The 57,671-nt window shown below is 35.3% G+C and carries 45 protein-coding genes (2 of these 45 cut by a window edge); 22 read left to right on the top strand and 23 right to left on the bottom strand.

The genetic code is table 11. The annotated features are described in order from the left end of the window. Window positions 1–2,132: the 3' portion of a CHAT domain-containing protein gene (locus BC781_RS16000; protein ID WP_109619609.1), read on the top strand. It extends 457 nt beyond the left edge of the window; only the last 2,132 of its 2,589 coding nucleotides appear in the window; its start codon lies beyond the left edge, outside the window; the stop codon is at window positions 2,130–2,132. A gap of 13 nt (window positions 2,133–2,145) precedes the next feature. Here the strand turns inward: BC781_RS16000 and BC781_RS15995 are convergent, their stop codons facing one another. From BC781_RS15995 to BC781_RS15970, 6 genes are all read right to left on the bottom strand, one after another. Beyond that, entirely contained in the window at window positions 2,146–2,700 is a 555-nt protein-coding gene (locus BC781_RS15995) for a hypothetical protein (RefSeq protein WP_109619607.1), read from the bottom strand. Between the two features lie 86 nt (window positions 2,701–2,786). After that, window positions 2,787–3,428: an RNA polymerase sigma factor gene (locus tag BC781_RS15990; protein WP_109619605.1), complete on the bottom strand. Its 642-nt coding sequence runs from the start codon at window positions 3,426–3,428 to the stop codon at window positions 2,787–2,789. Between the two features lie 452 nt (window positions 3,429–3,880). After that, the gene (locus BC781_RS15985; RefSeq protein WP_245935624.1) at window positions 3,881–5,386 is read right to left on the bottom strand and encodes a S1C family serine protease; all 1,506 of its coding nucleotides are present in this window, start codon (window positions 5,384–5,386) and stop codon (window positions 3,881–3,883) included. 74 nt (window positions 5,387–5,460) lie between these two features. Then, window positions 5,461–6,396, bottom strand: a complete 936-nt coding sequence (locus tag BC781_RS15980) for a glycosyltransferase family protein (RefSeq protein ID WP_109619603.1) — start codon at window positions 6,394–6,396, stop codon at window positions 5,461–5,463. Window positions 6,397–6,400: 4 nt separating this feature from the next. Continuing rightward, window positions 6,401–7,075, bottom strand: coding sequence for a class I SAM-dependent methyltransferase (locus BC781_RS15975; protein ID WP_109619600.1), 675 nt, complete (start codon window positions 7,073–7,075; stop codon window positions 6,401–6,403). Between the two features lies 1 nt (window position 7,076). Continuing rightward, window positions 7,077–8,432 carry a flippase gene (locus BC781_RS15970; RefSeq protein WP_109619598.1) on the bottom strand — a complete coding sequence of 452 codons (1,356 nt, stop codon included), beginning with the start codon at window positions 8,430–8,432 and terminating at the stop codon, window positions 7,077–7,079. A gap of 102 nt (window positions 8,433–8,534) precedes the next feature. Here BC781_RS15970 and BC781_RS15965 point away from each other — a divergent pair, with 102 nt between their 5' ends. Continuing rightward, a complete protein-coding gene (locus BC781_RS15965) occupies window positions 8,535–9,716 on the top strand; it encodes a glycosyltransferase (protein WP_109619596.1) in 1,182 nt (393 codons plus the stop codon). A 76-nt stretch (window positions 9,717–9,792) separates the two neighbouring features. Then, window positions 9,793–12,297 (top strand): YfhO family protein, encoded by a 2,505-nt coding sequence (locus tag BC781_RS15960; protein ID WP_109619594.1) that lies wholly within the window; start codon window positions 9,793–9,795, stop codon window positions 12,295–12,297. A gap of 331 nt (window positions 12,298–12,628) precedes the next feature. Here BC781_RS15960 and BC781_RS25670 read toward each other — a convergent pair whose 3' ends face one another. The 5 genes from BC781_RS25670 to BC781_RS25505 all read right to left on the bottom strand — a co-directional run bounded on the left by BC781_RS25670 (window position 12,629) and on the right by BC781_RS25505 (window position 15,375). After that, window positions 12,629–12,829: a hypothetical protein gene (locus BC781_RS25670; protein ID WP_109619592.1), complete on the bottom strand. Its 201-nt coding sequence runs from the start codon at window positions 12,827–12,829 to the stop codon at window positions 12,629–12,631. Between the two features lie 312 nt (window positions 12,830–13,141). Beyond that, window positions 13,142–13,465: a DUF3467 domain-containing protein gene (locus BC781_RS15950; protein ID WP_211323847.1), complete on the bottom strand. Its 324-nt coding sequence runs from the start codon at window positions 13,463–13,465 to the stop codon at window positions 13,142–13,144. A 77-nt stretch (window positions 13,466–13,542) separates the two neighbouring features. Continuing rightward, the gene (locus tag BC781_RS15945) at window positions 13,543–13,890 is read right to left on the bottom strand and encodes a hypothetical protein (RefSeq protein ID WP_109619587.1); all 348 of its coding nucleotides are present in this window, start codon (window positions 13,888–13,890) and stop codon (window positions 13,543–13,545) included. 82 nt (window positions 13,891–13,972) lie between these two features. Continuing rightward, window positions 13,973–15,079, bottom strand: coding sequence for a lysylphosphatidylglycerol synthase transmembrane domain-containing protein (locus tag BC781_RS15940; RefSeq protein ID WP_109619585.1), 1,107 nt, complete (start codon window positions 15,077–15,079; stop codon window positions 13,973–13,975). Window positions 15,080–15,213: 134 nt separating this feature from the next. Continuing rightward, the gene (locus tag BC781_RS25505) at window positions 15,214–15,375 is read right to left on the bottom strand and encodes a hypothetical protein (protein WP_158281501.1); all 162 of its coding nucleotides are present in this window, start codon (window positions 15,373–15,375) and stop codon (window positions 15,214–15,216) included. 136 nt (window positions 15,376–15,511) lie between these two features. On the opposite strand from BC781_RS25505, the gene hemB reads away from it, so the two are divergent. Together hemB and BC781_RS15930 are read left to right on the top strand one after the other, a co-directional pair. After that, window positions 15,512–16,492 (top strand): porphobilinogen synthase, encoded by a 981-nt coding sequence (hemB, locus tag BC781_RS15935; protein WP_109619583.1) that lies wholly within the window; start codon window positions 15,512–15,514, stop codon window positions 16,490–16,492. Window positions 16,493–16,716: 224 nt separating this feature from the next. Beyond that, on the top strand, window positions 16,717–18,360 hold the full coding sequence (locus BC781_RS15930; RefSeq protein WP_109619581.1) for an FAD-dependent oxidoreductase: 1,644 nt from the start codon (window positions 16,717–16,719) through the stop codon (window positions 18,358–18,360). 96 nt (window positions 18,361–18,456) lie between these two features. Here BC781_RS15930 and BC781_RS15925 read toward each other — a convergent pair whose 3' ends face one another. From BC781_RS15925 to BC781_RS15895, 7 genes are all read right to left on the bottom strand, one after another. Then, on the bottom strand, window positions 18,457–19,362 hold the full coding sequence (locus BC781_RS15925; RefSeq protein ID WP_109619579.1) for a helix-turn-helix domain-containing protein: 906 nt from the start codon (window positions 19,360–19,362) through the stop codon (window positions 18,457–18,459). Between the two features lie 24 nt (window positions 19,363–19,386). Continuing rightward, window positions 19,387–19,875: an SRPBCC domain-containing protein gene (locus tag BC781_RS15920; protein ID WP_109619577.1), complete on the bottom strand. Its 489-nt coding sequence runs from the start codon at window positions 19,873–19,875 to the stop codon at window positions 19,387–19,389. A gap of 27 nt (window positions 19,876–19,902) precedes the next feature. Then, the gene (locus BC781_RS15915) at window positions 19,903–20,784 is read right to left on the bottom strand and encodes an alpha/beta hydrolase (RefSeq protein WP_109619575.1); all 882 of its coding nucleotides are present in this window, start codon (window positions 20,782–20,784) and stop codon (window positions 19,903–19,905) included. Window positions 20,785–20,883: 99 nt separating this feature from the next. After that, window positions 20,884–21,846, bottom strand: coding sequence for an SDR family NAD(P)-dependent oxidoreductase (locus tag BC781_RS15910; protein ID WP_109619572.1), 963 nt, complete (start codon window positions 21,844–21,846; stop codon window positions 20,884–20,886). A 90-nt stretch (window positions 21,847–21,936) separates the two neighbouring features. Continuing rightward, entirely contained in the window at window positions 21,937–22,773 is an 837-nt protein-coding gene (locus tag BC781_RS15905; protein WP_109619570.1) for an SDR family oxidoreductase, read from the bottom strand. A gap of 206 nt (window positions 22,774–22,979) precedes the next feature. Continuing rightward, complete coding sequence (locus tag BC781_RS15900) at window positions 22,980–23,459, bottom strand: Dps family protein (protein ID WP_109619568.1); 480 nt, start codon at window positions 23,457–23,459, stop codon at window positions 22,980–22,982. Between the two features lie 258 nt (window positions 23,460–23,717). After that, a complete protein-coding gene (locus BC781_RS15895) occupies window positions 23,718–24,050 on the bottom strand; it encodes a hypothetical protein (RefSeq protein ID WP_109619566.1) in 333 nt (110 codons plus the stop codon). A 136-nt stretch (window positions 24,051–24,186) separates the two neighbouring features. Here BC781_RS15895 and pulA point away from each other — a divergent pair, with 136 nt between their 5' ends. From pulA to BC781_RS15845, 10 genes are all read left to right on the top strand, one after another. Further along, on the top strand, window positions 24,187–26,208 hold the full coding sequence (pulA, locus tag BC781_RS15890; protein WP_109619565.1) for a type I pullulanase: 2,022 nt from the start codon (window positions 24,187–24,189) through the stop codon (window positions 26,206–26,208). A gap of 151 nt (window positions 26,209–26,359) precedes the next feature. Next, a complete protein-coding gene (locus tag BC781_RS15885; RefSeq protein ID WP_146201707.1) occupies window positions 26,360–26,971 on the top strand; it encodes a hypothetical protein in 612 nt (203 codons plus the stop codon). 224 nt (window positions 26,972–27,195) lie between these two features. Next, window positions 27,196–31,320 (top strand): AAA family ATPase, encoded by a 4,125-nt coding sequence (locus BC781_RS15880; protein WP_109619561.1) that lies wholly within the window; start codon window positions 27,196–27,198, stop codon window positions 31,318–31,320. A gap of 45 nt (window positions 31,321–31,365) precedes the next feature. Next, the gene (locus tag BC781_RS15875; RefSeq protein ID WP_109619559.1) at window positions 31,366–32,004 is read left to right on the top strand and encodes a response regulator transcription factor; all 639 of its coding nucleotides are present in this window, start codon (window positions 31,366–31,368) and stop codon (window positions 32,002–32,004) included. A 148-nt stretch (window positions 32,005–32,152) separates the two neighbouring features. Then, window positions 32,153–32,998: a BadF/BadG/BcrA/BcrD ATPase family protein gene (locus tag BC781_RS15870; protein ID WP_109619557.1), complete on the top strand. Its 846-nt coding sequence runs from the start codon at window positions 32,153–32,155 to the stop codon at window positions 32,996–32,998. Between the two features lie 262 nt (window positions 32,999–33,260). Continuing rightward, window positions 33,261–36,356 (top strand): SusC/RagA family TonB-linked outer membrane protein, encoded by a 3,096-nt coding sequence (locus tag BC781_RS15865; RefSeq protein ID WP_109619555.1) that lies wholly within the window; start codon window positions 33,261–33,263, stop codon window positions 36,354–36,356. Window positions 36,357–36,370: 14 nt separating this feature from the next. Then, window positions 36,371–37,960 (top strand): RagB/SusD family nutrient uptake outer membrane protein, encoded by a 1,590-nt coding sequence (locus tag BC781_RS15860; protein WP_109619553.1) that lies wholly within the window; start codon window positions 36,371–36,373, stop codon window positions 37,958–37,960. 342 nt (window positions 37,961–38,302) lie between these two features. Further along, window positions 38,303–39,202, top strand: a complete 900-nt coding sequence (locus BC781_RS15855) for a hypothetical protein (RefSeq protein ID WP_109619551.1) — start codon at window positions 38,303–38,305, stop codon at window positions 39,200–39,202. A gap of 64 nt (window positions 39,203–39,266) precedes the next feature. Beyond that, complete coding sequence (locus BC781_RS15850) at window positions 39,267–42,266, top strand: SusC/RagA family TonB-linked outer membrane protein (RefSeq protein WP_109619548.1); 3,000 nt, start codon at window positions 39,267–39,269, stop codon at window positions 42,264–42,266. Between the two features lie 30 nt (window positions 42,267–42,296). After that, window positions 42,297–43,835 carry a RagB/SusD family nutrient uptake outer membrane protein gene (locus BC781_RS15845; protein ID WP_109620194.1) on the top strand — a complete coding sequence of 513 codons (1,539 nt, stop codon included), beginning with the start codon at window positions 42,297–42,299 and terminating at the stop codon, window positions 43,833–43,835. Between the two features lie 731 nt (window positions 43,836–44,566). On the opposite strand, the gene BC781_RS15840 is transcribed toward BC781_RS15845, so the two are convergent. Continuing rightward, window positions 44,567–46,618, bottom strand: a complete 2,052-nt coding sequence (locus BC781_RS15840) for an S-layer homology domain-containing protein (protein ID WP_109619546.1) — start codon at window positions 46,616–46,618, stop codon at window positions 44,567–44,569. Between the two features lie 465 nt (window positions 46,619–47,083). After that, window positions 47,084–48,010: a cation diffusion facilitator family transporter gene (locus tag BC781_RS15835; RefSeq protein ID WP_109619543.1), complete on the bottom strand. Its 927-nt coding sequence runs from the start codon at window positions 48,008–48,010 to the stop codon at window positions 47,084–47,086. A gap of 211 nt (window positions 48,011–48,221) precedes the next feature. Between BC781_RS15835 and BC781_RS15830 the strand changes: the two genes are divergently transcribed. From BC781_RS15830 to BC781_RS15810, 5 genes are all read left to right on the top strand, one after another. After that, window positions 48,222–49,439, top strand: coding sequence for an aminotransferase class V-fold PLP-dependent enzyme (locus tag BC781_RS15830; RefSeq protein WP_109619541.1), 1,218 nt, complete (start codon window positions 48,222–48,224; stop codon window positions 49,437–49,439). Window positions 49,440–49,562: 123 nt separating this feature from the next. Then, complete coding sequence (locus BC781_RS15825; protein ID WP_109619539.1) at window positions 49,563–49,988, top strand: SufE family protein; 426 nt, start codon at window positions 49,563–49,565, stop codon at window positions 49,986–49,988. A 27-nt stretch (window positions 49,989–50,015) separates the two neighbouring features. Then, on the top strand, window positions 50,016–50,333 hold the full coding sequence (locus tag BC781_RS15820) for an iron-sulfur cluster assembly protein (protein ID WP_109619537.1): 318 nt from the start codon (window positions 50,016–50,018) through the stop codon (window positions 50,331–50,333). Window positions 50,334–50,429: 96 nt separating this feature from the next. Continuing rightward, the gene (locus BC781_RS15815) at window positions 50,430–50,846 is read left to right on the top strand and encodes a BrxA/BrxB family bacilliredoxin (RefSeq protein WP_109619535.1); all 417 of its coding nucleotides are present in this window, start codon (window positions 50,430–50,432) and stop codon (window positions 50,844–50,846) included. Between the two features lie 110 nt (window positions 50,847–50,956). Continuing rightward, window positions 50,957–51,391 (top strand): hypothetical protein, encoded by a 435-nt coding sequence (locus BC781_RS15810; RefSeq protein WP_109619533.1) that lies wholly within the window; start codon window positions 50,957–50,959, stop codon window positions 51,389–51,391. Between the two features lie 814 nt (window positions 51,392–52,205). Here BC781_RS15810 and BC781_RS15800 read toward each other — a convergent pair. Both BC781_RS15800 and BC781_RS15795 read right to left on the bottom strand, forming a co-directional pair. After that, entirely contained in the window at window positions 52,206–52,472 is a 267-nt protein-coding gene (locus BC781_RS15800) for a TM2 domain-containing protein (RefSeq protein ID WP_109619529.1), read from the bottom strand. Between the two features lie 333 nt (window positions 52,473–52,805). Then, window positions 52,806–55,493, bottom strand: coding sequence for an alpha-amylase family glycosyl hydrolase (locus BC781_RS15795; protein ID WP_109619527.1), 2,688 nt, complete (start codon window positions 55,491–55,493; stop codon window positions 52,806–52,808). A gap of 264 nt (window positions 55,494–55,757) precedes the next feature. Between BC781_RS15795 and BC781_RS15790 the strand changes: the two genes are divergently transcribed. Beyond that, window positions 55,758–56,240 carry a GAF domain-containing protein gene (locus BC781_RS15790; protein ID WP_109619525.1) on the top strand — a complete coding sequence of 161 codons (483 nt, stop codon included), beginning with the start codon at window positions 55,758–55,760 and terminating at the stop codon, window positions 56,238–56,240. 47 nt (window positions 56,241–56,287) lie between these two features. On the opposite strand, the gene BC781_RS15785 is transcribed toward BC781_RS15790, so the two are convergent. Continuing rightward, window positions 56,288–56,662, bottom strand: a complete 375-nt coding sequence (locus BC781_RS15785; protein WP_109619523.1) for a DUF423 domain-containing protein — start codon at window positions 56,660–56,662, stop codon at window positions 56,288–56,290. A gap of 130 nt (window positions 56,663–56,792) precedes the next feature. Here BC781_RS15785 and BC781_RS15780 point away from each other — a divergent pair, with 130 nt between their 5' ends. Further along, on the top strand, window positions 56,793–57,671 hold the 5' portion of the coding sequence (locus tag BC781_RS15780; protein ID WP_158281500.1) for a DUF4271 domain-containing protein. Its footprint extends 252 nt past the window's final position; 879 of the gene's 1,131 nt are visible here — the first part of the coding sequence; the start codon lies at window positions 56,793–56,795; its stop codon lies off the right edge, out of view.

Below are 57,671 nucleotides of genomic sequence, written 5' to 3'. Positions count from 1 at the left end.
ATCAAAAGCAGGAATTTCATCTAGGTGAAAATATACAGCTATATGCTTTAGGTTTATCAGCTAATGAAATTGATTATTCAAATTACATTGGTTTTTTACTCTCAAAAGATGCTTTTTCTGCAGCTAATGAAATAATACAAAAGATTGATATAAATAAGAAAAGTAGAATAAACTCAAATAAATATCTTTACTTTTTAGCGTTAGCTGAAATCAAAAATGGAAATTATAACCTAGCTATTCAGACTTTAGAAAAATATATAAAGACTACACTATCAGCAAGAAAGAAATATATAGATGACATTAATAAAGATACGTATCTTCTAACCCATTTTTATATTGCAAGAGCATATTGGCAGCAAGCTTATTGTTATAAGGCTTTAGGTTATTTAAATAAGGGAATCGAGGTATTAGAGATAGCTTTGAAAAATGTAAAGGTATCGATGGAAGCCCAAGCTCAGCGGAATCTGGTTTTACAAAGTAGGATTTATAGAAGTTTAGAGGAGTTTCATTTAGAGAGTAAACATCAAACAAATCAAGATTTTTTATCAAAGTCTTTTGATGTTTTAAATCAGTATTTACAAAATAAAGCTGATACGAATAGTATAATACATAGTGAGTTGATGTATAACTATTTTGCTAAAGCAGAACAAGCCCCAGAGTTGTTAGATAAAGATAAATTGTATTGGCAGTCTTATATACACCTAAAAAAGTTTATTTCGAAGCAGTATTATGATGAAGATCAACTACAGCATCTTGCTTCACTAAAAAGTTTACAAGACCAACTCATAGACTATTTTTCTACTCGCTTTATTGCTACTCAAAAAGAAGATTATTTATTGTATGCTTTAGAAATAGCAGAAAATGCTAAATCATATATTTTATATAAGAGGAATAAAGCTGGACAGCGAATTTCTGTGGATGAGTATTTAGCTCAAGATGATATCTTTCAATTAAAAAAGGAACAAAGGGATAGCCCTCTTTTACTTCCCAATGATATCCGTTCTTACTTTAAAAAGCATTACACTGAAAAAGGGAAAAGCTTCTTATCATATTACTTACTAAAAAATAAATTACTGATTGTATCACTTAGTGATGAAAAATTTCAGTTGCATATAACCCATTTAAGTAATCGAGATTTAAAATTGATAGATGGTATAGGTAAACAATTACAAGCTAGTGACTTCTTTATAGAACGTTCCTTTATAGATAAATTAGAGCAGTTAAGAATGCTTCTTTTACCTCAGAATATTCTTAAAATGCATCAGGAGAGTATTGTAGTTTCTTCACATGATAAGTTATCATCTATACCATTAGAAGTTTTACCTGTTGGGAGAAATAGGCATTATTTACTAGAAGATCATGCTATAAGTTATGCTTTTTCTTTACATCATGATTTACTAGTAAAAGGGACAATAACAGCGCCGAATCAAGACTTAAGTATTCTTGGTATAGCTCCTTTTGCATCTAAAGACTTACCATTTTCTTCAAAAGAAGTTAAAAATATCTCTAAAAGATATATCATAGATGAAGAGGCTACCCGAGAAAATATTTTAGAGCTTTACTCCGAGTTTGATATCCTTCATTTTGCTACTCATGCTAATTTTGATAATACATCGAATGAGGCTGAAATTTATCTTTTCTCAGAAGGTGAAAAAACAGGATTAAGTTTTGAAGAAATAGAGGAATTAGATTTTTCTAATCATAAGTTGATCTCTCTTAGTGCTTGCTATACGGGTATTGGAAATTATATGGATGGAGAGGGGGTCATGAGTTTGCAAAGAGCGTTTGCTTATTCAAAAGCTCCGTCAATATTAGCTAGTCTTTGGAAAGTTGAAGATCAAGCATCAACTTTTATACTGAAGGAATTTTATAACCAGATTAAAAAAGGAAGCCCTAAGGACGAGGCCCTTAGAGCTGCAAAGTTGAAATACATTGAAGCGTATCCTGTAGCGAGGATGAACCCAATGTTTTGGGGAGGTATGATTATAAGTGGGAACATGGATCAAGTTGTACGAGAACCTTGGTATAACACCCTAATCTTTATGCTTGTATTATCTATAGTTCTATTTGGGAGTATTTGGAAATATGTACATTCCAAAAGAACAGCAAAACAAGCAGAAGTAACATTTTAAAATTGTTGAGAACTTATTTTGTTACTTCTAAAACAAATAATTGAAAATTGAAATAAGTAGTTATTTCATTGTGGTAAAGATGATTTGACTGGCTTTCAATATAGTTGAAAAGCTGCTGAGCCTTTTCCATTTTACCATCACCTAAATAAGCCAAACCCAAATACCAATCATAATGGTCTGAAAACTGTTCTTGCTTTTGTTTTTCTAATAAGCTGATTGCAGATTTAAAATCGGACTTTTGGATGAGAGCTATAGCATCTTGTATAGGAATATTTTGTTTCTCATTTACGGATGAGTTTCTGTACAGATAAGAGTATTTATCTGCTTTTTGTAAAGCTATAGAGCTCGGAGATACATTTAAATTCGCGTATGAGAACATGAAGAAGATCAATAGTGATGCGGCTACTGATGATACTCTTGTATAAAGACGACGTTTTTTGTTTGAAAGCATGCGTTGTCTAATAGCTGTTAGTTCTCGAGTTTTGTACTCAAGATAGATTCTAGTTTCTATCTCCTCTAAACTAGTTTCTGGTGTAAAAAATGATTGACTGAAGTTCTTCTTTTCCATGATATATAGTAGTTCATGTTTTGTATTAGACAAGGCTATACAAAAATGTAATCAGTTGATTGATAAAAATAAAACTAAAATGAGGCTTATAGGCTGCTATCTAGAATGTTATTGAGTGCCTCTGAGGAGATGTTTCGCTCTTCTAATTTTTGTCTCAGATATTTTAAGCATCTGCTTTTTTTATTTCTAATGGCTTGTTCGGTGGAGTATTTACCATTAAAAAAGGAGAGTATTTCATTGAAGGTTTTTCCCTCGTAATAAAATGATTTAAAAATAGATTGGCAATCAGCTCCAATTTCTTTTAAAGCTTCAGAAAACTGTTTTTTCGCATTCAAACTGTCTTCTTTTAGGGGAGTCTCATCAGTCAATGATTCATCAAATAAATAGCTATCTTGTTGTGCATCGACCAACTTATATCTGTACTCCTTTTTTTGGGTATTGATCCACATATTTTTACAGATGGTGTAGATATAGGTGGATATTTTAGCACTTCCTTTGAATTTAGACTTTTCAATGCTCCAAATCAATTTAGCTATAGCATCTTGAAAGATATCTTCAGCATCAAATTCATTTCCACCCATAGATAGTATCAATGATTTGATTCCTTCAAAATTATCTTCATAAATAAATTGAATAGTCTTCTCATAATTACTCTTATGAGTAATGTTTTGAACTATTTCTTCCGTTGAAAAAGCTGTTCGTTTAATTGAGAATAATTTTTTAGCCATAATTTTAAAGAGAGCAATACCTTAAAGATTCTATAAGAAATGAGGTTTAATTATTTGATTGGGAGTATTTCAAATAGTTGTTTATGGAATTAAAGTTTAGAAGTAAATAGAATTAGCCACGTTTGAAATGATTATAGATCATGTGTACTGTTACTTCAGATAGTGTTTTGAATGAATCAGTATATAATACACCAATTATCTCCCAAAAATTATACCTATCCTTAAAATGATTATAAGGATTAGACTTTAAGGCTCTATAAGTGAGTGACTTGTTTATTTGAAGAATCTCATTTGAAAAAGTCCTCTATGGATAACCTATATCTATAAAGGTTGTTTTGTTGACACTTATTTTAAATAAAAACTATTTCTAGTTTAATCATTTATAAGTTATAAATAAAAAAGCAATCAGTCTAATTAGGCTGATTGCTTTTTTATTCTTTATGATATTTTTCTTAGAAAGAGTATAAGTAACTCGTAACTCTACCAGAATTTGTCATCACTTCAATCAGTACTCTACCTTGAACCCTTTCTAAGATATAAGTAAAGTCTTCGGGGCGATTAATCGGATAATTATTCACAGAGATAATGACCATACCTTCTTTTATTCTCATTCGATTGATCAATCCTCCTCTCTCAATTTTATTGACTCTAATCCCCGATTTTAATCCTAGCTTAGATTTTTCTAGAGTAGGTAAGCTTTCGAAAATGGCACCAATATTTTCAGCCTCATAAAGTTCTTTTTTCGCAATATCAGTAGTACCATCAATATTGGTAAGGGTAAGGGATTTACGTTTTAATTCTTTGTCTCTATAAAATAATAGTTCTATCTCATCACCAGGGTTGTGATAGCTAAGAAACTCATTATACATGGCTTGATCTTGAATTGGAGAATTGTTTATACTTATAATAAGATCTCCAGTTTTCATCCCCGACTTTTCGGCAGCTCCTCCCTGTTGTATTTTTGTAAGTACTACTCCTTCAATAGATGGAAGACTTAATTTTTTGTAAATTTCCTCATTCACTTCTAAGACTTCAGCACCAAGAAAAGCTTTCTGTACTGCACCATAATGCTTTAGATCATTCACAATTTTGGCTACAATATCTGACGGAACAGCAAATCCATAACCTGCATAAGAGCCGGTTCTAGAAAGAATAGCCGTATTTATACCCACTAATTCTCCATGAACATTTACCAAAGCTCCACCGCTGTTTCCTGGATTAATCGCTGCATCCGTTTGGATAAAAGATTCTAAAGGAAACATATCCTTCATAATATTAATACGTCTTCCTTTGGCACTTACGATACCTGCCGTAACTGTCGAGGTAAGATTAAATGGGTTTCCGACAGCCAATACCCAATCACCCACAGCCAAATCTTTAGAGCTAGCAATCGTAATTGCTGGCATATCGTTTTCTTCTATCTTTATCAGTGCAATATCCGATGATGTATCTACTCCAATTACTTTTGCCACATAGCTTCTTCTGTTGTAAATAACTTCAACTTTATCAGCACCTTTAATGACATGATTATTGGTTACTATAAAACCATCGTTTGAGAAAATTACACCCGAACCCGAACCCATTTGCATATTTTTTTCATAGGTCTGGCCTCTGCCTCCAAAGAATAGATCAGCCCAAGATTGTCTTCGGTACTGATTCTTCTCATAAGTTTTTATATAAACAACTGATTTACGACTATTATCAGATGCTTTGATGAAGTTAAGGGGAAGAGATTTTCCTCCTTTGGGATTATTATTGGAGGTAAAGCTGGAATTTTCTAGCTGATTAATCCGATTAGCTAATTGAATAATATTAGGATCAACATTTGATTTTGTATTGCTCAAGTTGACTTCGTATGGTAAGATATTGTCTTGATTTTGGTGGAGCACATTAAAAATGAAGGCTCCTGCTATTCCTGATGCTAATCCTATAATTGATGTTAGAAGTAACTTTTTCATATGCTTAAAAAAATGTACTAGAGATAATACGTCTTTTAACTGAAAATGTTAGCAAATGAATAATTTGACAGCAACTACTTTAAAAGTGTTTGAATTTTATTAAATGCTTTAATCATATAACGTCTGAAACTTTTTTTCTTGAGATTATTATAAAATGACTTTAAGTACTCTCTACCAACTTGAGACTCTTCTATTAAAAGACTAGAAGGTATAGTCTCAGATTCTAATAGCTTTTCGATGTAGTAAGGATTGTAGTACATGGTACCACTATGTACACCACTACCATCTTGACCAATATTCTGAACCATAGAATGATGAGGGTATAGGCATAAACCTTTTTCAATAAAAATAGATGAATACCACTTTATTGCCCAAGTTGAAATTTTACCAGAAATATTATCTTCAAGTTGTTTATGAAATTCTAGAGTCCCATCTAAGTTATATTCATTAAAAGAATTGTTGTCTTGAAGGTACTGATGTAGTTCATTTTCATTTAGATTAATTTTATCCCATGCTCGTTTCCAAGTGGCCCATCCCCAGCAGCTCATAAAAGGAGAGAAAAAAGGTGTTTCTAAGGTAGAAGCTAACTTCTGATTTGGAGGTAAAAAACCACCAATATGCATTACCTTCTCTTCATTTTCATAGTATGAAAGACTATTATTCATAAATGACAGAAAACCTTGTGATGTTACAATGTCATCTTCAAGGACAATGATTTTTCCATACTTATTTAATAGTAGATTTACTCCTTCCGTAATAGATTTTGCTAATCCTTTATTTTTTTCAGAATAGATGATTTCTACTTCGCCACACCATTTCTTTTTTTCAATAGTGGTCCTAGTCTGTTGTATTTTATCTAGATCAACTGAATTTACATTTTGTTTAGGACCATCAGCAAAAATGTATAATTTTGACTTTTCAGCGCCTTGATTAATGGACAAAGCCTCAAGCGTTTTCAAAGCATGGTCTGGTCTATTATAGACAAAAAGTGCTATAGGCGCGTACTCCATTTTACTAAATATTTAAACAATTCTGATTTCTATAAAAGATTGTAGTAGATTTATTTAAAAACATTCCAGGAGCGATACCTGTAAATGTAATTTCCTTGAATCCTTTCTCTATAAGAAGATCTTTACCCTTCTTGTATTTGTCTCTTTCAGAATCATCTAATACAATAACACCATCTTCTGTAATTACCTCTAAAGCATGTTCCAGACATAGATTTCGTCTTCGACCATCTACAATAACAAGTTGAAACGGTTCCTCTTGAGATGATTTAGACACATATTTCTCTCCCTCTGATAGGGGGACATAATGTAATTCAACATTATCTCTCATCTGGTCTTTAACTCCCTCATACCATTCTTTATCGTGCTCTACTGAATACACCTTATTCACATATTTTGAATAATATAAAGTGGAGTAACCTGAACCATATTCAAAAATATTGAAACGTTTATCTAATCTTGGTGTTACAAAATCGATAAAACTATACGTCACCCAAGGTAGTGGATTGTTATTGTTATCCACAGGTATCTTTTGATCATAAGCTTTTAGCCAGCCTATCTCGCTAAAAAAACTTTTCTTGTAGAAGAATACATCTCCAAATGCTTTTAGCATAATACTAAATCTCCATGCTCGATCTTTTCCCACTATAGGAGTAAAAAAAGTCTGAATTAGTTTAACCATATTATATTTTGTTTTTTATCTGATAGATATATCTATGAATATGAATAAGAAAAAGTGCTTTAAGCTGTATATAAAAAATATTTCTAGTCCCCTTGAAAAATAGGTTACTTAGTTCCAGAACAAAAAATTGTGTAATCACAGAAGCCCAAGCAGCCCCTAAAATACCATATTTTGGAATCAAATAATAGTTCAGAACTATATTCAATACTGCAGATAATACTGCATTTATAATAATAATATTATAGAGTCCATTTAATAATAAATAATTTCCTCTTTGCCCTGCATTGTATAAAAAAACAATACCAATCATTAATACATTTAAGACTTTGATTGCTCCAGAGTATTGTTCTCCATACAGTACTAGAATAACATATTGGCCAACTAACCAAGTAACAATAACTCCAAGATAAGCTATGAAGGTCATTAAAGTAGCACTCAACTTATAGCCTTCCATGAAACGTCTTTCATCGTCTTTGAAAAGACTAGTAAGTTTAGGAAATAGAGTTGTTGCAAAGATTCCATAAATCGCCATCGGAATTTCATAAAGCTTAATCGCTCTGCTATAAACCCCTACATCTGTTTTCGTTAGCATCTCACCAATCATTAACTGATCAGCTCTAACATAAATCATATAAGCCAAACCAGAAATTAATAATGGCCCACCTTCTTTGAGTTGCTTTTGAGCTTCTATAAAAGAAAAAGTCCAAGATCTTATACCTCTATTTTCATTCTTCTGATACATTCTTAACAAAAGAATAGAGGATAATCCCACTTCTATGAGGTAAGTGCTAGCAAAAGCAATTAGCTCTGCATTGAGGTAAATCAATATTAGTTTTAGAACTGAAGAAACTATAAAAGCAATAGTCTTAGTTTGTACTATTCTTTTAGATAATAGATTTGCTTGATAGAAATAGGTGATAATATCTGCTGCCTGAAAAAATATTCCGATCGAGATAATTATTCCTACAGTAACTTGTTCAGGATCATCTGTATTTAGAAATAGAATTGAAAATGCACAAATAATTGAGAAAACAAGAGATGAAATAATTCTTGTGATCGCGGCTGTTCCTAGAATTTCTGATTTTTTATTTTCAGTAGCATCGACTAGATCTCTTGTAAGGATTCTTTCACTTCCTAAAGCAGAAAATACTACATAAACGCCCATAAATGCTAATGCCGTATCCCATTTACCCATGGACTCAGGACCTAAATACCGACTTACTGCGGCGTTTACAAAAACCCCACCTCCCATACGGACAATACGATCTAATGCAAGCCAATTAATATTACCAATGAGCCTAAATGTGTCGCTTTTAGGCGTATTTTTATTAAATATCTTCTTTAATTTGTGTATCACTAATCAACTTTTTAGTCCTATTCTACAACTTGATAAACTAACAATTGAAGTATTAATAGATCAAAGTTAGCATAACTGTAGATTTGGATACCTCTATCTATCATGAAAATTCTTCACATTAATACATCTGATCAACATGGAGGAGCTGAAAATATAGCTTATAGCCTAATGCAAGAATTTGGCGGTAAGATGCTTGTAAAAATAAAGCATAGAACTGATTCAAATATTAAAACTTTCAAAAGGAGTCTTATAAGTTACTTTCTAGAAGGTATAGATTCTATTTTATATAGAGCTTTTAAAAGAACAATTTTCTCAGATTTTGGAGTTTTGTATGATATTCATGGTACTTGGAAATTCCTAAAAAATAACCTTTGGTACACTGAGGCTGATTGTATATTTATACATAATGTACATGGAGGATATTTTGATTTAAAAACACTTGAAAAGATCAGTGAAGAAAAAAAAGTAATTTGGGTTCTTCACGATATGTGGTGTATGACTGGTGGTGAAGCACACACCATGGAAAATAAAAATTTTAAGAACGGAAATTCTAATACACCTTTTAATAAAATTTACCCATTAAAACATCCTATTTTAGATTTTCGAAGTCAATTTCTAAAACGTAAAAAAAATATTTATCAAAACAGTCCTAAGATAGTTTTTGTAGCTGTTTCGAAATGGATTGCAAAAGATTTTAAAGAGTCATTTACTGCTCACTCAAATATTGATATTCGAGTAATTAGAAATGGAATAGATACTGAGGTATTTTTTAATCTAAATCAAAGAATATCAGAACAAACTAGTTTACTTTTTTTTAATTCCCCAAACCCTTTTAAGGGAAGTGATTTAGTTAGAAAAGTTGCTTCTAAGATTAATGGAGACTTTAAGTTGATTACAGTAGGAGATAAAGTTGAAGGGATTGAAAATCAAGAATTAATTAGACCTACTTATAATCCTATAGAGATGAATAAAATCTATAATAAAGCAGATGTATTGATTTTCCCTTCTAAAATGGAAGCATTAGGTCTTGTTGCTTTAGAAGGTATGGCTGCAGGAATGTATGTTGTAGGTAGTGACACAGGAGGTAGTAAAGAAGTCATTGACGAAAATAATGGATTAACATTTAAAAATAATGATGCAGATAGTTTGAATGAAACTATTGATCAATGTCTTAAGATTCCAATTGAACAACTTCGAGAATTAGGATATGAGAATGCCGAAAATATTAGAAAATCTTGGTCAAAAGACCAGATGATTGAAGCATATCAGCAATTATTATTATAATTTTAAAAGATCTTAAAGCATTAAATCATAAGAATATTGCATTTATCTTAGCAATAAATACTAAGCCTTTTAGAAAATGAATTTTAAGAAAACTATACCATATTGGGTAGCTATACCCATTTTTTTCTTGGTGACCATCGCATATTTTAATGTAGAAATTTTGGATGGTAAAAAGCTACCTCAAAGTGATCTAGTACAATTTGAGGGTATGAGCCACTTGTCTCAAGAATTTGCAAAAGAATCAGGTGAAGTAGCCCTATGGAATGTTGCAATGTTTGGCGGATTTCCAGAGTATCTATTTAGCTCGATCCAGAATGATCCATTACAATATATCTTTCTTACATTAAATGGTTTTTTACATACAGCCCATGAAGTTCCAGCTACTGTATTCTGCCTTATGCTTTGTTTTTGGCTAATGGCACTTTGTTTTAGGATAAATCCGTGGGTGGCAATCATTGGTGCGGTCGTTTTTGCTTTTAATGCTTTCTATATCAGTAGTATTGAGGCTGGGCATATGACAAAAATGTGGGCAACTGCATTTGCTTGTCTAGTTTTAGGAGGAATGAAACTTCTTTTCGATCGGAAAATACTACTTGGAGCAGGAGTTTTATCGTTAGGGCTTGCACTTCAAATTAGAGCGAATCACTTGCAAATTACATATTATCTGATTTTTGTTTGCGCAATTTATGCATTCAGTGAATTGTATTTTGCCTACAAAAAAGGAACTGTTCAGAAGTTTATGACGCAAATAGCTCCAGTGATGTTAGGAGCTGTTTTGTTGGGTGCTGCAACCCAAACGTATAAGATTTGGACTACGCAAGAATATAGTGAGTACTCCATTCGTGGAAAAAGAGAGTTGACTCCATTAGACGGAAATAAACAGGATTTAGGAAAAGATGGATTAGACAAAGATTACGCCTTCAGTTGGAGTGAAGGAAAGTTAGAGTCTTTGACACTTTTAGTCCCTAATTTCTATGGAAGTAGTAGCCAAGAAAGTATTAGCCCAGACGGGCCAATGGCACAAGCTTTAGAGCAAGTAGCAGGCAAGCAACAGGCTAGCAGATTGGTGAATGATCCAAACTTTAAATTGCCTTTGTACTTCGGAGATCAGCCTTTTACTGCTGGCCCAATCTACTTAGGAGCGGTAATGTGTTTCCTTTTTGCTTTAGGTGTTGTACTGATGGAAAATAAGACTCGTTGGTGGATGATTGCTTCAATAATCCTAATGGCAATGATTTCTTGGGGTAACAATCTACAATGGTTCAATTATACTTTATTCGATTACTTCCCTGGTTTCAATAAATTCAGAACTGTAGCAATGGCGCTTGGAGTGGCTTGTTTAGTGATGTGCTTATTAGGAACATTAGGTTTGGATAAACTGATCAAAGAAAGAGAACAAGTTGATCTTAAAAAGCTTCTTTGTGCCTTGGGTGCTTCGGGTGGTGTAGCTTTATTGATATTCCTAACTGCTGGAATGATGAACACACACGGAGCTCAAGATGCTTCTATTTTCCAAAGAATGTTAGGTACAAATGATGCGAGAGTGATCGGTGCATTTACGGATGGAATAGCAGCTGAGCGTGTCTCTTTCATAAGAACGGATGCAATCAGATCAGTTGTTCTTATTGCTTTAGCTTTTGTAGCGATCTTCTTATACATAAAAGAAAAAATCAGTGCAAATATTGTATTGGTTGTAGTAGGTCTGTTGGCTGTAGGAGATGTTTGGGGAGTATCTAAAAGGTATTTAAATGACAGTGATTTTGTAAAAACTAGACAAAAGAAAAGTCATGTGAAAACTGCCGCAGATAAAGAAATTCTTAAAGATAAAGACCCTAACTACCGAGTTCTGAATATCGCAGGTAATCCATTCAATGAGGCAAATACATCTTATTTCCATAAATCTATTGGAGGATATTTTGCAGCAAAAATGCGTAGGTATCAGGATTTGATAGAAAGAGAGCTTCAGCCAGAACAAATGAAATTATTCAATGGCTTAAAACAAGGACAAATTCCTGCAGATTTACCGGCTATCAATATGCTTAATGCGAAATATTTGAAGGCAGGGAATAATGCAAAAGATGTGATCTTGAACCCACACGCAATGGGACATGCTTGGTTTGTTGAGTCAGTAAAGACCGTACAATTTGCTGATGAAGAAATCGCAGCATTGGGGCAGTTGGATGTAAAAAAAGAAGCTGTTCTTGACGAAAGTAAGTTTGAACTTTCAAAAACAAGCTATAATGTAGACGGGGTAGCAACTGCAACTTTAAACAGTTTCAATAACCGTCATATTTCATACTCGACTTCAAATGCTAATGATGGACTTTTAGTATTCTCAGAAATCTATTACCCGAAAGGATGGGAAGTAAAAATAGATGGTAAAGAAGTAGACATGAAGCGAGTAAACTATGTGTTGAGAGCTTTAGAAGTTCCTGCAGGAAAGCATGAAATTACTTTCGATTTCAACCCAAGTTCATTTGTGGCTGGATCGAAAGTTTCATATGCGGCATCGTATTTATCGCTTCTTATTTTCTTGATTGCAGCTGGTTTGAGTGTCAAACAAAGAGTAGAAAAGAAATAAGGAATAGGAATAGTAAGATTCTAAAAATCCCTACTGAGGTTTAGTCAGTAGGGATTTTTTGTATAGTATAATATATAAGTATAAATGCGAAATTAATTGTAGAGTGGTTCAACTCATCGTATTGATTTACCAATATAATCTGGTAGTTGAGTAGCTAAGTTGTATCTGATTTCTTGAGCTTTTTTAAAAATAAAAAAGCTAAAAAAATTGATTTGTACATAATAACAAGACGAAGATCAAAGCTAAAAAAACACCACCATCCAAAAAATATTTCAAACCTTGTAGTACAGCTAAAAAAATAAAAGATTTTGATTCATGAATGATAAAAATACTACTTTTCTATATCATCCATTAATCCGATAGAATCAAATATTGTTAAAACTTGATTGCTTATACTAACACTATCTTCAAGGTATACAGACTTTTCACCTCTTTCTATTTTCTTAGGTCTAAGATCATATTTTGTATTTATTGAAGCAATTGTTGTTAGGATAATAAATAAAATTAATAAAATCCCTTTGTAAGTTCTCATTATCTAATTGAAATGCATTCACAAACACTATTGTGAATTCGTATCCTAAAATCAATTAAATCAAAAATGAATTTAACTGACATACAGGTTGTTATTAAATATTGTCTTTCTCTTCAGCGTATATTACAAATTAAATGTCTATAAGTGTTAACGACAAGTATTTTTTAAGAAAATATTTAGATAAGGAGTTAATTAGAAATTATATTTTTTTAATGTTTACTTTCAAAGTATAAATATTTACGGAACAAAAAAGAGACCCTATAAAGTATAGAGTCTCGATGTGTACTATGTTATTATTTTTCTAGACAAGTATTATGCTTCTCCCATTGTTCCACCAAAATTCATGGGAAACTTAGGTGCTTCTTGTGTCCCTTTTACAGGCCCAAACTGCTCTTCATACTTCTTAAGATTATCTTGTAAAGCTCCCAAAAGTCTTTTCGCATGTTCTGGAGTCAAGATTACTCTAGACTTTACTTTTGCCTTTGGTACACCTGGCATCAAGCGGATAAAATCTAATACAAATTCACTGTTTGAGTGTGCAATCATTGCAAGGTTTGCATATACTCCTTCAGCTACTTCTTCAGAAAGTTCTATATTGATTTGGTTCTGCTTATCTTTATTTGGATCGTTTTCCATGATAATTGGTTTTTAGTTTTTACTTCAAATACAAATTAAAAAGTTTGATCGGGAATCCTACGATCTAATTCTAATCTTTATTCAGATTCTCTTTTTATGATATAAGTAGCTAACTGCTCTTCTGAGGTGTACATTTCCACAATAAGAGGGTTCACTAATTTTATAATCATAGGAGGTACTTCCTCTTCTATTTCAGGAGATTCATCTTCAATAAAATCTTCCTTATACTTTTCAATCAGTTCTTGTTGCTTCTGATAAGCTGTAATAAGTTTATCTACAGGAATATTATGTTCTCTGTGCAAATAAAGAAGTCTGCTTTCATCAGCCGCTAAAAGATCTTTACCTATTAAAAATTGGGCAAGTTCATCACTCAAGAAGCTTTTACCTGCTATTGGTTTTTCGTTTTCGTTTAGTTTTGAAGTCATAATTTCTATGTTATGGTCTTTTACCTTTTATACAATTCTTATTCTAAATACCATCTATCAACTAGGAGAACATCAAATCTGTTTAGGAAGTGCGTTTTTTATAAAACACCCTTTTTACCCAATTCGGAAGAACAATAGCACCGAAGATCAGATATGCATAGTATGTAAACAGACGCCAGAATAGAGCCACGACAAGTACTAAACCAGGAGCTGTGAAGAACTCATCAAAGAAACTTTGGAAGAAATATTCAGCAGTACCAGAGCTACCAGGCGTAGGCGAAATCAGCATCACAATCCACATGATTATTTGACGAGCAAATATAATGGCTTGTTGATACCAATCATCCCAGTTTCCTTGAGTGAGGTCTACGTGTAAGAATGCATTGATAAGGCAATTCAGCATCAAATAACGAGCAGACCAAATCACTAAAGTAGAAATCACTGCTTTTAACCAATAGCTTATTTTTTGTCCTCTCAGTTGTTCCGATGCGATAATCATGTCATTTCCACTCTGAACAGCACTTTCTCTCCATCTTGTCAGAAATGGCAAAGAGGTAAGACCAATCAAAATACGTTTGAATGCTTTTGGTGCAAAGAAAAGTGCTCCACCCATAAATAGGGTATAGATGGCGATAAGAGACACACTAACTAAGAAAATCTGCTCTAAATTCAATTGATAACCCATAAGCATCATACTATGATTATTATCTGGGAAAATATCTGTTCCCATAAATAGTATGACCAAAGTAGAGGCTACAACAAAAAAGAGGTTGTCAAGCACTGCAGTGAGCATGACATAAGCGATTGATTTTCCGAAAGGAATTTTCTCTTTATTAAGAATGAAAACAGCGACAGCAGTACCTCCAACAACGGAAGGAGTGACAGCAGAAGCAAATTCCCATAGAATGATGACATAAAAACTAGCGACCCAATTGAGGTGCTTGTGGGTGAGATTACGGATTCGGTACATATAGCCAAAGTCTCTGAGGAATAGGACTAAAACGGCAAAAATGACCCACCAAATATTCACATTGATGATATTCTCTTTAATCTTTTCAAAATCTTCAGCGGAGATGTCTTTTGAACTGCTATAAAATAGATACACCATCACTGCAAGCCCCACTAAAATAGGAATGACAATTTTACGAGGGCTCAACTCTTTGAGCATTTTCTCAGATTTCTGATCCATTGAAGTTTCTGATTTTAAGGTCCATTACAGACCAGAATTACTTTTGCTTAGAATATTCAATCAATTAAATCGAAAAATAAGACTTTGAACGGTAAAAAGATAAAGCTTCACTAAAAATTCAGTTAGGATTCACTTTATCTCATTACTTCAATCGCAATATCTTGATTGCTTGCACCGCCTTGCTCAAGGTAGTTTTTCTCTTTAATAACCTCTTCTTGCTGAAGACTATCTTCAGGGGGAATGGAACAGGCATAACCTAAAGCGAGAAATAATGTAAAATAAAAAATTCGGGTCATCCGTATTCGGTTTAATGACTTAGATCTAATCTATGCAAATGTAAAAAGGTCTCACTTGATTTTAAAAGGATATGACCTACATTTGTGATATCCTAACATTTAGAGGACAGATTCAATTTAAAAATCAGGCACTTTCATGTTAAATATACGCAGACCAAGAAGAAATCGTAAATCAGCAGCTATTCGTGATATGGTTGCAGAAAATAGCGTTTCGGTAAATGACCTAATTTATCCGCTATTCTTGATTGAAGGAGATGGCGAAGAAAAAGTAGAAGTAAGCTCGATGCCAGGTATTTTTCGTCATACCCTAAGAAGCTTATTGAAAGAAATCGAAGAGTCTTTAGCCTTAGGTATCCGTACATTTTGTCTTTTCCCTGCCATCGATGATGCAAAGAAAGATAAAATGGCAACTGAAAGCTGGAATCATGAAGGACTTTACCTTACAGCAATCAGAGAGATGAAAACAAAGTTTCCAGAAGCTTGTATCATGACAGATGTGGCTATGGATCCATATAGTTCAGACGGTCATGATGGAATCGTAAAAGACGGTGAAATCTTAAATGATGAAACGCTTGAAGTTCTAGGTAAAATGGCTGTAGCACAAGCGGAAGCTGGAGCCGATATCATCGGACCTTCAGATATGATGGACGGTAGAATTGGCTACATCAGAGAAGCACTAGACGAAAATGGCTTCACAAATGTATCGATCATGTCTTATACTGCTAAGTATGCTAGTGCATTCTATGGACCTTTCCGTGATGCCTTAGACTCAGCTCCAAAATCAGGAGATAAAAAGACGTACCAGATGGACCCTGCCAATGTAACTGAAGCTATGATTGAGGCTGAATTGGACTATCAAGAAGGAGCAGACTTCATGATGGTAAAACCAGGACTCCCATATTTGGATGTAATCAGAGCATTGAAAGAGAGTTTCGATATTCCGATCACAGCTTACAACGTGAGTGGCGAATATGCAATGATTAAAGCTGCAGCTGAAAAAGGTTGGTTAGACGGTGAAAAATGTATGGTAGAAATGCTTTTGAGCTTTAAGAGAGCTGGAGCAGATGCTATTCTTACTTACTTCGCAAAAGAGTTTGCCCAACTCCAACAAAAGTAATTCTTTTCTACATCGATAGATAATTAAGCTCCGTTCCGAAAGGTTCGGAGCTTTTTTGTGTTAAGACTTGTAAATGAATCAAGTATAAATAAGCGATTATGTGTAACATGGGTTACATAACTCATATATATTGATATGATTATTTGTTCATAAGTATTGAGGTCACGTATATTTGTATCACTAACAAACAAAAACACTGTTTTACACAATTATCTAACAAAGAGATGAAAAAGCAAAGAATCATAGTCGTAGGTGGACTTTCAGCAGGACCTTCAGCAGCTGCAAAAGCAAGAAGAGTAAATGAAGATGCTGAAATTATTCTTTTTGAAAAAACAGCAAATATCAGTTATGCCACTTGTGGTATTCCTTATGCACTTTCAGGAAAAATTAAAGACAGAGATAAATTGATGGTTGTAAAGCCTGCATTGCTTGAAAACCGTTTTGGCATAGAGGTGAAGTTGAATGAAGCAGTAAACGAAATTATTCCTGAAGAGAAAAAAGTGCTTACTGCAAAAGGAGAATACCATTACGATAAATTGATTTTTGCTACAGGAGGACATTCTATACTTCCTCCAATCGAGAATCTTGATAAAACAGACAATTGGGCATTTGCCAAGACAATCGAAGATTTTGATAGAGTTTATACTTCAGGTGTTCTTGAAAAAGTAAATAAAATCACGATTGTAGGGGCTGGTCTTATAGGACTTGAAACAGCTGAAAACTTATTATTGAAAGGAAAACAAGTAACTGTTGTTGAAGCAGGTCCTCAAATATTAGGTCCTTGGGATAGCAAGTTTGCTACTATGGGACAAAAGGTTCTTACAGAAGGTGGTGTAGACCTAAAATTGAATACAATGGTTCAAAGTATTGACCCAGAAACTCAAAACATCAATTTGAGTGATGGAACTGTACTTGAATCTGAATATATGATTATCGGAATTAGCGTACGTCCTAACACAGAGATGCTAACGGCTAAAGGTGCTGAATATATTGGAAATGGCGCATTAGTGGTGAATGAGCGTATGGAAACAACGCTTCCAGATATCTATGCGGCAGGTGACTGTGCGAGTATTCCGAACCAAATCACAGACGAACATGCTTGGTTCCCATTAGGAACTCACTCCAACAAAGGAGGGCGAACAGCTGGTGCAAATGCGGCTGGTGGCAACGAGACTTTCAAAGGAGCCTATGGAACGACTATCATGCAATTGTTTGACTATACGATTGCTAGAACAGGTATGGGACCAAAGGCACTAAAAGCGAAAAATATGCCTTTCCATTCTACGCTAATCATCAGTGGAACAACACCAGGTTTTTATCCAGATCCTAAAGATATGGTCTTGGAAATTTACTTTGACCCGACAACCAAAAGAATTTATGGTGCAGAAGGTTTCGGTGAAAGAGGTGTCGATAAACGTATTGATGTACTTGCTACAGCAATCTATGCGAAATTGACCATTGAAGATCTTCCAAATATTGATTTCGCTTATGCGCCTCCTTATTCTCCAGCAAAAGACCCTGTGGCAGTAGCTGGCTATGTGGCAGCAAATAGCATGAATGGTAAGCACAAAGAAGTTTCAGTAACTGAAGCTGCAGAAATCTTTGGTAATGGTAGTGATATCCAAATCTTGGATGTGCGTAATCCGAAAGAACTAGAGATGAAAGGCAAAGTAGAAAACTCTATCAATATTCCTCTAGATCAATTGAGAGAACGCATGGAAGAGCTTGACCCAGCTAAACCAACTTATGTTTATTGTGCAAAAGGACTTAGAGGGTATTTAGCTTCTCTAATACTTACTCACAATGGTTTTGAGGATGTATCAAACATTGCTGGTGGATTCACGATGTGGGATGCTGTCAATAATTAAGAAATAGGATTTGCAGAAATATAAAAGACTTGTTTTTCTCCGATATAGAGAAGAGCAAGTCTTTCTTTTTGACTAAAGCGTTGTAGATAGCTTTATTCAATCGACAGTTCTGTATTGAGCAGGACTCATGCCTGTTTTTGATTTGAAAAGTTTACTGAAATGTTGAGGGTACTCGAAGCCCAAATCATATGCAATCTGACTTACAGAATTTTGAGAACCCAGTAACATAGTTTTAGCGCGATTGAGCAAGAAATTATAAATATGTTCTTGAGCACTTTTACCTGTTTCCTTTCTCAAAAGATCACTAAGGTAATGCGAAGACATATTCAATTCTGTTGCACAGTATTTTACATTTGGGACACCTAAATCTAGCTGCTTTTCTGACTGATAATATTCCTTTAGCAATTGTTCAAATTGTGAAATAGCATCTTTATTGAGGTTGGTACGGGTATAAAACTGTCGATCAAAATATCGGGTACAGTATCTCAATATCATTTCTATGTTGGCAATGATTAATTCTTGACTATGCCTATCAATGTTTTGATTGTATTCATCCTCAATTTTAAGTACGAGTTCTGTTAAGCTTCTTCGTTCAATTTCTGAAAGGTGAAGCGCTTCATGAACATCATAGGAAAAGAAGGAATAATTATCAATTTGTTGTCCTAGTGCAGATTTCCGAATGAGGTCTGGATGAAAGAATAATGACCAACCTTCTTCACTTTCGACTCCTTCATTTTCATCGTAAGTCATAGATTGAAAAGGTTTGGAGAAAATCATGGTTCCTTCTTGAAAATCATATTTGTTTCTTCCATAGGTTATAGAACCTTGTATACCTCTTTTCAAACTGATTTGATACAAATCTAGCACATACGTGGCATCACCGTAGTTGTAATTTGAGAGTGCTCTCATAGGAATGACTGTGATGAGCGGATGTTTTGGTTTTTCTAAGCCCAAAGCATCATGGATCTGTGTGACAGTTTCTATTTCTATGATATTTCCCATCCTGTTTCTTGATCTAAATATTCATTATTCAGCAGCTTTTTTGAGATCTTCGGCGAGTCTTTGGTAGGCTTTCTCAACGGCCTTCGGACTCCAAAATGGAACCCCAATTCCTCTATAATCTTCATGGATAGTGAGCTTTGTACCTCCATCTTTTTCTTCTAAAATATATTTATGGTCAAAAGTGAGGATTCCAGACATCCCACCGCCTTGGTTGAGTAGTTTATTGGTCTCAATTTTTTTGACTTTTGAAGGAATTTCATATTTATTTTTTTCATCTTGGTGGAATTCATAGGTAACTGTATTTCCTTCTTTCAAGTCTCCTTTTAGCGGAATCATGACGGTGTTCCAATCTTTATACTTGGCAGTATTCATGAGTATGCCCCAAACTTTATCGGGCTTGGCATTGATGAAAACTTCAGCATTTGCCGATTTTCTCCCTATGAGAAAGAGAACAATGATGACAGCGAAGAATAGACCAATAAATAACATCCATTTTGATTTTAGAAGATCCATGATTTTTTGAGTTGGTATTAAATTATTTTACAGATACTTTCCAAACCAAGTGCGTATCTTTTCTGGATTTTTTCCTAGCCAATCATAGGCCGCTCCTCTTTTCTTTTCAAGGTCTAATATCAACATTTCTTTTTCGACGGTTAAGCTATCAAAATATTGTTGGACCATATCAAGATTTGTCATCGGGTCGTTTTGATTTTGAATGACTAAAGTCGGAACAGAAATATCTTTGACATATGGCAAGAAAGAGTCTCCGGTAAGACTTACATTTCGTTCTTTTTTGTTGTATTTGTTACCACTATTGACCAAGAATGAAGGTAGACCCAATGCTTTTACAAAGTAATCATATGTAAGCGGTTGTACGGCTATCATAGTTTTGACTTTTGGATTGGCTTTTAGTTCTGCTTCCAAACCAAAGGCAAAAGTACTAGATGCTGCTCCCATGCAGATACTCAAAAGTCCGATGGAGGCATCACTATATTGCTCATGATTAGAAATGAAGTTGACAGCAGCTACTACATCTTTTCGTTCTTCTAAGCCCCAAGTGACCCAAGGTGTTTTTCCTTTGCCACTATTGCCATGATTTCTCAGGTCATACATCAAGAGAGAATAACCCTCTTCTACTAGGTATTTGGCTTGGTTCAAGAAATGAATATCGCTTGTCCAAAGGGCATTTTTCATCATTCCTTTCCCTTCTTGCGTAAATCCACAGCGAGAGCATTGTACTCCAAAATGAGATTGGATGATGACTTTGTCTGTGCTTCCCTTGACCAGCCATCCTGAGAGTGTAACGCCATCACTTGTTTTGAAAGTTACATCTTCGTAGTCTAATCCGAATTGATCAGGCGTTTCAAAAACAGGTGATTTTCCGGGTTTGATCATTAGATCTGAGATTGCTTTTCCAAACATGATTTCTTAGTTGTTTTGTGGTAATACAAAGTTACTTTAGATTTCATTTTCAGATGTATACATGTTGAAGTAGAATGTATACATCTTGAAGGGATTAGCTTAATTTTCTAAGCCCGTAAGTTTTCGGCTTAATGCGACGAGTTTTTTAGCATCGTCCATATCTCTTGCATGCGGATTGGGAGAGGTCATTGGCCAACCTCCTTTTCGACACTCCTTATCTCGATAAAGCACACTGTGTTGGCTAAAATAGGCTCCTGAATGCTTTGGTGCATCATCTGACAATAGACAATGGAGAGAGGTTTGTGCGGATTCTTCATTACTATTTGTAATGTAGTTTTGGAAGGGAGATAGAACGATTCTTACTGCTTTCATCATTAAGCCATTTCCTCCAAAATTACTTCTGGCCCAACCTGGGTGAATCGATGCCGTAGAAACGCCAGTATCTTTTAGTCTTTCGGCCAATTCCATAGCATAAAGGTTTGCGGCTACTTTTGCTTCACAGTAAGCGTCAATTCCATTGTATTTACGCTTTTTCCAATCAATGTCGTCGAAATGGATTTTGTATCTATTTTTAGGGCTACCTGCATGTCCTACAGAAGATAATATTCCGACTCTGGCAGGGGCGCTTTTTTTCAGAATATCTAATAGCAGTTCAGTTAGAAGGAAGTGACCGAAATAACTAACACCTATAGACATTTCAAGGCCGTCTTTGGTGTATTTAGCTTCTTTGTCTTGAAAAATAGCTCCAGCATTACACATCAGCCCATTGAGGTGGTCATGTTTATTCAGGAATTGTTCACTAAACTTTCGGATAGATTGTAAATCGGCAAAATCCACCTTCATGACCTCATAGCTTCCTTTTGCATCGCTAAAAGCTTTTGCTTTTTCTTCGCCGTCATCTACTCTTCTGCATGCCATTATTACATGCGCTCCTTGTTTGACCAATTGCTTGGTTGTTTCTAATCCTACTCCAGAATTTGCACCTGTAACGATGTAAATATTTCCGCTAAGATCTTTTTCAAGTGTTTTTTTATCACACCAAATTACATTCTTGTTTGCCATCTAGTTATGCTTTAGTATTTAAACTCTTGCCACTTCCTTTGATCAGAGATTTAATTTTTTGTAGAGAAAATTTATAGTTGGATTACAATTTTATGCTTTTGGTAATAATAGCTCATCTAGCTTCTCAATGAATTGCTGACGTGGCATTGAGTCTATCATACCTTTGAGCATTTCTGCATCGGCTCCTACAATGTTGTGTACAGGAGTTTCTGTTGTAGCACATTCATAGATTTTATCTGCTACTTCTTGAGGATCGGCTACCTGACCACTTTGTTTTTGCATTTGTGCTACTACAGTGTGAAAATGAGCGCCAATTTTGGTCGCACTTTCTCTGATTTCATCATCGCCGCCTTCAAAGTTATTGTCACTAGCATTTACAAAGTTTGTCCCGAAAGCTCCCGGAGCAATTGCTTTTACTTGAATACCAAAAGGTCTGTATTCCATAGCCATAGATTCTGTAAGACCTTCTACAGCCCATTTGGAAGCCGAATAAGTAGAAGTTAAGGTCAAGCCCATATATCCTGCCATTGAAGTGATATTGATGACTGTACCACTCTTTTGTTTACGCATATGTGGCAATACTTCACGGCAAACACGCATGACACCAAATACATTGGTTTCAAACATGTCGTAAATTTGTTCTTCGGAAAATTGCTCTAAGAAAGAGTGTCCGCCGTAGCCAGCATTGTTAACGAGTACATCGATTTTTCCGAATTTTTCAATTCCTTCATTGACGGCCTGTGTTACACTTTCTTGGTTGGTGACATCAAGGCGACTTACAAGTACATTTTCTAATTGATTGAGTTCATTTTCTTTTTCAGGGGAACGCATAGTAGCAATTACATTCCATCCTTCACGCTGAAATGTTTTAGCAGCTAGTTTACCAAATCCTGAGCTTGATCCTGTGATTAAAACTGTCTTATTCATGGTTAAATAATTTTCGGTTTCTGTATTTATTTTAAGAACAATACAAAGGTCGTCTATTACTTATCCGAGAAAGTATACAAATTGAAGCATATTGTATACATAGTACAGGAGAGGTGGGGAATTAGTATTGAGGATATTTTTAAGCATAAAAAAAGGCTGCTTTCAGTTAAGAAAGCAGCCTTTTTAATTTATAATCTTATTATGTTTTATGCTTTATTCAACCAAGCAGAGAACATCCATACCATTTTCTCTTGAGAAGTGATCAAGTCACTGATAAGAGAAACAGTACCCTCATCACCCATTTCAGCAGCTACCTCAATAGTAGCTCTTTCTAGCTGAAGTAGTGTTTGAAGGTTTCCTAAGATTAGCTCTACAGCTTTTACATCCCCAGTAATATCTTTACCTACTTTTACTTCCGCAATTTTGATGTAGTCTTTATAAGTATGCAAAGGAGAATGTCCTAGTGTAAGGATACGCTCAGCAATGTCATCAACATTTGTATGGGCTTCAGTATATAGTTCTTCAAACTTTACGTGTAACTCGAAGAAGTGAGGGCCTTTAATATTCCAATGAACACCTCTTAAGTTTTGGTAGTATACTTGAAAATTTGCAAGTAAGTTATTCAATTTTTCACTTAGCTCTGCAGTCTTCTTCGTGTTTAGTCCAATCAGGTTTAATCCTTTCATTTTTTGTGTTTTTTAGATTGTTTTTAAATGACTTTACAAAGGTGAGTATTTATCTCGTATAAGTAAAATCGATTCTTTTTATAAAGTTATCAGAAATAACTATAGTTATGTAGTGGATGACTGATTTAGAAGGAATTATTGTTCTGATTAAAGTTAAACATTGAAGCCATTTTTCAATAAAAAAATTGATGAGAATTGTATTAAAAATGCCGCTAAAACTTACGCTTAAGATTTATTAAATAATTTGACGAAAAACTATCACAATAAAGGCTCTCTCATAATCAGTTTACCAATCATGATTGAAGAGGTTAGTGTGATTAAAACTTGCGATAAAACAAAACCTTGCTGCCATTCCAACAAGTAGGAAAGTATGAAAAATCCAAGCACAAGACTTATCGAAAATAGATTCAAACATCTTCGGTAGTAGTTGGCTTGGTCATGAAGTTCTACAGTTTTAGACTTGGCTAAAGAAGCTGCCGCTTCGGTTGTAGATAGGTATTGTTTATTAAATTGATCTCTTAGGCCTTGTTCAGAAATTTTACTTCTCAATAGGTTGTGGAGATAGGTCGAGTTTTTAGTTGTGGTTCTCATGGTTAGTTGGTTTTAATGTTAGGTTTCAATTAATATATACAAATTATTGGATTAATCAAAGAGGTAGTTCTGTGAAATGACAAACTAGATAGTATATTGAAATCGAACTAATTAAACTTTGAAGTATATATAGAAAATGAAAAAGTATCTCTACCTAATCACCTTTTGCCTTATGATAGGTCATGTATCCTGTAAGAAAACAGAAAATAAACCCATAACATATGCAACATTTTCAGATATGCCTTTTTATGAAAAAGAGGACTTGGGAGTGACCTACAATAAACGAGCAACGACTTTCAAAATATGGTCTCCTGTAGCCGAAAAAGTAAAGGTTATCATCTATAACAAAGATATTGGAGGGACTGCTATGGAAGAAGATTTTCTTCAACAAGGAGCTGATGGAGTTTGGTTTTTAGTGTGGGAAGGAGATCATGAAGGGAAATATTACACCTACCAGTTGAAAGTGAATGGAAAATGGCTCGATGAAACACCTGGAATCTACGCTAAAGCTGTAGGCTGTAATGGACATAGAGGGCAGATTGTTGACCTAAAGAAAACCAATCCGAAAGGTTGGAGTAACGATAAAGGTCCTGTTGTAAAGTCTCCGACAGATATGATTATTTACGAACTGCATGTCAGAGATATGACGATCCATCCTTCATCGGGAAGTAAATTTCCTGGGAAATATTTAGGTCTAGCAGAAACAGGAACTATTACGCCCGATAGTAGTAAAACAGGAATAGACCATTTGAAAGAATTAGGGATTACACATGTTCATATCCTTCCTGCTTTTGACTATAAGTCTATTGATGAAAGTAAACTAGATCAACCACAATTCAATTGGGGGTATGATCCTCAAAATTATAATGCACCAGAAGGTTCTTATGCTACAGACCCTCATAATGGAGCAACTCGCATCAAAGAATTCAAAGAGATGGTCAAAGCTTTCCATGAAAATGGAATCGGAGTAATCATGGATGTTGTCTACAATCACACTTTTGATGCTGGTAAATCTAGTTTTAACCAAGAAGTACCAAAATATTATTACAGACTAAATGCGGATAGCACTTATTCAGATGCTTCTGCCTGTGGAAATGAAACGGCTTCAGATTTGCCAATGATGCGAAAATACATGGTTGAATCAATCGCTTATTGGGCTGAAGAATATCACATAGATGGTTTCCGTTTTGACCTCATGGGTATTCATGATGTGGAAACAATGAATGATATTGCAAAGAAACTGAAAAGTATAAATCCTTCTAGTTTTGTGTACGGTGAAGGATGGACAGCGTCAGATAGCCCACTTCCAATTGGAGAAAGAGCAATTAAAGCCAATGTACCCAAACTTGTGAATGTAGCTGCCTTCTCAGATGATATGAGAGATGGTGTTAAAGGTTCTTGGTCTGGACATAAAGAAAAGGGCTTTGTTTCTGGCAAAAGTGGAATGGATGAAAGTGTTAAATTCGGAATTGTGGCATCTACCCAACATGAACAGATTGATTATGAAAAAGTAAACTATTCGGATACTGCTTGGGCAAATGAGCCTACACAAACGATTAATTATGTTTCTTGCCATGATAATCATACGCTTTATGACAAGCTCAAAGAATCGAATGAAAAAGCTTCTGAAAAGCAGATAAAAGCAATGCATAAATTAGCTAATGCAATTATTCTGACTTCACAAGGTGTCCCATTTTTACATGCTGGAGTAGAAATGCTTCGTACAAAATATGGTGTTGAAAATTCCTATAACAGTCCTGATTCTATCAATCAGATTCATTGGGACTGGAAAGAAACGAATAAAGACACATTCGATTACTACAAAGGTCTGATTGAAGTTCGTAAAGCACATCCTGCTTTCAGAATGCCGACTACAGCTATGATTCAGAAATATCTGGAGTTTATTCCGACAAAAGATGATTTACTAATCAATTATAGCATTGATGGAAATGCCAACAATGACAAGGCTAGTCGTATTTTGGTTTTCTATAATGGCTCTACACGTTCAAAAAGGGTGAAAGTACCTAAAGGAAAGTGGAAAGTAATTGTAAACCATGAAGCAGCGAATCCTGATGGAATAAAAGATATAAAAGGAGGAACGCATACCATAAATGCTAGTTCGGCTCTAATATTAACACAAGAAGAAGAGTCAAAATAAGAAAATAATGTATCAGCCCTAAGTTTATCAAAAGCTTAGGGCTTTTCATTTTTAGAGACTTATAGCTATAAAGGGAAGTATTAAACTTAGATTTTTTAAAGTATGAAATAAGGAATGAATAGGTTAATTTAGGTTCTAAATATCTCAGCCTATGAAAGCAAATCTGTATCTATTTATCTGTATGTGTATAGGGTTCGCTTGTACAAAACAAGCCTACAAAATCGTGACAGATAATGAGTATGAATTGGTAGAGGAAGAAAAAACATTGGTCAAACAGACCATAAAAAAGGTAAACAAAAGCGATGGTAGAGCAGTAGCTGTACTCACCAAATATTACAATTATAACAATGACCTAAGAGTCAAATTACTGACAGGTCTTACCAAAGAACAAGGTCTATCGGATTTTCAATTGGATAGTCTTTATTATGACGAACAAGGAAATACCATCAGAAAAGTAAATTTTCTATTTAAAAAAGGACGTTGGGTAAAAGCTTCAATCCTAGAAAAGAAATACGATGATAAGCAACAGCTGATTTATGAAAGTAAAGAAGGGGCAAAAGGAATTCTTATAGTCAAAAATGAAAAATATCATCGTTATAATCTTGAGGGGAAATTGATTTCAACCTCTGAAATGGAATGTACGCCTACTACAGGTTGTGATTCACTTTCTAAAGTTGAATATGTGTATTCTACTCAAGAACAACCAGATACTGTATTTAATTATATCTGGAAAGAAGATAATTGGAAACTCGTTTCTGAATAGTTTATACGTCATATAACATCATAGTTTTATGGCATTTTTTATATCTATACTCATTTTTTGTTGCTGCAAAATCATTGATTATCGCGTCTACAGATAACTTTTTAAAGAGTGCACCATGTTGTTAATTATTGTAAAGTTAAAATTTCACGGATAAGTTATTTTTTTATTAATTTTTCGAGATCATAGTTAAAAGATTTAGTGGAAGGGTTTATTTTTTTTAGCTCATGGAGGTATTACCTACAAATTTTTATAGAAGTGAGGAGTTAGATTTATTGAAGTCGTATTATGATTCTTTTCTTGATGAAGAATCAAGACGACTCAAAACAATATTGCTAGAAGGCGAAGTAGGAAGTGGAAAGACAGACTTACTGAATCGCTTCTTTGAGCATATCAGTTACACCTCCAAATATGTGAGTGTTTGTAGTGCCGAATATTACAATGTTCCGTATTATCCTTTTCGAGAAATCATTGCTTCAGCAATCAATGACCTCGTAGTACAACTAGATCAAAATGAAAGACAACATCTTTCTGACCAACTTTTTGAAACCATAGGATTAGGCTTTTTTATTCTTGAAGAATACATTCCTGAGTTAAGTCTATTGGTAGAAAATGCTCCTCTTCAGAAGAAAAAAACGATTCAAGTACTTCTAGAAAACCGTTTACCATATCTCTTTTTAGAAATGTGTAAACTCATTCTAAGTTATATCAATGGTCCAATTTTCTTATTCTTTGAAGATGTCCAATATATGGATCAATCAAGTTTGTATCTGTTGAGGTACTTGCTAAAAGAGTTGAAAGATTTTCCATTATTTATTGCACTTGTCTATGATACTCACGGAGGCGATGAGTTTTCAGAATTCAGAATATTTACCTCTGATCTGACTTTTGAAAATTCCGAAATTCCCTTAGTTTCTATTGAGCCACTTAGTGAAGAAGTTTCAGAGCAAATCATTCAAGATGAGCTAAAAGAAGGCTATTGTGGGAAAAAACTCAGTCGTCTGATCTTCGAAGAATCAAAAGGAAATTTACATGCTTTAGTTTCTGTTGTTCATAACCTGCAGGTCGGAAATGGTATTTGGTTAGAAGATGGCGTATGGCATGCAGATAGCCTTTCATTTCATTCACTCATTGAAAAAAAATACAAGGAAGAGCAGTGGGATTTGATTTGGAATTCACTCTCTGAACAAGATAGATTACTAATGACAGCTCTTACTTTACGTAAGACGGTTAGTTTGAAAGATATTCGAGGGATTTTAGATGATATTCCTACAGAGGAAATCGAAGATTGTTTGGGGGATTGGTTACAACTCCAAATCATCAAGAAAGACAAAAATCAGATTCTTTTTAAAGAACTGTCTATAGCCGAGTTTTTTAGTTCTAAAATAGAGCCTGAAGCATATTTTGGAATGGCTTACAGATTAGGGCAATACTACATCTCGAAATATAAAAAGAAAGAAAACTTTCAAGACCTTACTTTAGCGGTACGTTACTTGGGAAAGGCTTCTGCGAATTTGACAAATGAAAATGATCTGATTGAGGTGATTCAGTATCAGTGTGTCATTGCAGAAAAGTCTAAACAGAACCAAGAGTACCAAACCGCAATTGATTATTATAACCTAGCCATAGAGTTGTTAGGTGAATTAAGCCGTGACTCCAAAAAGGAATTTCAATTCGATATAGTTCTTCAAAAAGCTATTTGTGAGTATTACTTAGGGAATTATGAACTTGCAGATCAACTTTTAGATAATCTCTTTGAACATAGCCATACACTTCATCAGCGTATCCGAATTTTTAGGGAAAAGATATCGATCAATACCCATATCGGTCGTTTGCAGAAGGCGAAGGAGTTGGTAAAATATGCTTTGTTGGAGTTGGGTGTCAAAATTGAAGAAAACCTCGGTACACTAAAAGAAAAACTCAAACAAGATGAGAAAAACTTACCGGTCAGAATTCATGAACGTTTGCTCAATCAGCATACGGAAAGTCGTAAAATGACTCCTAGAGAGCATAGTATTTTAGAGATTCTTTATATAGGGGGTATTTCTCTGAATTATGCTTCTAATGATCTGATGAAGTGGCAGAGTTTGAAAATTCTTAGAATTGGTCTTCAAAGTGAATTTTCTAAATACACATCGTTAGCACTCGTGACCTATGGTCGTTTGCTGATGGCTGAGCCTGATAAAATGGAGATGGGCTTTCAGATTGGAGAAACGGGTATTTACCTCAATCAGAAAATAGGAAGTAACACCTTACACACAAGAGTGATGGGGGTGTATGCTTTTTATATTCATTTCTGGAAAAAGAATTTTCATACGGCATTACCTTTCTTAGAGCGAGGAATAGAGAATTACAAAGAAAATGGTGATTTGTATGGGAAGTTTATTCTTCAAACACATCATTTCAATATCCATTTCCTGATGGGGGAAAATCTGGATATTTTAGAGAGGAAAAGTAAAGAACTTCTACAGGCAAAAAGTGAAAGTTTCACCTCTTATATTCTAGATTGTCACATAGCACTTATTGCTTTTCTTAAAGGTAAAAAGACAGATATTTCTCTCTTGAAAAGTGAAGTTCCTAATTTGGTGAACTCCTATAGTGAGGAAGAGAATTTCTATAGAAATTATGCCGAAGGGAAAGCAGCATTTTTATTAGGTGAATATCATAGAGCAGCCGAATTCTTTGAGTTAGCCATTGGAAGAGCTGTTCTGCACCTCAGTTCTCCTCTTTACCCCGAAGTCATTTTCTATGAGTTTATGGCGGTAAGTTACTTATACAGAAAAGGAGAAAATAGGGTAGAATTGCTTCTGCGATTGCATAAGGCTTTGGAACATTATAAGAAATGGACAGCCTTCAATCCAAATATGTTTAAGATACGCTACTGCCTTATGAAGACCGTGCTTGAATGGGTAACGGACAGAAGCGAAGCAGATGAATTGCCGTACATTGAGAATATTTGGAAAGAAATTGATCAGCCAGTAGAGCAAGTGCTGATCACAACATTTCTGATGCGTAAAGCACTTGAAGAACAGAAGCTCGATGAAGCGAAGGCTTACTATAAAGAGACATTAAACTTTTACGAGAGGTGGGGAGCTGTTGCTGTCGTTCAATTTTTTAGACAACAATATAATTTTCTGAATGAAGATAGGGATATATTTCCTCCCGAGAACTTATCGATTCTGTTTCAGTCAAGATTGATTGTTGGTCTAGACCTTGATCAAGTTTTGCAAAACTTATTGTTGCTCAGTATGAATTCGGCTGCAGCAGATCGAATTTCGATTTTACTTCAAAAGAATGGAGCAACCTATGAATTAGGGCGAGCCAATCTTTTAGACTTTTCGATTCAAACTTTTGGTAAGAAGAGACCTTTACAAAAAGAAGATTTCGATATTACGGCATTACAATACAGTATTCGGACAAATAGAAGTGTTTTTGCTAGTTATGAGACGCTTAAAAACAATCAGCGTCCGATGGTGAAATCGCTAAGTTGTATTCCTGCAAGAACGATTGATGGGAATGTATTGATTGCATATTTTGAAAATACCTTTGAGACAAATGTCTTCCGTGAATCTGTAGTAAGTGCATTTGAAGGTTTTACGAGACAAGCTGTTCTTTCGCTAAGTAACGCTCTTATTCATACAAGTTTATTGAACGTCAATAAAGAATTAAATAAGCAGATTATAGAGAAAGATGAATTACACAAGTTGATGGATACTCAAAAGTCTGAGTATATGGCAAGAGTAATTCAAGCGCAAGAAAAAGAGCGTCTTCGTATAGCCCAAGATTTACACGATAGCGTAGGAGGTTTACTCTCTGCTACTAGAATGAGCTTGCAGCATACCATGGAGGCTTTACCCGAGGAAAGACAAGATGATGGCTCAAAAGTAATTAGTCTTTTGGATAAGACTGTAGGAGAAGTACGTCAGATTTCACATCATATGATGCCTCCAGTTCTTAAAAGGTTTGGCTTTTTAGCAGCTTTACAAGATCTTGTAGAAACTTTGAATACATCTACCAATTTAGATATCTCATTATCGATTTGGGGAGATGATACTTTTTTGGATGTAGATGATAGAGTAAACCTCTATCGTATTTGTCAAGAAATCCTTCAGAATATCATCAAATATGCCAAGGCTGAAAGCATCTTGATTCAGTTTACTGCACACGCATCTGACCTAAACATGATTATAGAAGATGATGGAATAGGCTTTGATTATGAAAATGTGCAAAAAGGAATGGGATTTGAGAATATTAATTTTAGAGTAGAAATGCTTAAAGGGAATTTCCATGTAGAAAGTATTCTTGGAAAAGGGAGTAGTTTTATCATAGAAATTCCGCTGGTAACCAAATAAACAATACTAATAACAAAGTTGAAAACCGATTAAATTCACTGAACCATGAAAACAAAACTACTAATTGTTGACGATCATAAAATGTTTATCCAAGGAATTCGCTCTCTTCTAGAAGGAGAAGAATCTATTGAGATAGTAGGGGAAGCCTTTAATGGAATTGAAGCGGTCAATTTCGTAAAAGGAAATGAAGTAGATATCTTAATCATGGATGTGAATATGCCTGAGATGGATGGGATTGAAGCAACTGAACAAATCTTAAAGTTAAAACCAAACACAAAGATCATAGCACTCTCTATGCATAATGAGAAGCGATTCATTGCAAATATGATGAAGAAAGGTGCTCATGGCTATGTGCTTAAAAATACAGAGAAGGAGGAGTTGATTGAGGCGATACATACGGTAATCAATGATGATAACTATCTGTCAAAAGAAGCTTCGGATGTATTATTATCTACTTATCTGAAACGCTCTAAAATGGCTCTGATGACAGAAACCTTGTCGGATAGAGAAGTAGATGTATTGAAAGAAATAGCAAGTGGGTTTACAACGAATGAAATTGCAGATCGTTTGTTTATCACTAAAAATACAGTAGAGACTCATCGAAAGAATTTACTCTTGAAATTGCAGGCAAGAAATACAGCTGAACTAGTAAATATAGCTTTTAGAAAAGGAATTATTAGTTAGAAGTGAAATGAGGGGATATTCTTAAATCCCTTTTTTCAGTGATAAAATAATTTTTAAAAATAAGCTCTTTTGTATTAAGCGGTTAATACGTTTGGAGAAAGAATGTGGCGCATCATTAAATTACTATAACCGTAAATCAAAGAGTTATATGAAGCTAATCGCAGATAGTGGCTCGACGAAGACAGACTGGATTTTATTAGGGGATGATGGAAGTGATCAATTTCAGACAGTGGGACTCAATCCTTATTTTTTAAACCAACAGGAGATCGTTGAGCGTATAATTGAAGGAGTATCAAATAATATAAATCACGGGAGACAGATCTCGTCCGTACATTTTTACGGAGCAGGCTGTGGACTAAAAGAAAAGCAAGACTTTGTACAGAGTGCAATTAGTCAAGCAATTCCTGAGGTAGACTCAATAGAAGTAGCAAGTGATATGCTTGGTGCAGCAAGAAGTTTATTTCAAGGAGAAAAAGGTATCGCTTGTATCTTAGGGACAGGAGCAAACTCTTGTGTTTATGATGGGAGTAAAATTATAGATAACGTGCCATCTCTCGGTTATGTGCTAGCTGATTGGGGAAGCGGAGCTGTGATTGGTCGTGAATTTATCTCGGCAATTCTTTTGAGAAAGTTTTCCAAAGAGTTGGTGCAAGCATTTTATGACCGCTATCAGTTTACGCATGTGCAGTTAATGGAGCGTATCTATGGAGGTCGTTTTCCTAACCGCTTTTTAGCTTCTTTTCTGCCATTTCTAGTAGAATGGAAAGATGATGAGTTATGCCGAGCAATACTGGAAGACAATTTTGAGAAGTTTGTAGAATACTACATACTTAGTTATCAAGAGGAAATTAAAGATATGAAAGTAAAATGTGTAGGTTCTGTAGCTTACCATTTTAGAGAGATATTAGAAAGTGTTGCAAATCAAAAAGGGGTTGAACTAGTCTATGTTTCAAAAAGCCCTATTCAAGATTTGACTGCATTTCATAGAGACTAAATCAGAGTGTTTAGTAAGTATATTGTAGACAAACTTATAGTGAGTAATTAATTAATTGTATGGGATTATTGGATGCCTTGAGGGTTTTACCTTCAAGGCATTTTTTTGTTTTAAATGCAGAATGTTAGGTGGTTAACTGAAAGTAGGGGATATTCTATAATCACTGAAAACAGGGAGGTTATACTTACACTTATTAACAAAATTGAATTTGTAACAACGCATAATACTTTATATAGTTTTTCACTTAATTCCAAAAATTAACATGAGGGCATTTTTTATCTCATTACTGCTATTGCTCGTAAGCAGTGGAGTATGGGCCCAAGAACGTTTCATCTCAGGTTCGATCACTGATTCTGAAAATGAAGTTGTAATTGGCGCAAATATTTTACTTAAAGGAACATCTGTAGGTACAACTGTAGGTATTGATGGTACTTTTAAGCTCTTAATTCCTTCTGATGTTACAAATCCTGTATTAGCTATTTCAGCTGTTGGATATGTAGATCAAGAAATTTCAGTAGGCAATCAAACAAAATTTGATATTGTTTTACAGATTGATGTAGAACAACTAGAAGAAGTTGTAGTCATTGGTTATGGTGTTCAGAAGAAAAGTGACTTGACTGGAGCAGTATCTAGTGTTAAAGCATCAGATCTTCAAGGACAAGCTGTAGGAAACGCAGCCGCTATGCTTCAAGGTAGAGCGTCAGGTGTACAAGTGACTCAGGTATCAGGTCAGCCAGGAACTGGTTTGTCGGTTCGTGTTCGTGGTACAGGTACTGTAAATAACTCTGAGCCTTTATATGTAGTAGATGGTATTTTTATGGATAATATATCTCATATCAATGATGCTGATATAGAGAGTATGGAGGTTCTAAAAGATGCTTCAGCAACTGCTATTTATGGTTCTAGAGGTGCGAATGGTGTTGTTTTGGTGACAACTAAATCAGGTACTTCTTCAGACTTACAAGTAAATGTTGATTTACAGTCAGGTATACAGAATGCTTGGAGTCAACCAAACTTGATGAATTCTCAAGACTATTTGTCAGCTTATAATACGGCGCAGTCTAATGCAAATACGTTTACAGGTACTACAAACTATCCAGCTCTTGATACAAGCTTTGATTTCATCGATCCTTCAAAAACAACTGATTGGTTCGATGCTGTAACAAGAACTGGAGTTATATATAAGGCTAATGTGAACTTATCGAAGTCTTCAGAGACAGTAAGTACATTGTTTAGTGTTGGGTATTTTGAGAACGAAGGTATTATTAATAATACAGACTATGAGCGAATCAATGCTCGTTTTAAGTCAAATTATACTTTGAGTTCAAGAATAAAGGCTGGAGTAAATGTTGCTTTGGCAAACTCATCTCAAAATGGGCTTAAAACAGATTACTTTAATGGTGTTTTAGTTGCAGCTCAGCGTATTGACCCTTTGACTCCTGTAAAATATAACGGAGAATGGGCGTCAACTCCTTATTCTGACCAAAGAAACCCTGTAGCAGCAATGGAAAGAGAGGTTCGTGAAACTTCATCTTTGATTTTGAACTCTAATGCGTATTTGACAATTGAGCCAATCAAAGGTTTAATATTTAAATCATCTTTGAGTAACTCTCTTTCAAACGGAAAATCTAAGACATACTTGCCTGCATATAAGTATTTAGGTAATGATGAGCTAGTAACGAATAGCCTGTCTAAAAGGTATTCAAATACAAATGAATGGTTACTTGAGAATACACTAACCTATACGAAAGCAATTGGGAAACATAGTTTAGCACTATTAGCTGGTGTGACATCTCAAAGTGATGTATATGAGTTTATGTCTGCAAGTAGAAATAATTTACCTGGAGATATTGAAGAGCTTCAATATTTGAACGCATCAACTGATTTGGAAAGTACTGAGGCTTTTAACTCTGGTACTGAAGTGAAAATGTCTTCGTATTTAGGACGTTTGAATTATAGTTTTGATGATCGTTATTTATTGACTGCATCTTTCCGTCGTGATGGATCTTCAGTTTTTGGACCAAATAACCGTTATGGTACTTTCCCATCGGCAGCCTTGGCTTGGAAACTAAGAAATGAGTCTTATATGGATTTCTTACCAAAAGAATTGGTAAGTACATTGAAAGTACGTGCAGGTTGGGGTATTGTTGGTAATGCGAATATTACGCCATACTCTTATACGGCTACAGTACAAGCATCTGAGAGACTATTGGAGTATAGTTATGTAATTGGAGGATCAGAGCAACCAGGAGCAGCTCCTGTTACTTTGGCCAATCCAAATATCAAATGGGAAGAAGTTGAGTCTTCAAATATTGGTATCGACGTAGGTTTCTTGGATGATAAGCTTACTTTAACTGCTGACTATTTCGTGAAGACGACAAATGATATGTTGGTAAGAGTTCCAATCCCATCTTATTCGGGATATGTATCTGACCCTTACACAAATGCTGGTATCATTGAGAATAAAGGATTCGAGATCGACCTAGGTTACAAAGGACAAATTGGTTCTGACTTCAAATACTCTGTAAATGTGAATCTTTCTTCAATCAAAAATGAAGTAATCGAATTAGGTTCTGACAATCCAATTACGGCAGGGTATGTAGCACTAATCAATACAGATGTTACAAGAACTGAAGCAGGAGGAGCCGTTGGTCAATTCTTTGGTTATGAAGTTGAAGGAGTATTCCAATCTCAAGAAGAAGCAGATAATAGTGCGCAAGCTGGAGAAGGTGTAGGAGCTGGAGATTTTAAATTTAAAGATCAATTGACTGTAGATACAAATGGCGATGGTATCCCTGATGAAGCGGATGGTGTGATCAATGGAGATGATAGAACGCTTATAGGTAACCCTAACCCAGATTTATTCTATGGTATCAACTTGGGAATGAGCTATAAAAGATGGGATGCAACATTCTTCTTCCAAGGTGTACAAGGTGGTGATTTGTTTAATGCTTTCAAGTACTACAACTATGCAACGCATAAGAATTATGCCCTTACAAATGACTATAAGGATCATTGGACTGCGCAAAATGGAAGCAATGAATTATTTGGCTTAAACTCTGCTACAGTTGAGCAAAACTTGAGACCTTCTGATTTTTATGTAGAAGACGGGTCTTACCTAAGATTGAAAAACATGCAGATTGGGTATACGTTCCCAGAAAATGCAATAAAGGGAGTTAAGAACCTAAGACTTTACTTCTCAGGCCAAAACTTGTTTACAATCACTAAATACACAGGACTAGACCCAGAAGTTGGTGGACTAGGAACTGGAAGTGGTGGTACACTTAATCAAGGAGTTGATTACGGTAGATATCCTCAAAGTAGAGTTCTATCAATTGGAGCTAATGTAACATTCTAATCTAGGTTTTACCAATGAAAAAATTATTCAATATACTCGTGTTGGGACTAGGTTTAGCTAGTTTCAATAGCTGTTCAGATGAGTTTCTTGATACAACTAAGATCGGGGAACAAGCTGAAGATAGTTTCTATTCAACAGATACAGACTTAATCAAAGCATCAAATGCGCTTTATTCTCCACTTTGGGAGTATCATTACAACTGGGGACGCCATACACATGGTAACTCTTCTACTGATGATGGTCTTGATAGAGAAGATTTGGGCTACCATGAATTTACCTATAATTCTACTCATTTCCTTTTAACTTATAATTGGAGATATAATTATAGAGGAATCTTGATCGCGAATAAACTGATTGAGAATGTAGAAGGTGTTGAGATTTCTGGTGTTGATACTGATCTACAAAAAAGAGTGGTGGCTGAGGCAAAATTTGCAAGAGCTTATTATCACTATGATTTAGTGAAAAAATTTGGAGAAGTTCCTGTAGTAGATCATCCACTTTTGGTTGATGAATTTGATCTTCCTCGTTCTAAAGTATCTGAAGTACTTGCTTTCATCGAAAATGATCTGATAGAAGCAAAAGCAGATTTACCAGTGAAATCAGCGTTAGGAGGTGAGTATGGTAGAGCAACTAAAGGAGCTGCTTTAGCACTGTTGGTTAAAGCATCAATCATGCAAGCTAGTCCAGGTTATAGTGACCTTGAGTTCTATAACAAAGGAAAATACAGTGATGCAATGGATTATGCAGAAGAACTATTTGGTTTAGGTGAGTACAGTCTAGCAACAGGAAATTATCACGACATCTTTACTGAAGATGGAGAGAATGGTTCAGGGTCAATCTTTGAGGTGCAGTTCTATGACTCTCCAAAAGATGACGGAGCATTTACGAACAATGGTAACTTTGCAACATTCTTGAATATGCCTTGGTTTGGTGGTGGAGCTCCTTACGGACGTTACCAATCTACTTATGACCTTTATTTAGCGTTTGAAGATGGAGACCCTCGTAGAGAAGCATCTGTAATTAACATGGCTAAATATGCAGATATCTGGTTATTGGATGGTGAAGAAGTAACTGAAGTAGCTCAGAACTTGACAAACTTCTACAACTTCAAACATTATATGAGTAAAGAGAGGTTTATGGATTTAGGTAACTTCACGAACTCACCAATTAATGAAAGAATCTTTCGCCTTTCAGATATTTACTTAAACTATGCTGAAGCAGCCTTGGAAACAGGTGATGCAGCTACTGCATTGCAGTATGTAAATATGGTACGTGAAAGAGCAAGAGGTGAAGGAGCTATTCCGGCAGACTTGACTTCTGTAACAATTGATGATATTTATCAAGAAAGACGAGTGGAGTTATGTAACGAAGGTCATAGATGGCATGATTTGGCACGTACAGGAAGACTTGAGCAAGAGCTGAAAGTAGATGGATATTTACAGAAAGCTGATGTAGTAAGAGATGTTGACGGAGGATATATTATTTCTGAAAATGGAGATGCAGTATTTAAAGCAAATAATATTGTAGAAAGTAAACATCGATTCTACCCAATCCCTCAGAGTGAAGTAGATAATGCAGGACTTACTCAAATGTATGGTTGGTAATTCTCCTTATTTATAAATGACAAAAAGCCCTTTTCAGTAATGGAAAGGGCTTTTTTTATTGATTAGAAAGAAGTTAAATATGGCTGTCTAACCTAATACTTAACCAATCTTGATAATGCTCACCTAAAGAAAGTGATATTTTATAATCACTGAATACAGGGATCGTCCCTGTTCTATGATTAACAAAATTTACAAATATTTCACATGAGCTAAACACAAACGATCAATTTTGGGGCTTTATAAAAGACCTAGCAAATAAACCTCATGTGTAATGCACTTTATACCAATAAATGAACAAGGCATCTGTATGCCACTTTTGTTAAACATTATAATTCACTTTTTATGGCGTTACATCGAATTACTAAAGGGCTTTTTAAATATGCCCTCATCATACCTCTAATGATGGGGATGATAGCCTGTGAAGACGACTCTGAAACTTCACTAAAACTAGCTGTTGGTTTTGAAGAAACTAGCTTAGAATTAAAAGAACAAGCAAGCTTACCTGTAAAATTACCTATTCGTATTACCGGAAGAAATGAAGTAAGTGGAGATGTTACAATCTCTTATGAAGTTCAAGGAGCTGGATGGGATAGTAGATTGAGAGACATGAACAATGGACAGGTTGTTCTTACTGAAGAGCAATTTGTGACGTACGTAGAGCTTTACAGTATTGATAATGCAGTATTGGATGACGACGCTGAGTTTAGCGTAGCGATTACTGCTGTCAATAATGGAAGTGCGAGCCTAGCAATTGGTGGCGATTATGATAGCCAATCTGCAATGGTTAAAATTTTGAATAACGATATCGAAGGTCAATTCAATCCATGTACACAACTGGGTAACCAAATTTTTGGATCTCAAAAGGCAATGCGTTTTGAAGATACAGCATTTGGAGGGACATACAGTGGAGATGTAGTTATCGATGTAGAAGCTCCAGATAATTGGGATTCTGAAGATAAGTGTACACGTCTTAAGTTAAGTGGTGATCTAATTAATTACGGTGGTAGAGATGATAGTATGGAGATCGTAATTAATGAAGAAGATGGAACAGTTGAAATTCCAGCACAATATTTAGGCGAGGGTTCATTTGGACATATCTGGATTAAATCTGAGACTCCAGGTACTTATAATGCTACAGAAGGTACAATTGAAGTAAAAGTATTGTACGTAGATAGTGCTTCTGCTAGTGATACAGCAGAGACAGCTAACTTTGCTTATACAGCTACTCTAATAGTCGGTTAATCAACTTTTTATTTGTAGTGAGTGACGATTTTAGTCACTAATTCTTTAATAACTACGTAAAATTATGAAATCAATATTTTTATCAATTTTTTTCACTCTACTAACATTGAGTGGATGGGCGCAAGAGCGTACCATTAAGGGTGTTGTAAAAGACACAAATGATGAGTTGGTTATTGGTGCAACAGTAGCTCTTAAGGGAGAACCTACAGTAGGTACAGTAACTGACTTTAATGGTAACTTTACCTTAGTAGTAACCTCTGAGAATCCAGTATTAGTAGTTAGCTATATTGGTTATACAACACAAGACGTTGTTGTAGGTAATCAAACACAATTAGAGGTTGTTCTAGAAGAAAACCTTAAAGAACTAGAAGAAGTTGTTGTTGTTGGTTACGGTACTCAAAATAAGAAAGATGTAACAGGTTCTGTTGCTTCTGTAAATTTCTCAGATTTAGCAGATCAGCCTGTTGCAAGAGCTGACCAAGCTATTCAGGGTCGAATTGCCGGGGTTCAAGTATCTTCATACTCAGGAGCACCGGGTGAACCACTTTCTATCCGTATTCGTGGTATCGGTACTGTAAACAGTTCTAGTCCATTATACATTGTAGATGGTATCGCAGTAAGTGCAATTGACTTTGTGAATAATGATGATATTGCATCAATTGATATATTGAAAGATGCTTCTGCATCAGCTATTTATGGTTCTCGTGGAGCGAATGGTGTTGTAATTATTACAACAAAGAGTGCAAAGCAAGGTAAAGCAAGAGTAAGTTTTAATGCGAGCTATGGTGTTCAAGAAATCAAAAATAACTGGGATTTAACTAGCGGTGAAGAGTGGTATTCAATTCAAAAACAATTAAATGCAACAAGACCTTCTCCATTAGATTTATCTAGAGTAGATAGACACCAGAATACAGATTGGTTTGATGAAATTACAAGATTGGCAGCTATCCAAGAATATAACTTAGGAGTATCTGGCGGTAATGAAAAACTTCTGTATACGTTTAATACTGGCTATTTTGATCAATTGGGTACAATCAATGGCTCTTATTATGACAGAATCAACTTGAAGTCTAAAGTAGAATATAAGATTTCTGATCGTATTAAGGCCGGTGTAAACTTAAATATCAAAGAAACAGAACGTTCAGCTCCTCTAGGAGGAATTCACTCAGGTTTGGTTAACACAGCTATTAAAATTGAACCAAACTTCCCAGTTTTTGAAGATAAAGCAAATGGTGTTTGGGGTAAGTCAAATTTCACTGATTACAATAACCCAGTTGCTCAAGTAGAGTATGAAAACTATAAGGCTAAAGCTACTCAGTTGGTAGGTAGTGCAAACTTGGATATCGAAATTATAGAAGGTTTGACTCTTCGTAACCAAGTTGCTATGGACAAAACTTATGGAAATACGTATGATTTTGATCCAGTATTCTACGTGAGTGAAAATCACCGTAATGATATCAACAAGGTATCAAGAGGTTCTTCTCAAAGCACTTACTTTGAATTGAGAAACACCTTGAACTATAAGAAAACAATAGGTGAGCACAACTTTGATATTTTAGTTGGTCATACAGCTGAAACATGGGACGATGAATGGTTATCTGCTTCAGCTACTAATATTCCTAACGAGGATCCTGCACTTTGGTATCTTTCTGCAGCAACAGATGGTATGAATGTTTCTGGTTCTGCTTCAGAGTTAAGAATGGAATCTTACCTAGGACGTATCAACTACAAGTTCTTAGATCGTTACAAAATTACAGCGAGTTTCCGTGCAGATGGTTCTTCTAGATTTGCAGAAGGAAACAAGTGGAGTTATTTCCCTTCTTTTGCAGCAGGTTGGGATCTATCAAAAGAAAGTTTCCTTGCAGATAAAGAATGGTTGGATAACTTGAGTTTGAGAGCTGGTTGGGGACAAATTGGTAATAACAATATAGGTCGTTACCCATACCAAGTAACAATGAATGGAGATAACCAATACCGTTACTTATTTGGAGCAGGTGAACAACGTTACCAAGGGTACTATGTAAGTGGAATGAGAGATGCTTCTATCCAATGGGAGACTGCAGAGTCTACTAACATTGGTGTTGATATCTCTGCTTTGGACGGACGTCTACAAGCAACTGCTGAATGGTACAATAAGAATACAAATGATATGTTGCTAAGTGTTCCAATTCCTTACTACTATGGTTATGAAGGTGGACCAACATCAAATGTAGGTTCTGTAAATAACAAAGGTTTTGAATTGAGCGCTGAATGGAATGATGAAATTGGTTCAGACTTCCGTTATAGCATATCTGGTAACTTTACGACTTACCAAAATGAAGTAACATCTCTTGGTGATGGAGAGCCAATGACTACAGGTGGTTATTATTTAGGAAATGCTTCAAGAAACGAAGTTGGATACCCTATTGGTTACTTCTTCGGTTTCAAAACAGATGGTGTATTCCAAACACAAGAAGAAATTGATAACTATGCTGTACAGCAAGGAGAAGCAAATGAAGGCCTGCAACCAGGTGATCAGAAATTTGTAGATGTAAATGGTGACGGTGTTGTAAATGATGATGATAAAACATTTTTGGGTTCACCAATTCCAGATTTCACTTATGGTCTTAACCTTTCAGCTTCATACAAAGGATTTGAGCTTGCAGTTTTCTTCCAAGGTTCTGAAGGAAACAAGATTTTCAATGGTATGAAAACTCACTTGATCCGTTTCGATGCTACAAACAAACATAGAGAGTTGTTGAACTCTTGGACTCCTGAAAACACAAATACGGATATTCCACGTTTGAGCGGTAATGATGTAAACAACACATTCCGTACTTCAGACCGTTATGTGGAAGATGGTTCGTATTTACGTTTGAAAAACTTAACTTTTGCTTATAACCTTCCATCAAGCTTGTTGAGCAAAGCTAAGTTACAATCCGCAAAACTTTACTTCTCGGCACAAAACCTATGGACTATGACAGACTATACGGGTGCTGATCCTGAAAATGGTATTAGTGGTCTTGACATTGGTACTTATCCAGTGGCACGTACTTTCACTTTCGGGCTTAAACTGAAAATGTAATTTTTTTGAGGAATTTTAAAACGAATGAATATGAATACGTTTTTTAAAAAATATATAGTTGCAGTAGGCTTGGGAGCAGCAAGTTTATTCTCAACATCTTGTAGTGATGAATTCTTAGAGGTTGTAAAACCAGGTGAAGAAACAACAGATGTTTATTTCAATAGTGAAGAAAAAGCATTAGCATCTCTTACTGCAGCTTATTCAGATTTGAAAGATTACCGTTGGGGTTGGGGATACTGGGCTTTTAATGAAGCTTTGAGTGACAACTCGGTATATAGTGGTAGCGATGGAGACCACAGTGGTTTCGATCAATTAAAAACTTTCACTCCTCCACGTGATACGGGTATTATTCTTAATACTTGGCGTTTGAACTACAGAGGAATCAACAAAGCAAATCAAGCTATTGATGGTATCTCTAAGATGGATGAGAGTTTGTTCTCTTCACCAGCAATGAAAGCAAGACTTTTAGGTGAAGCTCGTTTTCTTCGTGCGTTGTATCATTTCCAATTAGTTCGAGTTTTTGGAAGAATTGTGGTTGTAGACGGAACGGTAATGACTCCTGATACTGAGTTGACTCAAGTAGAACCTGAGGTAGCTTATGCTTTTATTCTTGAAGACCTTGAAGCAGCAGAGGCTGGACTTTGGGTGAAAAGTAATGAAGGGCTAGAATTAGGACGTGTAAGTAAAGGTGCTGCACAAGCTTATTTGGCTAAAGTAAATATGTATGCAGGTAACTATGCTGATGCAAAAGCTTGGGCTAAAAAAGTGATTGACTCTGGTGAGTACCGTTTAGATTCTGATTATGCTAATATCTTCTCTTTTAACGGAGAACATGGAGTGGAATCAATCTTCGAAATTTCTTTCTTCAACTCATCAGAAGAAGGAAGTGCATTTACAAACAATGGTAACTTCTCTACGCTATTTATGCTACCAAGAGGAATTACTTATGGTTTCGGTATCAACCAACCATCTTCAGATTTAGCGGCAGCGTATGATGCAGAAGGTGATATGGTCAGAAAAGAGGTTACAATGTTGTCAACTGAAAGAGTTTTCGAAATTGAGTTGGCATCTGAGTACGCAGCTCTAGAAGCTGCAAATATTTCTGGTGATGCAGATGCTATTGCAGCAGCAGAGGATGCAGTTGAAGAAGGTAAGTCAAAGTTAGTATTTGACCGTACAGGTTACTACCAAGGTAAAATGTATGTAAGCCCATCTGATCGTTCGCAAGAAATCAGAAACAATGGTAATAATATGCGTTTGATGCGTTATGCAGAAGTACTTTTACTTTTTGCTGAAGCATCTCAAAGAACTGGTGCTGATGGAGAAGCGGCTCAAGCATTGAATGAGTTGAGAGCTGTAAGAAGCCTAGGAGCTAAAAACCTTACAGGAAACGCTTTATTGGAAGCTATCTTATTAGAAAGACGTTTGGAGCTTGCTGGTGAGAATGACCGTTACCCTGATTTGGTACGTACAGGTAAGGCTACAAAGCTAACAGGTTGGGCAGAGTCTAATAAATACTGGCCAGTACCTCAAGCGGAGGTAGATATTACTCAAGGTAGTATTCAGTAATAGCTATACTAGATAATATATTAAAGCATCGGACATTCATTTGTTCGATGCTTTTTTGTTGTGTTCTGTTTCACCGAAACATGTGTTCGTTGTATTCTTTATATAAGAATAGCTGATTTTTTATAGCTATGGGGAAGGAGGATGTAAAATTACAGTGTTGGAGGGGGAGTAAAGTAGGTGAACATGTCTATTTAGGTAAAAAAACTGTTCTTAGAGTAACTCTAAGAACTCATAAATGTATACCAGAGTCTTCAGACTCGACTTTTTAGTCAATTTTGGAGTCTAAAGACTCCTGCTGTCACAGAGAAATCCTTAGATGTTGCACTCGCTCACTTCGTTAACTCTAAGGATAGTCTTACCTATTTTTTTATGTTCTCTTAGTACTGAAGAATTAATAAGTACAAGAAAAGAAGGTAAAAGAGAAAGTTCTTAAGATATAAAGAAGGAATATTTTTCTTTTCAAAATAAAGATGAAGGCTTATTTGAGGAGCAGCTTAAAGACTTTTTTTATTCAAGATGAAGAAGTCAGTAAAGGTAGAATTTCACTCTAATGGATTTATTAAACATTTGCACTAGATATAATTTCCAGACTATATAGAGTATATCTGGTTTTGGGGATTATTCACTTTAAAATAACTTCTTGAAATAAAAAACTCAGTCTCTATCACCTCCCAAAAGGTCTAAAGACTGAGTTTTTAAGTTAGAATGAATTAAGAGAAATAACTCAAATACTATTGAGTAACTTCCACAATTTCATGTAACCAAATATAACCATCAGGAGCAAAGGCATCCTCTATCGCACTTTTGTGATACTTAATTGTATTTCCAATAGTACTGTTGTTGTAATAACCACCCACACTGTAAGGAACTTCATTCCAAGAACCATAAGGATCGTGTGCATAGTAGTATTCACCATCAAAACCGATGAATACAATTAGGTGTCCATAGTCTGTTGTATAACCATGAGCAGCGGTAGGTTTTCCATCAGCAAGCAACTGTTGTAGTTGTTGGACACTACCTTGTGTCGTTCCTTTATCACGAATGTTCAGATTGAAATATGCAGCTTCAGAGTTGAATACAGTTTCAAATCCGGGAACTGTCTGCGCTTGACTCGTACCGTAGTAATTTGAAATATCATCAGGTACTACATTAGCGCCATAATACTTAAGAATCATTGCTATTGCAGTATTCTGACAAGATCCGTAAGGATTAATAGAGTTATTCAACTGATAGAAATAAGGTACTCCTTCGATGTATGGAACCGTACTCCCTCCACCATCACAAGCGTCTGAAGCAGGAACTACTATGTATTGATTTTGGTATGTAGGTGCTACGCCATCGGCAGCCATCAATTGGTATAATCCGACAACAGCTTCACAACGGTATGCATTTTCATTAGGATAAAGAGTTGTTTTGGTAGGGTAATTAGCAACAAGACCTCTTGCAGTTGCATTTGCAATAGCTTGTTCTGCCCAAGAAGCAATATTGTCTTTATCGGTGTATGAATTTAGCATTCCAAGACAACCTGTAATACCACTAGGGTGACTTGCCAATACAGCTAGAACTTCAGTTCTAGTAATATTTGTATTCGGGTTGAAGGTGCCATCGCTATTTCCAGCTAAATATCCAGCTCTAGCAGCTTGAAGTATTTTATCTTCAGCCCAGTGTCCACTAATATCACTGAAGTTACGGCTAGCATATTCTGGTTTTACCTCTGGAGAAAGTGTAGAAACAAGCATTGCCGCAAATTCAGCTCTTGTAAGGGTATTATTAGGTTTGAAAGTTCCATCTCCATATCCTGACATGTAACCATTTGCTACCATATAATTAATTTCTGTTTCCGCCCAATGTCCTATAATATCTGTAATGTCAGATGGTGGGGTTGGGTTGGAAGACTCATATCCAAGGTCTGCTTGCCAGTTTACAAGCTCCAATGTATTCCAGATAGAAAGAGGTGTTCCTTCACCTGGGATTCTCCAAACTGAAGTTTCTGCGCCAGCAGCGGCAATAAAAGTGTTGATCTGAGAAGATGTGATTACATCATATTCAGCACTTACAATATGGTGAATAGGCTTCACACAACCTTCATTACGGTATTCGTTAGTTCCATAGTTAACCCAATAAGTAGGATCTGCCATATAGCTGCTACCCCATACTTCCAAATAAGTTTGTGGCATGTGAGCATCAACGTATTGATCAATGATATCTACACGCATACCATGATCTACAGGGTTACCCCATGAGGTACAATACAGCTTAAAGTCAGAAGTTGTGTGTCCTGCACTGATTGCATCGTTGATTGCTGTTCTGAATGCACCGAAGATACTGTGTAGCTCTGTTGTTTTTCCATCAAATTCTACTTCAATGTCAGTAACGAAACCTTCATAACCTGTTTGTGCTGCTTGATAAAGAATGTCAGCTTGAGTCTGAACATTACCTGGGTAGTTATAGGCCCAAGCCCAAACCTCAATTCCTTTCTGGCGATAGGCATTCACAAGTGCAGTGTTACTAGCCTCATCCCATTGGCTAGTACCATCTCCGACTTTTACATAAATTCTATTTACGCCTACTGTAGCTAGTTTGTCTGCTAGTGCATCATGTGTACTGTAGCCTGTACCTTCAAGGTACCATAGCCACATTCCTAATGCATTGTTTCCTCCGTTTGCGGTTCTTTGGTTAGAACCTTTAGCATCTGGTTGAAGTGAAATTGATTCGTCTTTAGTACAACTTGTAAAAAAAAGTAATGATACTAGTGCTAATGAAAGCAAAGATTTTAGTTTCATCTTTAAAGTGTTTTTGAACGCTTTTGAGAGAGGTGCATATGAAATGCATTAAAGCGTCATGTAAATAATTGATTTTAGTTTTTGGATAGGTGTAACCTCTTAATTCAATTCTGTTTATGAATTGGTAAAATGATTTGAGTAAAAAGAGATGTTAACACCTTCGTGAAAGTGATACAGTATTGAAACTATATGATTATAAATGCGATATGAGTAAAGGTATAGATCTGTTGTTTAAAAATGATCACTGAAAATGGGTATGATATAGAGGGAATCAGTGATTTTATAGCTTTAAGATGTTGAATATTAGTAAGTTTAAAATTGTCCTATATTTATTTTAACAAAAAATAGAGACTTTTAAGCAATATGAATAGTGGGTTTTCATTGGTTAATGTACTCTTTGTTATATGCTTCACATTACCATTTCTAATCATAATTGAACTGGAATGATAATGTGAAGTAGTAAAACTAAATATGATCTTGCACAATCAGCTTTTTATCATCTGTAGTGCCATATTCTGCCTGTAAGATGATATGATCTATGCCGAATTCATTGTGTAAAATCATCTCGACCTCATTCATTAGTTTACAGTTCTCTGAAGTTTTCAAATCCTCAACCAAATCAATGTGTGCTTGGAAATGAATTTCTTGGTCGTTCAATTGCCAGATATGAGCATGATGCATGTCTTTTATACCAGGTATTTTTTCAATCCTCTTTTCTAGCTCTACCAAATCAATATTAGAAGGAGCAAATTGCATGATTACATGGATAGTTTCAGTCATCAGTCCCCAGCTTGAATAAATAAGGAGAACTGCAATCATGATTGAAAGAACACTATCAACCCAGTAAATCTGATAATAATAGGTCATCAGACCACCAGCCAGTACAGCCACAGAAGAAAGTGTATCGGTCAGTAAATGTAAATATGCCGAACGCATATTCATATTGTGTTTAGCATCTTGAGAAAGCAGAATAACACTTAGTCCATTGGCTGCAATACTAAATGTAGCAAGCCATACTACTGTCATTCCATGTACTTCTTCTGTGTGAGTGCTAATTAATCTTCCAATAGCTTCTACTAAGATATAGATTCCGATTCCTATCAGAGCAGTCGTGTTGATAAGAGCAGCAACAATTTCAGCTCTTTTATATCCATATGATTTTGATGCCGTATAGTTTTTCCTCGAAAGTCGGTTTGCGATGTAGCTAATGACTAAGGCTGCTACGTCACTGAAGTTGTGCATCGCATCTGATAACAAAGCCAAACTTCCACTGAATATAGCTCCAATAAGCTGAGAGACTGTAATCAGTATGTTTAATACAATAACTCCGAGTAGCTTTTTTCCGCTCGGGATGTGATGATGATGTCCGTGGTGGTGATGTGTATGTGACATAATCGTATTTGTCAAGTATTAAAGTTTAGATGAGTGCTTGATTCTACTCAGATTTACTTTTATAACCAAAAAAGACAAGTGAATATTTATAAAAGTCAAAAAAACAAAAGACTCAAGGACAGGTTTTAAGCATGAGAAAGGATAATCCGAAAACCTTTTTCTATTTTTGTCATTATATATAGAAAGATTCTAAATATAGGCTAGAGATCAAATGTTAGATATAGATAAAATTCGTAAGGATTTCCCCATCCTTCATCAAGAAGTCAACGGTCATCCTTTAGCATATTTTGATAATGCTGCTACGACTCAAAAACCAATTTCAGTAATAGAAGCTCTAGACGGTTATTACCGTGGTTACAATTCCAATGTTCACCGTGGAGCACACTTTATGGCTGATAAAGCAACTCGTCATTTTGAAGATACTCGTACAGCCCTTCAGAAGTTTCTGAATGCAAAAGAAGATGCAGAGATTGTTTTCACAAAAGGAACAACTGAAAGTATCAACTTAGTCGCTCAGACTTTTGGAAAGAAGTTCGTAAAAGAAGGTGATGAAATCATCATTTCAGCTATAGAGCATCACGCGAATATTGTGCCTTGGCAAATGCTTTGTGAAGAGAAAGGAGCAACACTAAAAGTTATTCCTGTTCTTGACAATGGAGCATTAGATATGAGCGTTTATGATGAATTACTTTCAGAAAAAACAAAACTTGTATCGGTTGTTTATGCATCTAATGCTTTAGGGACAATCAATCCTGTTCGAGAAATTATCAAGAAAGCACATGCCGTTGGTGCGAAAGTCATGATAGACGGAGCACAGTCAAGTTCTCATCTTCCTGTAGATGTACAAGAATTGGATTGTGATTTCTATGCACTTTCTGGGCATAAACTTTATGGGCCGACTGGTTTTGGCGCATTGTTCGGAAAGAAAGAATTGCTTGAACAATTGCCTCCATTTATGGGGGGTGGCGAAATGATCAAGGAAGTGACTTTCGAGAAAACAACTTACAATGATGTACCATTCCGTTTTGAGCCAGGAACACCAAACATTGCAGATACCATCGCGATGCGTTTGGCATTGGAATATGTAGATGCAATTGGTAAAGACAAAATTGCGGCTTACGAAACAGAGTTGTTGAACTACGCTACAGACAAAATCGAAAAGATTGATGGTCTAAACATCTTGGGTACAGCTCCAGAAAAAGTAAGTGTGATTTCTCTAACATCAGAGACCATTCACCCTTATGATTTGGGAATGATGCTAGATGCAAGAGGTATTGCTATCCGTACGGGACACCATTGTGCTCAGCCATTGATGAAAAGATTTGGGATAGAAGGTACAGCTCGTATCTCTATGTCTTTCTACAATACCGAAGCAGAAATTGACCGTTTGGTAGAAGGATTGGAGCGCATTGTGAAAATGTTTGGTTAACCAATTTAAATGAAGCTTAGCCAACAGAACTTTTACAAAAAAGTTCTACTTTTGAATACGGAAAGTGAATTACAATTTCACTTTTTCAACAGATAAAGAGAGCATTCGAAGAGAAAATAACAAATGGAAATAAATCAGATTCAAGACGCGATTATTGAGGACTTCTCATTTTTAGGAGAAGATAGAGAGAGTATTATTTTCTATATCATGGAGCTTGGGCAACAGTTACCAGCTTTGGAAGAAGAGCATTACAAAGATGAAAATCTGATTAAAGGATGCCAATCTAAAGTATGGTTGACTACTGAGCTTGTAGATGGGAAAGTGATCTATAAAGCAGATAGTAATACGGATATAACAAAAGGACTAATCAGCCTACTGATTCGTGTATTGTCTGAAAGAACACCTCAAGAAATCTTGAATGCAGATTTATATTTCATTGAGAAAATAGGTATGAGCAGTGTGATTGGTTCGCAACGTTCAAACGGATTTGCGGCTATGATCAAACAAATGAAATTGTTTGCCATTGCTTATAGCACAGTAAAAAATTAATCAAGAACTTAAGCTACTTTATATAAAATGAGCGAAGAAATCAGCATGCGCGATCGTGTGATCACTGCGATTAAAACCGTATTTGATCCAGAGATTCCAGTGGATATCTACGAGCTAGGACTCATCTATGAGATTACTGTTTATCCACCAAATGACAATGTTTTTGTACAAATGACATTGACGTCTCCTAACTGTCCTTCAGCTGAAGCACTTCCAAGTGAAACAAAAGCTGCAATTGAGGCGATCCCAGGAGTAGGAGAGGTAACACTTGATCTTACTTTCGAGCCTCCTTACCATCAAGATATGATGTCTGAGGCAGCAAAACTTGAACTCGGATTTTTATAAGATTTGAGCTAACAAAAGCTTGAATTATGAGTTTAAAAAGATGCAGTATGTTACTGCGAATTTTAATTAGTATTTACTTTATAAATAATAGATAGAATGTATCCAGAACATTTAACAACTCCTATGAAGGAGGAGCTAGTAGCAGACGGATTTTTAGACGTAACTACAGAAGCTCAAGTAGATGAAATCCTAGGGAAACAAGAGGGAACAGTATTGATGGTTGTCAACTCAGTATGTGGTTGTGCGGCAGGTACAGCTCGTCCGGGTGTACGTCATGCAGTAGCTAACTCTGAAAAGAAACCTGAAACATTGGCAACTGTATTTGCAGGTGTTGACCGTGAGGCTGTACAAAAAGCAAGAGAATATATGTTACCTTACCCTCCATCGTCTCCATCAATTGCATTGTTCAAAGACGGTGAGTTGGTACATTTCGTAGAAAGACACCATATCGAAGGTCGTTCTGCTGAGATGATCGGTGAGCACTTAAAAGCTGTTTTTGCAGAGTACTGCTAAGAAAAATAGTTTTCGAGATAAAATATAGGCTACTTCATGAAAATGAGGTAGCTTTTTCTTTTTAAGTTGAAATCAATGTTTAGCTATTGATTAGTTTTTTGGTCTAAATAATGGAAAAGAATTCAATTTTCAAGGAGTCAAAGTTTGAAAAAACATATTTGGCTGGTTTTCATGTGTTGGTAATTATTTTTTTAGGTTTATTGTTTGTTTTGAATAAAGAATGGCTCAGACCTCAATTCGGAGAAGAATCATTTTTTACTGTAGTCTTGGGCGCTTTACCCAATTTTTTAGGAGCTATTATTGGAGGTGCACTTGTCGTTGTTTTTGCCTTTAGGTTAGAAAAGTTAAAGGGGCATGTATTGATGATTTTCAGTGCAATAATGATATCCGCATTTTTGATTTATGAAGAAAAATACCCTCAGTTTTTAGCCTCAAAGGTGACGGATGTTTATGATATCTATGCTTCGGTTTTAGGAGCAATAACCTTATTGATTTACTACTTTATATTGAGAGAATTTTGGGAACGATCAAAATCTAAAAAGTAGGTAGAAGATGAACGGATAAACAAAGGGGATAATTTAATGGGGTTGTATTTGGTTGAAAATGAGTTTCTAGAGTGTTTGTGGGAATCGTAATCAAACGATTCATTTTTTCCGAAATAGCCTATTCTTTTTTCATTTTGCTCTCAAAATCTTGTGCTTTGACTTCGTATTTTTGAATTGATTTTTAGTATGGTATGTGTAGATATTTTGTCCTAAAATATTTTGTTTACAAGAAACGGTACCTAAGAATTTAGTTTTAGACTTGAGATAAGGTTCAATTTCAGAGAATTTCCAATAATTGAGACTATTCAATTCTATTTCTAAACTAGAATTATGCATCTGTATTATAAGAAACTCGTATGAGATATTCCCACTTACTTCCCCTGTACTATAACCTTTAATATATTTCCATTTTATTTTCTCTGATTTGTTCTTTAGAAAGTCTCTATAATAAATACCTTGATCACTGAACTTTATAGTTTTTATGGAATTTATTATGAAGTGAAAAGAAATTAGGGAAAGTGCTAGAAGAACAAAAAGAATAAGACTGCTACCTAAAATTATTGTAGTATCTAACTCTTTAAGTTCAGAGAAAAATACACGAACAACTCGAACACTCACGGTTACAGAGAATAACAAAATAAATAGGCAAAATGTGAAGTAAAACGGCTTAAAGCGAGGTTTGTAGGTATTACTTTTCATTAGTTGAAAAATTATTTAGAGTAAAAATATATTGTTGTATACGAGATAAAAAGAAAAAGGCTACTCTAATTTAATAGAATAGCCTATAGTGATTTGATAGTGAATTATCAGAGTACTAAATAAGGTTGAGGGTAAACATTTCTTCTTCATTCAACCCGACTTGCTCAGCAACTCCTCTATTATACTCTTTGATAGAACCATGAAGTGTGAACAATCGGATAAGAGCCCAAAAACCTAGTCCACCTAAAGTAAGGTAGTAAAAGATTTGTTTTCCCATTTTGTCTAGAGAGCCATACGACCAGCCTAAGAATAAAAATAGTAACCAGATTGTAGTAGGGTTAGCTTTACGACTCTCGTAAGCTAAAAGCTTGTTTGTATCCATCTTTTTGATTGTAGTTATTTAGCTTGAAAGTACTTTCTTTCTTATATCGAATGAGAAAATGGCTTTCATTAAAATAAGGTTAAGGTCAAATATAAGTTGAAAAATAGACAAGAAATGTAGCGTTAGAATATGTTAGGGATACTTTAATACAATGTTTTTATACAGTTGTATTGATAAAAAAGTACTTGACGAATTGTGTTTTTATACATTGTTATTGAGTGTGAGTAGTTTGGGTGTGTGACTTTTAATATTTCAATTGAAAATTAGTTGAGACAAAAAATAAGGGCAGACAAATTGCCTACCCTTACGTTTAATTTTATTTATAAAATAAGATTATTGTTTAACCCAAATGTATACTGAAGTTGGCTCCACATCAATGTTGATGGCTTGGCCTGTTTTCAGTTTCATTTTGTCTTTGCTATCTCTTATTCCTTTTTTGTGATCGATTTCTTTTGTATTTGCGATCAATTTCCATTTTCCTTCAGGAAGAGTGATGTTTTCGAAAGTTCCAGCTTCTTGACCTGCATTCAGAAGAACAAATACTTTTTCATCTACTAAATATCCCAACATCGTTGTTGATTCAGGTGTGAAGAATTGGTAGTAGTCATCAGAAACAGCATCAGCTACACGGAATACTTCACCATATTCAGATAAACGGAATTCATTCATCCCTTTCCAGTATGCATGCATATTGGCATAATCATTTGTATTTCCTTCTTGAGGCTTTTGCCCTACTTGAGACCATACAAATTGGTTGGCTATACGGTGGTTGTAGCTGTCACGAAAACCGTGCATATAAACTTTGTAACCTTCTTTAGTTTCTTTCTCTACTTCCATAAGTGGTGCATGAGCTTTCGAACGCATGATTTCAGAACCACCATGAGTTACAATTGGACCAAGTGTTGTGTACATCAAAGTAGTTGCAATTTTATATTCGTCTTGATCTACACCGTAGCGACCATCAAAATCTTTTGAACCAAACTGATCTGCCAAAGCAAAGTTATCATGGATGTCCAAGTATGTAATACCACTGTTTGGTGTTTTGTCATCTTTGAATTTGGCAGCCAATCCGAGCATCACATTGTCACGCTCATCAAATTTTCCACCAGCCCATCCACGGTGTTTTGCTTTATCCTTCAATTCAAAAACAGGACCTTTGTAAGCTCCACGAGAATCATCTTGGAAGAAAGTGATCGGAGCATCTTCTTTGTACCAATCCCAATCTGGATTGTTTTCATAATTCGGATCGTTTGAGGCAATCCAAGCTTCTCCATAAATGATTTTATCGTGGCCTAGAGCATCTTTTAAGGCTTTTAAAGTTTGCTCATCAATCTGTCCTGCCAAGTCAATACGGAAACCATCAATACCAAATTCATTGATGTAGTATTGGCATTGTTCAATCAACCAACGTTGAGTCATCGGGCGATCTTCTGTTTTTACCTCATTACCATAAGCACCAATATGCTCATAGTCTTTGGTACGATAGTAATATTGTTTGTCCAATACATTGAAGTGATGGTAGAATGTTTTACTAGCCATATCTTCATGTGTGTGGTTTGGCACAATGTCAATAATTACGGCAATGTCTTTGTCGTGAAAGGCTTGAACCAAATCACGGAACTCATCTCTTTCTTCTCCTGGCTCTTTTCCTTTCGTTCTGTATTTAGATTCTACGGCAAAAGCATGAGATGTACGGTAACCCCATTGGTAGTTTTCTTCACTGATCCCTTGTTCAATCATATAAGGATCATCTTTGAATGATGCTTTCCAATCTTCATCAGGGAAATGAAGATATTCTTGGACAGGCATAAGGTGAACGGTATTGATACCTAAGTCTACCAAATAATCGAAACCAATTTTCTCTCCTCTATCATTTTTTAATCCAGATTTTATCATGGCAGGGAAACGACCTTTGATATCATCAGAAACAGGAAGTTGATCTGTGAAATCTTGAACATGGACTTCGTAAGAAATCACATCTTCCATGGCTGGAATTCCATTTTTCAATGGCGAAGCAGGAGTTGTTCTTTCCCAAATACGTCCTTTTCCAAAAGTATTGTCACTCACACGAGTGTAAGGGTCAGAAATATGAACAGGAATAGATTCGTAGAAATTGTTTCCCTTTTCTACAGCTCCATGTACAGTGAAGTCGTAGTAGATACCATGAAGGTTTTCAGGAATGATTGTTTCCCAAACACCGTCTTTATCTTGAGCCATCTCAATGGTCTCATAAGCATTTTCATCGTATCTGCCTTTGTAAAGGTATAATTTCACCAAGTCGGCACGAGGAGAAAAAATACGGATTGCTGTTGTGTCATTATCGATATTGGCTCCTAGCTCTTTTGTAGAATAAAGTTCGCGGAACCAACCATCGTAAGAACATTCGGCTCTAAGACCTAAAGCTGGAATTTCTAGGTAATAAACTCGTCTTTTGTCAAGTTCTTCAGCAGGAACGATGAGTGTAGAACGAGATTCGTTTGGTAAAACACCAGCAACTTTGATTTCTTTGCCTTTGCTATCGAAGATTTTATATTCAGAAGGAACCAGAACCCTGTCTCCTTGAATTTCTGCCCAAATTAGACGGTCAGAGCGAAGTTCGGCACGAAGACTTTTTGTGATGCGTTCGATCATGAAAACCAAGTTTCCATTTCTTACATTGTCAATACCATCTGCAGGATCAATCCAAGCACCATCATCGACTCTAAACTTGAATTCGGTATTAGGTTTGATTTTCCCAAAATCGGCATTGTCGATGGTAAGCATCCAAGCTTCACCTGTCTTTTTCAATTGCCATTCTTGATTATCCATATCGGCATCCCATCCTCTAAATTCACCTGTTACAGTTACTTTTTCTTGAGGTTTGATACCATAAAGTGCTTCATCGAAGATGAATGTGATTTTGTCTCCAAAATCGGCGTAGCCCTGTGTTTTTTGAGGGCCTGTAAAAGATTGTGCGAAGACATTAGTCGCAAAAGTGCAAAGTAAAATTGCTAGCGACATGCTCAACGTTCTCATTTTCATATTTAATTATTATAGTGTAGTTCTATGTATCATATACACAGATTATGATTTCATTTTCGTCTGCTCGTCTTGAGCAAAATTAGTGTGTTGAGGAGGTTAAGATGTGCTGTGTTTTGAAAGTCATACAAATCAACAAAACAATGACTTTAAAAGCAATCCATTTTTTGATGATAATAATCCTATTTTCTGAAAGCTAAAGAAAGTGAAGGAATTAAAACAATTAGCCGTTATTTTTGTAATACAAGGACGAAAAAAGAAAGTGATATGGCAGAAGATTTAATTTTACCAAAGACTCAAGATAAAACAGAGATATATGAAGCGATTCTTCCTCAAATCAAAGGATTAATCACTTATGAAACAGATTTGACTGCAAACTTGGCTAATGTAGCAGCAGTTTTGAAAGAAGCTTTTGATTTCTTTTGGGTAGGTTTTTATCTAACTAAAGAAAATCAGTTGGTACTAGGGCCATTTCAAGGGCCTGTAGCTTGTACAAGAATTCCTTTTACAAAAGGAGTTTGTGGAGCTGCTTATACACAACGAAAAACCTTGGTTGTAGACGATGTTGAGAGTTTTCCTGGACATATAGCTTGTAGTTCGCTTTCAAAATCTGAAGTTGTAGTACCTATCTTTAAGGGTGAAGAGGTTGTTGCTGTTCTAGATGTAGACAGCAAAGAACTGTCAGATTTTAATGAAGTAGATGAGAAATTCCTTACTGAAATAGGAAGGCTTGTAGGAGAGAAGTTCTAATAAGAAAAATGCTTTAGGTAAAAGAAGAAACCTAAAGCATTTTTAATTTACTTTTTATTTACGCCTAAGGCTAAAAATAACCAACCCAAAATAAAACCAACACCACCAATAGGAGTGATAGCTCCTAGCCATCTGATATTAGTTATAGAAAGTGTAAAAAGACTTCCTGAGAAAATTATAATACCAACTGTAAATAGTATAGAAGCTCTTTTGAACCAAGCATTTTCTTTTTCTTTCATCAATAAGCCTGTAATAAATAGGGCAATGGTATGATAAAAGAAGTACTTTGTTCCAACTTCAAAAGTCTCTACACGTCCGTTGGCTACTAAGGTACTTTCCAGCCCATGAGCACCAAAAGCACCGATACTAACGGCTAAAGCACCAAGTATACTTGCTAAGAATAAAGTTTGTTGTTTATTCATAGTTGATTTTAGTTTTAAAAGTTTATAACCCGAAAGTAATAAAAATCTCTTTATCACTTTATTTTAAAAGTAGGTGACTATACAGTAAGTTTGTATTTTAGACCGACAGAAAATTGAAATGGCGTTTGGTATGTGGAAACAGCTTCTTACTTTAATCATTCTTTTACAGACTCAATTATTAGTAGCACAGCAAAGCAAGCTGCATGCAGTCTATTCATTAGAAGATGATTGGAAAGTTTATTCTCATAAATGGGAAGGCTTGATTCCTTTTACGCCAAAACGTCACCAAGGGCAAAAACAGTTTTTTCTCAATATTTCTTCATCATTTCATTCCGAAGACTATATCGAAATTAAAGTACCAAAGAAAACAGATGTATTTATCGGTGATGTTTTATTATTTACCACTATAGATTCAACTGAAACTTGGAGAAGACGAATTGGTGATTTAAGAATAGAAAAAAACGATGATGTCCTTTTAGTAGTGAATAGTGCACTATTTCAGGCAAAACCACCTTTAGCACAGGTATTATCAACAAGATTGACAGACGATGCCTTTAGGGTCGAAACTCAAGAAAATGTTTTGTTAAAAACAAGACCAGACGATACTCAACGACAGGAGATTTTGTTGATATGTATTAGTTTGTTTATTGTTTTAACTTTCCTATTTAGGCGAGTAGGTTTAAGGTTTGATACACAGTCATTTTCTCATTTTTTTGATCTGATCACGTTCCGTAGGATGAAACAACATAGTTACAGTGGAGTAGCTATTTCTTTGTTCTTCTTAGGGTATATTATTATGAGTACATTGGTACTTGTGACAATAAGTGATGAAGGAAATAACTCGGGCGTTTTATGGGTGGATCAGTTGTTTTGGGAGCCAAATCTATGGATCAAGACAATTGGTTTCTTCTTGTTTACGACTGCTATCGAGTTAGCCCGTTTGGCTTTAATGTGGACTTTATCAAAAATAACAGGAAATAAACAGTTACAAGTAATACATCTTTTAGAG

Source organism: Sediminitomix flava, assembly GCF_003149185.1.
In the GTDB taxonomy this organism is placed as follows: Bacteria; Bacteroidota; Bacteroidia; order Cytophagales; family Flammeovirgaceae; genus Sediminitomix; species Sediminitomix flava.
The sequence above is the reverse complement of the archived record's forward strand: the minus strand, read 5'-3'. Positions and strand labels throughout refer to the sequence as shown.

Bases quoted from the DNA above. Each gene is read 5' to 3' on its own strand.
- BC781_RS15995 (WP_109619607.1), bottom strand. From the start codon at position 2,700: ATGGAAAAGAAGAACTTCAGTCAATCATTTTTTACACCAGAAACTAGT.
- BC781_RS15990 (WP_109619605.1), bottom strand. From the start codon at position 3,428: ATGGCTAAAAAATTATTCTCAATTAAACGAACAGCTTTTTCAACGGAA.
- BC781_RS15985 (WP_245935624.1), bottom strand. From the start codon at position 5,386: ATGAAAAAGTTACTTCTAACATCAATTATAGGATTAGCATCAGGAATA.
- BC781_RS15980 (WP_109619603.1), bottom strand. From the start codon at position 6,396: ATGGAGTACGCGCCTATAGCACTTTTTGTCTATAATAGACCAGACCAT.
- BC781_RS15975 (WP_109619600.1), bottom strand. From the start codon at position 7,075: ATGGTTAAACTAATTCAGACTTTTTTTACTCCTATAGTGGGAAAAGAT.
- BC781_RS15965 (WP_109619596.1), top strand. From the start codon at position 8,535: ATGAAAATTCTTCACATTAATACATCTGATCAACATGGAGGAGCTGAA.
- BC781_RS15960 (WP_109619594.1), top strand. From the start codon at position 9,793: ATGAATTTTAAGAAAACTATACCATATTGGGTAGCTATACCCATTTTT.
- BC781_RS25670 (WP_109619592.1), bottom strand. From the start codon at position 12,829: ATGAGAACTTACAAAGGGATTTTATTAATTTTATTTATTATCCTAACA.
- BC781_RS15950 (WP_211323847.1), bottom strand. From the start codon at position 13,465: ATGGAAAACGATCCAAATAAAGATAAGCAGAACCAAATCAATATAGAA.
- BC781_RS15945 (WP_109619587.1), bottom strand. From the start codon at position 13,890: ATGACTTCAAAACTAAACGAAAACGAAAAACCAATAGCAGGTAAAAGC.
- BC781_RS15940 (WP_109619585.1), bottom strand. From the start codon at position 15,079: ATGGATCAGAAATCTGAGAAAATGCTCAAAGAGTTGAGCCCTCGTAAA.
- BC781_RS25505 (WP_158281501.1), bottom strand. From the start codon at position 15,375: ATGACCCGAATTTTTTATTTTACATTATTTCTCGCTTTAGGTTATGCC.
- hemB (WP_109619583.1), top strand. From the start codon at position 15,512: ATGTTAAATATACGCAGACCAAGAAGAAATCGTAAATCAGCAGCTATT.
- BC781_RS15930 (WP_109619581.1), top strand. From the start codon at position 16,717: ATGAAAAAGCAAAGAATCATAGTCGTAGGTGGACTTTCAGCAGGACCT.
- BC781_RS15925 (WP_109619579.1), bottom strand. From the start codon at position 19,362: ATGGGAAATATCATAGAAATAGAAACTGTCACACAGATCCATGATGCT.
- BC781_RS15920 (WP_109619577.1), bottom strand. From the start codon at position 19,875: ATGGATCTTCTAAAATCAAAATGGATGTTATTTATTGGTCTATTCTTC.
- BC781_RS15915 (WP_109619575.1), bottom strand. From the start codon at position 20,784: ATGTTTGGAAAAGCAATCTCAGATCTAATGATCAAACCCGGAAAATCA.
- BC781_RS15910 (WP_109619572.1), bottom strand. From the start codon at position 21,846: ATGGCAAACAAGAATGTAATTTGGTGTGATAAAAAAACACTTGAAAAA.
- BC781_RS15905 (WP_109619570.1), bottom strand. From the start codon at position 22,773: ATGAATAAGACAGTTTTAATCACAGGATCAAGCTCAGGATTTGGTAAA.
- BC781_RS15900 (WP_109619568.1), bottom strand. From the start codon at position 23,459: ATGAAAGGATTAAACCTGATTGGACTAAACACGAAGAAGACTGCAGAG.
- BC781_RS15895 (WP_109619566.1), bottom strand. From the start codon at position 24,050: ATGAGAACCACAACTAAAAACTCGACCTATCTCCACAACCTATTGAGA.
- pulA (WP_109619565.1), top strand. From the start codon at position 24,187: ATGAAAAAGTATCTCTACCTAATCACCTTTTGCCTTATGATAGGTCAT.
- BC781_RS15885 (WP_146201707.1), top strand. From the start codon at position 26,360: ATGAAAGCAAATCTGTATCTATTTATCTGTATGTGTATAGGGTTCGCT.
- BC781_RS15880 (WP_109619561.1), top strand. From the start codon at position 27,196: ATGGAGGTATTACCTACAAATTTTTATAGAAGTGAGGAGTTAGATTTA.
- BC781_RS15875 (WP_109619559.1), top strand. From the start codon at position 31,366: ATGAAAACAAAACTACTAATTGTTGACGATCATAAAATGTTTATCCAA.
- BC781_RS15870 (WP_109619557.1), top strand. From the start codon at position 32,153: ATGAAGCTAATCGCAGATAGTGGCTCGACGAAGACAGACTGGATTTTA.
- BC781_RS15865 (WP_109619555.1), top strand. From the start codon at position 33,261: ATGAGGGCATTTTTTATCTCATTACTGCTATTGCTCGTAAGCAGTGGA.
- BC781_RS15860 (WP_109619553.1), top strand. From the start codon at position 36,371: ATGAAAAAATTATTCAATATACTCGTGTTGGGACTAGGTTTAGCTAGT.
- BC781_RS15855 (WP_109619551.1), top strand. From the start codon at position 38,303: ATGGCGTTACATCGAATTACTAAAGGGCTTTTTAAATATGCCCTCATC.
- BC781_RS15850 (WP_109619548.1), top strand. From the start codon at position 39,267: ATGAAATCAATATTTTTATCAATTTTTTTCACTCTACTAACATTGAGT.
- BC781_RS15845 (WP_109620194.1), top strand. From the start codon at position 42,297: ATGAATACGTTTTTTAAAAAATATATAGTTGCAGTAGGCTTGGGAGCA.
- BC781_RS15840 (WP_109619546.1), bottom strand. From the start codon at position 46,618: ATGAAACTAAAATCTTTGCTTTCATTAGCACTAGTATCATTACTTTTT.
- BC781_RS15835 (WP_109619543.1), bottom strand. From the start codon at position 48,010: ATGTCACATACACATCACCACCACGGACATCATCATCACATCCCGAGC.
- BC781_RS15830 (WP_109619541.1), top strand. From the start codon at position 48,222: ATGTTAGATATAGATAAAATTCGTAAGGATTTCCCCATCCTTCATCAA.
- BC781_RS15825 (WP_109619539.1), top strand. From the start codon at position 49,563: ATGGAAATAAATCAGATTCAAGACGCGATTATTGAGGACTTCTCATTT.
- BC781_RS15820 (WP_109619537.1), top strand. From the start codon at position 50,016: ATGAGCGAAGAAATCAGCATGCGCGATCGTGTGATCACTGCGATTAAA.
- BC781_RS15815 (WP_109619535.1), top strand. From the start codon at position 50,430: ATGTATCCAGAACATTTAACAACTCCTATGAAGGAGGAGCTAGTAGCA.
- BC781_RS15810 (WP_109619533.1), top strand. From the start codon at position 50,957: ATGGAAAAGAATTCAATTTTCAAGGAGTCAAAGTTTGAAAAAACATAT.
- BC781_RS15800 (WP_109619529.1), bottom strand. From the start codon at position 52,472: ATGGATACAAACAAGCTTTTAGCTTACGAGAGTCGTAAAGCTAACCCT.
- BC781_RS15795 (WP_109619527.1), bottom strand. From the start codon at position 55,493: ATGAAAATGAGAACGTTGAGCATGTCGCTAGCAATTTTACTTTGCACT.
- BC781_RS15790 (WP_109619525.1), top strand. From the start codon at position 55,758: ATGGCAGAAGATTTAATTTTACCAAAGACTCAAGATAAAACAGAGATA.
- BC781_RS15785 (WP_109619523.1), bottom strand. From the start codon at position 56,662: ATGAATAAACAACAAACTTTATTCTTAGCAAGTATACTTGGTGCTTTA.